This window comes from Sphingopyxis sp. PAMC25046, from assembly GCF_004795895.1.
GTDB lineage: Bacteria > Pseudomonadota > Alphaproteobacteria > Sphingomonadales > Sphingomonadaceae > Sphingopyxis.
This window is the reverse complement of sequence record NZ_CP039250.1, coordinates 515796-570422: the sequence shown is the minus strand read 5'-3', so window position 1 is coordinate 570422 and position 54627 is coordinate 515796. Positions and strand designations below refer to the sequence as shown.

Here is a 54627-nt window from a genome sequence, read left to right as displayed (position 1 = left end):
CGATGCGCAGCCCGCCTTTATTGGCGAGCTTCAACCCGACCTCGACCGATTCGAGCGGCCAGTCCTTGCGGTCGGCATACATGCGCAGCGTGATCGCGGTGCAGGCGCCGAGCCCGGCAAGCAGGAAATCATAGGGCGCGGGTCCCAGGTTCTTCCCGCCAAGTCCCGGCCCCTCGTCGCCGACCAGCGCGTGGCCGCCGACCTCGATCTCGGTGCGATAATGATCCTTGCCGATGCGAGCGATTCCATGGGCCATCAGATTGTCCTTCCGTCTAGTTCCGGAAGCTATTTTCCCGCTGCAAGGGACAGACGGCAAGGGTCGGCTTTCGCCGTCTCTTGAATCGATCACGGAAAGCCCTAGATCGAGGCCATCGTCAACAAGCGAAAGGAGGTGGTCGAATGTCTCATTGTCACACGCCGCATGCGGCAGATTTGAGCATGACCGTCCTCGCGGGGGTCAAGCTCGGCTAAGCTGTCCGCGACAGGCACGACAATGGAAGGGCCGTCCCGAAAGGGGCGGCCCTTTGTCGTTGCGGCGCCCTCTCAAATTGCGATGAATGCCGCCTCCTGTCAGCTTGCCGTCAGGAAAGACCGCTATCCCCTTCGCGGGGGGATGCGATGGTATATTGGGGAAATTTTGGAGGCCCGAGCCGGAATCGAACCGGCGTATACGGATTTGCAGTCCGCTGCGTCACCACTCCGCCATCGGGCCTCGATCCGAAATGCCGCATCGCCAAGGGATGGGCCGGGGGTTGGACGGCGCCGCTAGTGAGGACCTTTCGCCGGCTTGTCAAGGATTCGCCGGAAGCGCCGCGACGGGCGGGCGATGCGGGGTTGGCGCCACCCGCGTTGCCAGCTATGCGCGGCAGCATGCGGTGGCATGGCTGTATTACCATTGCAATACAGCACGGCTTCGGCTAAAGCGGCCCCGCACAGGCTCAAATTCCAGGGAATCGGAAAAGACTGATGGCGACGAAGTTTAGCGAAATCACGGCGGCGGAGATGCGCTCCGCCATGATCGACAGCCAGCTCAGGACGAACGATGTCATCGATCCCGCGGTGATCGGCGCGATGGCCGTCGTGCCGCGCGAGGCGCATGTGCCCGCCGCGCTCGCCGGCGTGGCCTATATGGACCGCGCGATCGGGCTCGCGAACGGCCGCGCGCTGAACGCACCGCTCGTCGCTGGCCGTATGCTCGTCGCCGCGGCGGTGCGCCCGGGCATGCGCGTCCTGCTCGTCGGCAGCGCGACCGGCTACACCGCCGCGCTGCTCGCGCGGCTGGGTGCCGAGGTTCATGCGGTCGAGGAAGATGCGGAGTTGATGGCGACCGCACAGGCAGCGACCGCCGACGCCAATATCCATTGGATCCAGGGCCCGCTCGCTGCCGGCGCGCCCGATGCCGCCCCGTTCGACCGCATCATCGTCGAAGGCGCGATCGAAACGATGCCCGCCGCGCTCGTCGCGCAGCTCGCCGAAGGCGGCCGGCTCGTCGCTGCGCGCCGCGAAGGCGCGGTCACGCGGCTGGTCGAGGGCGTCAAGGTCGGCGACGCTGTCGCGCTGCGCAGCTTCGCCGACATGGATGTCGCGTCCTTGCCCGGTTTTGCCTCACCCGCGGGCTTTCAATTCTGACGATCGGGTCCACCCTTCCTTGTTTCAGGCTGACACCACGATGACCGATACCGATAAGAAACCATCCCTTCGTCGTGCCCACTGGCTTGCCGGCCTTGCCGCGGGCGCTTTGCTGCTGCCTGTGGGTGCGCATGCGGAAACATTGCAGGGGGCGCTCGCCAAGGCCTATGAAAACAACCCGACCTTGACCGCGGCGCGCGCCGGCCAGCGCGCGAACGACGAAAATGTCCCGATCGAAAAGAGCTACGGCCTTCCCGACATCGGCACGCAGGCGAGCTACGACGAAAACCTCATCGTTCCCGGCAACAGCTTCAACGCGCCCGCGCGGTCGCTGTCCGCGGGGGCGCAGCTGACGGTTCCACTCTATCAGGGCGGCGCAGTGCGCAACGCGGTGCGCGCCGCGAAATATCGCGTCGAGGCGGGGCAGGCCGACCTGCGCGCGACCGAGGCGAGCGTCTTCTCGCAAGTTGTCGGCGCCTATATGGATGTCATCCGCGATCAGGCGATCGTCCAGCTGAACCAGAAGAATGTCTCGGTGCTGCGCACCAATTTGCAGGCGACGAGCGACCGGTTCGAGATCGGCGACCTGACGCGCACCGATGTCGCCCAGTCCGAAGCGCGGCTCGCGCTGGCGGAAGGCGACCTGCGCACCTCCGAAGCCAATCTGATCGCCAGTCGCGAGGGCTATATCCGCCTCGTCGGCGAGGCGCCGGCCGACCTGCAGGCGCCGCCGCAGCTCCCGAATCTGCCCGGCACCGCCGAGGAGGCGGTCGCGATCGCGCTGAACAGCAACCCCGACATCGAATCGGCGAACGAACGGGTCAACGCGTCGAAAGCCGACATCGGCACCGCCAAGTCGAGCCGTGCGCCCAAGGTCTCGGCGATCCTCAACGGCGGCTACAATAATTACCTCGGATCGTTGAACAGCGGTGTTCCCGGGGTCAGCGTTACGCAGGAAACGTCAAGCGCCGCGGCCGGGGTGCAAGTCACGCTGCCGATCTTCACTGGCGGCCGCCGTTCGGCGCAGGTGCGCCAGGCGCAATCGCGCAGCAGCCAGGCGATCGAGCAATATATCGAGGTCGAACGCGGCGTGATCGCGCAGACGCGCGGCGCCTATGCCGCGTGGCAGGCGAACGAGCGCATCATCGCCGCGACGCAGCAGGCGGTCGGCGCGAACGCGCTCTCGCTCGAGGGCGTGCGCGCCGAAAACAGCGTCGGCACGCGGTCGATCCTCGACATATTGAACGCCGAACAGGAATATCTGAACACCCAGGTCCAGCTCGTCTCGGCGCAGCGCAACTCCTATGTCGCCGCTTTCTCGGTGCTCGCGGCGATGGGCAAGGCCGAGGCGCGCGACCTGGGGCTCGAGGGCGGCGCGCTCTATGATCCCGAGGTCAACTACAAGCGCGTGAAGGGCGAGCTATGGGACTGGGCCGACGACCCGGCGCCGCAACAGGTCGCGAACGACACGCGCGCGGTTCCGGCCGCCAATGCCGGCGTTCCCGAAGGCCCGCCGTCGCTCTCGCCACAATAAGTCTTGGCAAAATGCGCCCTGGACCGGTAAGAGAAGCGTTAACCATCCGGTAATCGCGATGGTTTAGGGGGCTGGTTATGGGCGATATGTCGCGGGAACCGTCGATGGAAGATATCTTGTCGTCGATTCGGCGCGTGATCGCTCGCGACGAAACGCCGGGTACTGTGCGCGAGGCGCGTGTCCCCGAAGCCGATGATATTCTCGACCTTCAGGAGCAGGAAGATCGCGCCGCCGAGGAAGCATCCGAGGCCGAGGAGCTGGTCTCCGAAGCGAGCGCCGATGCCGCGCGCCAGTCGCTCGAAGCTTTGACCGCCGCGGTCGCGCCGGCCGCTGCTGCCGCACCCGTCGCCGCGCCGCCCGCAGCCGCCGGCCGCACGATGGAAGACGTCGTCCTCGACGCGCTGCGCCCGATGCTCAAGGACTGGCTCGACGCCAACCTGCCCCCGCTCGTCGAAGCGATGGTCGCTAAGGAAATCAGCCGGATTACCGGCCGCAAATTCTAGAAGTCCAATTCCAGACGCTTGCAGTTTTCGGACGCGATGCCGGATTGACGGTCTTCGGCGCGTTGCTGCTCCCTTCCCGACATGGCGCCCCGTATCGCGCCGCGTAAACGCAAGGCTTTGCCTTGGCGCGCCAGCCTTGCTATCGGCGGTGGATAATGGCCAGCACGACAGACGACCTCCCCCCTTCAGAGCCCGGTGACAGCATTGATACCCCGTTCGACAGCGCGCTGTCCGAACGCTATCTTGTCTATGCACTTTCGACGATCACCGCGCGTTCGCTTCCGGATTTGCGCGACGGGCTGAAGCCCGTCCACCGCCGCCTGCTCTGGGCGATGCGCGCGATGCGGCTCGATCCGTCGCAGGGTTACAAGAAGTCGGCGCGCGTGGTCGGCGACGTCATCGGTAAATTCCACCCGCACGGCGATACGGCGGTTTACGACGCGATGGTCCGTCTCGCGCAGGATTTCTCGCTTCGCTATCCGCTCGTCGATGGTCAGGGCAATTTCGGAAATATCGATGGCGATAACGCCGCGGCATACCGCTATACCGAGGCACGGCTGACGCGCGTCGCGATCGACCTGATGCAAGGGCTCGACGAAGGCACGGTCGATTTCCGTCCGACCTATAATGGCGAGGACGAAGAACCCGAAATCATGCCGGGCCTCTTCCCGAACCTTCTCGCCAATGGCGCGAGCGGGATCGCGGTCGGTATGGCGACGAACATTCCGCCGCACAATGCCGCCGAGGTGATCGGCGCCGCGCTGTTGCTGATCGAGAATCAGAATGCCGAGCTTTCCGAGCTGCTCGAACATGTGAGAGGCCCCGACTTCCCGACCGGCGGCATCGTCGTCGACAGCGCCGAGACGATCGCCCACGCCTATGAAACCGGACGCGGCGGCTTTCGCGTCCGGGCGCGTTTCTCGATCGGCAAGACTGCCGGCGGCGACTGGGAAGAGAGCGGCATCGAGAAATTGTCGGGCGGCACCTGGCAGCTCGTCATCAGCGAAATCCCCTATGGCGTCGCCAAGGGCAAGCTGATCGAGCAGATCGCGCAGCTGATCGCCGACAAGAAGCTCCCTATCCTCGAGGATGTTCGCGACGAAAGCGCCGAGGATCTGCGCATCGTCCTCGAACCCAAGAGCCGCAACGTCGACCCCGAGGTGCTGAAGGAGAGCCTGTTCCGGCTGACCGACCTCGAAAGCCGTTTCGCGCTCAATCTGAATGTCCTCGACGCGACGCGCACGCCCAAGGTTATGGGGCTGAAACAGCTGCTCACCGAATGGCTGCAGCATCAGATCATCGTCCTCGTCCGCCGTGCGCAGCACCGGATCGCCAAGATCGACGACCGCCTCGAGCTCGTCGCGGGTTACATCATTGCCTTCCTCAACCTCGACCGGATCATCGAGATCATCCGCACCGAGGATGAGCCCAAGCCGGTGATGATCGAAGAGTTCATTCTCACCGACCGGCAGGCCGAAGCGATCCTTAACATGCGTCTGCGCAGCTTGCGCAAGCTCGAGGAAATGGAGCTGAAGCGCGAGCAGGCCGACCTGACCGCCGAACGCGAGGAACTCGCGAAGCTGGTCGAGAGCCCGGCGCGGCAGAAGACGCGGCTGCGCAAGGACCTCGAAAAGCTGCGCGACGTCTATGGGCTCGAGACCCTGCTCGGCGCGCGGCGCACGACGATCGCCGAAGCCGCGCCAACGCGCGAAATCCCGCTCGACGCGATGATCGAGAAGGAACCGGTGACGGTCATCCTGTCGAAACGCGGCTGGATTCGCGCCCAGCGCGGTCATGTCGCGCTCGACCAGTGGAGCGAGTTCAAGTTCAAGGAAGGCGACGAGCTGCTCTTCGCCGCGCACGCGCAGACCACCGACAAGCTGCTGATCGCCGCGAGCGACGGGCGTTTCTTCACCGTCGGCGCTGACAAATTGCCCGGCGGTCGAGGTTTCGGCGAGCCGCTGCGCCTGATGGTCGACATCGATCCCGAGGCGCGAATCGTCGCGCTTATCCCGGCGAGCGCCGACGGGCGCTTGCTGCTCGCCTCGACGAGCGGCCACGGTTTCGTCGCGCAGATGAGCGAAGTGGTCGCCGAGACGCGCAAGGGACGCAACGTCGTCAATCTGAAGCCCAATGCGTCACTCGCCGTCGTCCGCTCGATCGGCACGCAGGACGACAGTGTCGCGGCGGTCGGCGAGAACCGCAAGCTCGTCGTCTTTCCGCTTGCCGAGGTGCCGGTAATGGCGCGCGGCCAGGGCGTGATGCTGCAGCGCTATCGCGACGGCGGCCTCTCCGACGTGGTCAGCTTCGCCTTTGCCGAGGGTTTGAGCTGGGCGATGGGCGGCGACACCGGCCGGACGCGGACCGAAACCGACCTCGCGCCCTGGCGCGTCGCGCGCGGCGCGGCGGGCCGGATGCCGCCGACCGGTTTCCCGCGGAACAATCGCTTCGGCTGACCGTATTTACAGGTAGCCGTAAATCCCTTCTTTACTTCCCGTGACCTAGGCACTGGGCAATGGGGAAAGGTCGCACAAAACCCTCTGTTATGCCTATTGATCGAACCGGCGAAGACCGGCCCTTGTTGTTCGTCGGCTGGATCGACGCTCTTCCGGTACCGGCCGCGCTGATCCGGCCGATGGCGCGCGGCAATTTCCGGCTTCATGCGAGCAACGCCGCCTTTGACAGGCTCAGCCTGTCACCCGTGGGCGTCGATGCGCCGATCGAACTGCTCCGCGCGATCGAGCGGGCGTCGCAATATCCCGAGGAATCGCAGGAATTCTCGTGCCAGCTGGGTGAAGGACCGGCGGCGCGCGACCTGCGCGGATCGATCGGCCCGCTGCCCACCGAATCGGGCGACGACGGGCTGTTCCTGCTGACGCTGATCGACCGGACGCAGGAGATGATGACCGAGCGCAACCTGCGCCGCGAGCTCGTCTCCGACAGCCTGACCGGGCTGCCCAACCGCGCCGGCTTCGAGGAACTGGTCGAACAGCGCGCACGCACCGAGGGACCGGGCGGCGACCATGCGATCCTGCTGCTCGACCTCGCGCGCTTTTCGCGCATCAACGAACATATCGGCCCGATGGCGGGCGACGAGCTGATCATCACCGTGGCGCGGCGCTTGAAGTCGAGCCTGCGCAGCGGCGACATGCTGGCGCGCACCGGCGGCGACGAGTTCGCCATCTCGTCGCGCATCGCGGGCGGCCGCGCCGATGTGCGCGAAATGGCACGGCGTATCCGCGGCTGCTTCGATCATCCGTTCCGCATCGGCGAACTCAAGGTCAGCGTCGACTGCGCGCTCGGCTGCGCGATCCAGCCCGCGATTGACACCGATATCGCCGACCAGATCCGTCACGCGCAAATCGCGCTCAAGCGCGCGAAGCAGACCGACCGCATCGAAATCTACGAACCCGAAGCCGCGATGCTGTCGGACAATCGCTTCGGGCTCGAGACCGAGCTGCGCAACGCGATCGAGGAAGACCGGCTCCACCTCGCCTTTCAGCCGCTGATCGAACTGTCGAGCGGCCGCGTCGCCGGATTCGAGGCGCTCGCGCGCTGGGACAATAGCAGCGGGCATGCGGTCTCGCCGACCGAATTCATCCCGATCGCCGAGGATTCGGGGCTGATCGTCCCGCTGGGCCAATGGGCGATCGGCAAGGCGGCGGCGGTGCTCGCCGAATGGGACCGGCAGAATGGCGGCGCGGTCGTCGACGCCTATTTCTCGGTCAACGTCTCGGCGATCCAGCTGGTCCGCGACGATGTCGCCGGTGTCGTCCGCCAAGCGCTCGAAAAACACAAGATCGGCGGCGAACGGCTGATGATCGAACTGACCGAAAGCGCTATCATCGGCGACCCCGACCTCGCGCTGTCGGTGCTGAGCGAACTGAAGGCGCTCGACGCGCGCGTCGCGATGGACGATTTCGGCACCGGCTATTCGAACCTCGCCTATCTCCAGCGCCTGCCGATCGACGTGCTCAAGATCGACCGCAGCTTCGTCGAGCATATGGTCGACGACCGCGACAAGGTCGCAATCGTCCGCACAATCCAGAGCCTCGCCGAAGTGCTGGGAATGAAGACCACCGCCGAGGGGGTCGAGACGACCGACCAGGCGCGGCTCTTGTCGGCGCTCGGCTGCGATTTCGGGCAGGGGTTCCTGTTCGCGCGGCCGATGGATGGCAAGGCGGCGCTCGATTATTGGCGTCAGTCGCTGGCGCGGCCGATCTTCTGATCGACGAGTTCGGCGACGCGCGACGCGCCGGGGAAATCCTCCGCCACCCATTCGGTCTCGACCGCTTTCAGGATGCGCGCGACCTCGGGGCCCGCCGCAATTCCGCGCGCGACGATGTCGCCCCCCTTCAGCGGCAGCGCGGGAACCGTCCAGCCTGACAAGGCCCCGATAGCCGCGGGGTCGCCGGCGAGAAGGTGGACGTCGCGCGCGGCGTCGACGCCTATTGCGTGCGCAAGCTGGCGGATCGGTCGCTCGACGTCGGCACGGTGTCGACCGAGCGCGGCGAGATGCTTGCGGTGCCGTGTCGAGAGACGGAGGCGGCTTGCGACCTGTTCGGCGACCTCAGCGTCGGCCGGTAGCAGCGCCGACAGGCGGCGGAGCGGCGCGATGGCTGCGGCAGCCGCACATTCATTGACCACGAGCCGATCGAAGGCGGCGGCAAAGCCCGCATCGAGTTCGGGGAGCAACACCTCGAAGATGCCGTCGGCCGCCATCTGCCCCACGATCGCGCGGGGATCGGGCAGCGCGAGGATCTTGAGCAGTTCGTCGGCGATCCGCTCGCGCGACAGGCTTTTGAGCGACTGGCGCGTGGTCACCACCGCGGCGTGGCTGGCGGGATCGAGGTCGCCGCGCCCGAAACGCGCCGCAAAGCGATAGAAGCGCAGGATGCGCAGATGATCCTCGGCGATGCGCGTCGCGGCGTCGCCGATAAAGGCGACCCGCCCCGCTTCGAGGTCGACCAAGCCGCCGAACCAGTCGTCGATCACGCCCGTGTCGGGATCGGCATAAAGCGCGTTGATCGTGAAGTCGCGGCGCGCAGCATCGTCGCGCCAGTTGTTGGCGAAGGCGACCGTGGCGCGGCGGCCGTCGGTTTCGACATCGCGGCGCAGCGTCGTAATCTCGTGATGGTCGCCGTTGGCGATCGCGGTGACGGTGCCGTGCGCGATCCCAGTCGGAATGACCTTGATATCGGCCGCCGCGAGTCGCCGCGTAACCTCTTCCGGCAGGAGCGGGGTCGCGAGATCGATGTCGGCGACAGGCAGGCCGAGCAACGTGTCGCGCACCGCGCCGCCGACAGCTTTGACGGCGCCGCTATCGGCGGTCAGCGCGGCGACGATCCGGCGCAGCCCCGGACGCTCGCGCCATTCGGCGGGCGGGAGCCGCATCACCGGTGCCATCCCGCCGGCAGGCGCCGCGCCAGATTGATGATGATTCCCGCCGTCACGCCCCAGATCCGCCGCCGCTGCCAGACCATGTCATAATAATGGCGGTCGTGCCCCTGAAAATTCGCATGTTGCCGCGCATAATTGTCGGGGTCGAAGAGGATGTCGAGCGGCACCTCGAACCAGTCCTCGACCTCGTCGGGATTGGGATCGAAGACGAGATCGGGCGGGATCACGCCGAGCACCGGCGTGATCCGGTAACCGCTACCCGAGTGATAGGGTTCGGTCGCGCCCGCGATCATCACGTCGCGGCGGTCGAGCCCGATCTCCTCTTCGGCTTCGCGCAGCGCCGCGTCGATCGCGTCGCGGTCGCCCGGATCGATCTTGCCGCCCGGGAAGGCGACCTGTCCCGCGTGGCTGCGCAGCCATTGCGGGCGTTGGGTCAGGATGACGCCGGGATCGGCCCGGTCGGTGAAGGCAATGAGCACCGCGGCGTCGCGCAGCGTCGGCGTTCCGAGATAGGCCTCGTCCTCGCCCGGATGGGGCAGCAGATTATCGAGCGCGTCGCGCAGCTTTTCGGAGAGCATCAGGCGTCCACCAGCGGGAAACGCGTGCCGTTCGACCAGATCGCGGGTGGTTCGGTTCCATCCGCCAGCGCCATGTCGACGATCTCATAATAGAGCGCACGGTCGATCCGGGCTTCGAGCCCGTTGCCGATCGTCCCGCGCACATGCAGGCGCGGATCGGGGTTGTCGGGATCGCTGCCGAAGCTCAAGGGATGATCGGCGCCCGCCATGACGAGGTCGTCGGTGTTGAGGCGGAAGATGAGCCTGCGCTGCGTGCCGTCGCCCTCGCTCTTCATTTCGACCGCGCGGAAGGCGGTGTCCTCAACCGCGATCGACAGCTTTTCGGCCGGGGTGACGAGGACATGGCCGCCGTCCGGTTCGCGGCGGAGGATCGTCGAGAACAGCTTGACCATCGCCGGCCGGTTGATGCGCCCTCCCTCGTGAAACCAGCTGCCGTCGGCGCGGATTTCCATCGCGCTGTCGCCGCTGCGTTCGGGGTGCCAGCTTTCGACCGGCGGCAGCTTGCGCGCCGCGAGCAGTTCGGCCGCTTCGGCGAGCGAGAGCTGCGAGAAATGCTCCGGAAGCGAGGGCGCGGGGGTGACCATCCATCCGACATAGGCGGACCGGCGGGCGGTGCAACCCCGGGCGGCTCAGCGCGGCCCGATCATCCCCGCACCCGTCGGCAGGCTGTGCCCGTTCACCGCCCGTGCGAGCAGGCGATGCTTCTCATATGGTCCGGGCAGATCCCATGCCGCCGTCGCGTCGGCGGTAAAGCCGAAGAAACGGCCATAATATTCGGGATCGCCGATCATCATCAGCGCGCCGTCGGCCCGCGTCTCGGCGGCCTCGAGCATATACGCCATCAACATACGGCCATGCCCGCCGCGCTGGGCGTCAGGGTGCACCGCCACCGGTCCGACCATCACGAGCGACGTCGCGGTTCCGTCGGCGCCGCGATGCGCGACCGGCCAGCACTGGATCGTACCGATCAGCGCGCCGTCCCCGACGAGCGCGAAGCTAAGCGCCGGCACCGCATCCACGCCTTCGCGGAGGCGGTAGGCGGTTCGTCCAAAGCGATCCGTTCCGAAAGCGGCGTCGAGGAGCGCCTCGACCGCCTGCGGCTCGATATCGGACAATGGAAGTAACTCGACCAACGCGTACCCTTTCGCTAATGCGGCGGCGCTTTAGGGTCCGACGCCGGTGATGGAAAGCCGAATGTCGCGCCCGTTCGACAGGATTTTCTTGTGACCGATATATTGTGGCTGGAAGTGACCGGGCTGACCGTCGACGTATTGACCGGCATTTATTCCGAAGAGACGCATTTGCCGCAGCCGCTGCGCATATCGGTGCGGGCGAAGCTGGCGATGGCCGATCATTATGAGCCGACCACCCCGCTCAGTCGCTCAAAAAACTATATGCACCTCAAATTCGCGGCGACCGAGGGCATTCCCAAGGACGTCCATTTCGTGCTGATCGAAAGCGTCGCCGACCATATCATCGACACGCTGTTCCTGCAGGACGACAAGGTCGAGGAGGTCGAGGTGAAGATCGTCAAGCTCGCGATCGCCGAGGAAGGCGAAGAGATTGGCATCACCATGCGGCGAGTGCGCAAGTGACGCAGAAGCTCGCTCTCGTTACGGGCGGGCTCCACCGCGTAGGCGCCGCGATTTCGGCGCGGCTGGCGCGCGAAGGCTATGCGCTGGCGATCCATAAACGCAGCCCGGGCGAGGCCGATCCGGTGCTTGCGGAGGCACTGGCCGAGACCGGCGCGATCAGCCACCGCTTTGCCGCGGACCTTGCCGACCCGGCGGCGGCCGATGCACTGATCCCCGCCGTCGCCGAAAAGTTCGGCCGCGCGCCCGATCTGCTCGTCAACAATGCCGCGCTGTTCGCCGAGGGCGAATGGGCCGACCTTTCGGCCGCCACAATAGCCGAAATGATGCAGATCAACCTGTCGGCGCCGGTGATGCTCGCCAAGGCGCTCGTCGCGGCGAGCGACGACCGGCGTCCCGCGATCGTCAATATCGTCGATCAGCGCGTCGTCCATCCGGTGCCCGACCAGATCGCGTACAGCCTGTCGAAATCGGCGCTGTGGCAGGCCACGGCGACGCTGGCGGTGGCCTTCGGGGGTCGCGCGCGGATCAATGCCGTCGCGCCGGGGCTGACGATGGCGACCGACGATTATTCGAGCGCGCAGGTCGAGCGGCTGGCGAAGCGCATGCCGCTGGGCGCGCTGCCGACGCCGGCACAGATCGCCGACGCTGTCGTCTATCTGGCACGCGCCGAAGCGGTGACGGGCCAGACGATCTTCGTCGACGGCGGCGCGCATCTGGCGCCGATGGGGCGCGATTTCGTTGCGCTGGAGCGGGATTAGACACACCCCAAACCGTTTGCCCTGAGCTTGTCGAGGGGCCGTTCTTTCTTTGCAGCGCCGTCGAAGAGAAGGACGGTGCTTCGACAAGCTCAGCACGAAACGGGGTTAGTTGGGCTTTAGTAAATATGCACCGCCTTGCTGACGAGATAGCCGTCGAGACCTTCGGGCCCGCTTTCGCTGCCGAAGCCCGATTCCTTGATCCCGCCGAATGGCGTGTCGAGCGCTGAAATCACGAAGCTGTTCACTCCGACCATGCCGCTTTCGATCGTATCGACGATGCGGTTGATGCGCCGGCCATTCTCGGTGAAAGCGAACGCCGCAAGGCCATAGGGCAGCCGGTTCGCCTGTTCGAGCGCCTCCTCCTCGGTGCCGAACGGACGGATCAGCGCCATCGGGCCAAAGGGTTCGTGGCTCATCGCATCGGCCTCGAGCGGCACGTCGGCGATCGCGGTCGGCTGGAAGAAATAGCCGTCGCCCGTCGCTTCGCCGCCCGCGATCACGCGCGCGCCCTTGGCCTTGGCGTCGGCAACCAGCGCTTCCAATGCGGGAATGCGGCGCGCATTGGCGAGTGGGCCCATCTGAGTTTCGGCGTCGAGGCCGCTGCCGATCTTCACCTTCGCCGTCCGCTCGGCGAAGCCCTTCACGAAAGCATCGTAGATGCCCTGCTGGACATAGAAGCGCGTCGGCGAGATGCAGACCTGCCCAGCGTTGCGGAACTTCTGCCACACCACCTTGTCGAGCGTGGTTTCGAGGTCGCAATCGTCGAAGATCAGCACCGGCGCATGGCCGCCGAGTTCCATTGTGATCCGCTGGACGCGGTCGGCGGCGAGCTTCATCAGATGCTTGCCGACCGCGGTCGAGCCGGTGAAGCTGACCTTGCGGATCACCGGGCTGGCGAGCAGGTGGCGGCTGATCATGTCGGGGTCGCCATAGACGAGCTGCACAACATCTCCCGCAATGCCGGCGTCGGCGATGCAGCGCATGATGGCGCTGGTGCAGCCCGGGGTTTCCTCGGGCGCTTTCGCGATCACGACGCAGCCCGCGGCGAGCGCGGGGGCGATCTTCTTGACCATCAGGTTGACGGGGAAGTTCCACGGGCTGAAGCCCGCGACGGGGCCGACCGGATGTTTGGTGACCATCGCGCGCTGGCCCAGCGGGCGCTGGAGCACGCGCCCCTCGATGCGTTTGCCCTGCTCGGCGAAATAGTCGAACAGGCCGGCCGCCGAGAGCACTTCACCGCGCGCCTCGCCGATCGGCTTGCCCTGTTCGAGCGTCATCAGCGTCGCGATATGCTCGACGCGTTCGCGGATCAGCCCGGCGGCCTTGTGCATCAGCGCGGCGCGCTCGTCGGGGGTCTTCGCGCGCCAGGCGGGCCAGCCGCGCTCGGCGGCGGCGAGCGCCTCGTCGAGGTCGGCGGCGGTCGCCACCGGCAGTTCGGCGATCGTGCCCGCGGTCGCCGGGTTGAACACCGGCCGCGCCTCGCGCCCCTCGCCGCTCCGCCAGGCACCGGCGATGAAAAGCTGGAGGTCGGCGTCGTAGGTCGCGGTGTCGGTCATGGGGGGCTTTCTAACTATTCCGTTCGCATCGAGCGAAGTCGAGATGCCTCTCGCGCTGCGCCGGCGTGTCTCGACTTCGCTCGACTCGAACGGGATGGGGGTTGGTCAGATGCGCCCCATATAGGCCGCCTCAGCGATAGTTAAAGCTGATGCTGATTCGCTCGCCCTTGGCAGCGTTGGGCATCACCTCGTGGCGCAACCAGCTTTCCCACAGGAAGACGCGCCCCGCCGCGGGTTCGGCATAGATGAAGGGATGGAGATGCTCGGGCGCGGCGTCGGTGCGCCCCGGCGCGGCCATCAACATCGCGAGGCGCGGATCCTCGAGCTTGAGCGCGCCCGATCCCGGCGGGACCGTGACGTAGAAGGTTCCCGAGACGATGCTGTGCGGGTGGATATGGCCGCTGTGGGTGCCGCCGGGTTTCAGGATATTGACCCACAGGCTGTCGAGCTTGAGCGGCTTGGCGAGGTCGAAGTGGCAGGCTTTGGCAAAAGCCTTGACCTGCTTGTCGAGCAGCTTCTTGAGGTCGTAAAAAGCCGGGTCGCGCTCGGGCAGGTCGCCGAGGCTCGCATAGCTCGTATAGCCCTTATAGCCATGCTCGCGGCTCCACGCCTTGCCCGCGCCATCCTCTTCGGCGAACAGGCGGCAGCTATCCTCCAGCTCTTCGAGCAGGTCGGGCGTGCCGATATCGGCCTCGTAGAAATTGGTGGCGAACAGCGTACGAACGGGCATGATGATCGCAAAGCACAGCGGATAGCGAAGGGCAAGGGAGATGGGGATGGCCGAGTTTGAACTGATCGCCGACGGATTGCGCTTCCCCGAGGCGCCGGTCGTGATGGACGACGGCAGCGTCATCGTCGTCGAGATCGAAGCAAAGCGAATCACTCGCTGCTGGCCCGGCGGGAAGAAGGAAGTGATCGCAACCCCCGGCGGCGGCCCCAACGGCCTTGCGATCGGCCCCGACGGCAAGCTTTATTGCTGCAACAACGGCGGGTTCAACTATGTCGAATCGAACGGCTATCTGGCGCCGCACGGGATCGCCGACGATTATTCGGGCGGGCGGATCGAGCGCATCGATATCGAAACGGGCGCGGTCGAAGTGCTGTACAAATCGGGCGATCATGGCGTCACGCTGCGCGGCCCGAACGATATCATGTTCGACGCCCACGGCGGTTTCTGGTTCACCGACCATGGCAAGGTCGATTATGCCGCGCGCTGCCACGACATCGTCGGCATCTTCTACGCCAAGGCCGACGGCAGCCTTATCGAGGAAGTGATCTTCCCGAGCTATAACCCCAACGGCATCGGCATTTCGCCCGACGGGACGAAGCTCTACATCGCCGAAACCTACACCTGCCGCCTGACGCAGTTCAACATCATCGCGCCGGGCGAGGTCGACGACGCCACGGGGCCCGGCGGCCCCGGCATCCCTCTCTACCGCCCCGCGGGCTATAAATTCTTCGACAGCCTCGCCATGGAGGCGAACGGCAATATCTGCGTCGCGACGATCGGCGAGTGCGGGATCAGCGTCGTGTCGCCGCAGGGCGAACTGGTCGAGTTCGTCGTGACCGACGATATCTTCACAACCAACATAGCATTTGGCGGGCCCGACCGGCAGGACGCTTATATCACCCTGTCGGGCACCGGGCGGCTGGTAAGGACGCGCTGGGCGCGGCCCGGACTGCAACTGCAATATTGAGGTAGCGATGCACGAGGAAACCCATGCCGTCACGCGCGTCGGCTGGCTGCGCGCCGCGATCCTGGGCGCCAACGACGGGATCGTGTCGACCGCGAGCCTGATCGCCGGGGTCGCCGCGGCGGGCGCGTCGCAATCGTCGATCCTGGTCACAGGCACAGCAGGGCTCGTCGCGGGCGCGATGTCGATGGCGGCGGGCGAATATGTCTCGGTCAGTTCGCAGGGCGATGCCGAAAAAGCCGACGACGAGCTGGAGAAACGCCACCTCGCCGCCGATCCCGAGTTTGAGCTCGAGGAGCTGACGCAAATCTATCAGGAGCGCGGGCTGACCCGCGCGCTCGCCGAAGAGGTCGCGGAACAGCTCACCGCGCATAATGCGCTCGACACACATTTGCGTGACGAACTGGGCATGACCGATGTGATGGCGGCGCGGCCGGTGCAGGCGGCGGCGGCTTCGGCGGCGAGCTTCGCAACCGGCGCGGCGCTGCCGCTTGCGACGGTGCTGGTCGACCAGGGCGACACGCTGCCTTTCACGGTGTCGGGCGCGTCGCTTATATTCCTCGCGATCCTCGGCGCGCTCGGCGCTAGGGCAGGCAAGGCACCGATGCTGCGTCCCATCGTGCGCGTCACCTTCTGGGGCGCCTTTGCCATGGCCGCGACGATCGCGATCGGCTCGCTGCTCGGAACGACGGTGGGTTAGCGCCGCTCCAGCCATTCGCGGAGCGCGGCGGCATTGTTGCGCACCTCGTTTTTAGCGGCATAGAGCAACGTCACGGGGCCCGCCCGCGCCGCCGCGTCGAGCGTGAAGAGCGCCGCCTTGACCGCATCGCCGCCCGCATCGAGTTCGGCGAAATAATCGGAGCGGAACGCGTCCCACGCCTCGTCCGAAGCCGCGGTCTCGCCATGGAAGCGCTTGCGCAAGGTATCGCTCGGCGACAGTGGCTTGAGCCAGGCCGCGATCGCAGCTTTTTCCTTCGACACGCCGCGCGGCCACAGCCGGTCGACAAGGAAGCGCGTGCCGTCCCCGGGACCAGCCGGTTCGTGGATGCGTTTGACCGCGATTGTCAGGGGCAGCGCCATCTGTATGACTATCGGCCATCCCGCATTCGCGGGCAAGCCAATCGGAGGGGTCCGGACAATGAGCGCACCACGCTGGGCGATCGACATCGATCGCGACGATATCACGCAAGCCGAATTGGTGGTCGACACCGATACGCCACTCGCGCCAGGACAGGTCCGCGTTCATCTCGACAGCTATGCGATGACCGCGAACAACATCACTTACGCGGTGTTCGGCAAGCCCGCGGGGCTGTTCGGCCCAGACAAAGATGGGGGGGACCAGGGCTATTGGGATTTCTTCGCCGAACGGAACGAACCCGGCCGGCTCCCGGTCTGGGGCTTCGCGACGGTGACCGAAAGCAATGCCGAGGGCGTCGCGGTCGGCGATCGATATTATGGCTACTATCCCATGGCCGAAGACGCGGTGCTGACCGTCGGCAAGGCCGGGCCAAGCGGCTTCACCGACGTCACCCCGCGCCGCACCACCCTGCCCCCCATCTACAACAATTATCAGCGGGTCGAGGCGCTCCCCGACTATCGCGCCGCCGACCATGATTATTGGCCCGTCTTCCGCCCGCTGTTCCTGACGGGCTGGCTGATCGCCGACCAGTTCGAGGATGAGGGCGATTATGGTGCGGGCCAAATCCTGATCGCGAGCGCGTCGAGCAAGACCGCGATCGGGCTCGGCTTCTCGCTCGCGCGGCGCGGCGGCCACCGCCCCGAAACGATCGGGCTCACCAGCAAGGCGAATGTCGCAGATCTCGGCGCGCAGCACATCTACGATCGCGTCATGGCCTATGATGACATATTGACGCTCAATCCCGGCGCCCCCTCGGCGCTTGTCGACATGGCGGGCAACGGCGCAGTAACGCGCGCGGTGCACAGCCATTTCGGCAACAACCTCAAGGCCTCGATCATCGTCGGCAAATCGCATTGGGATGCCGATGGCGGACAGGCGGCGCTACCCGGCCCCGAGCGGCAGGGCTTCTTTGCGCCCGGCCGCAGCCAGAAACGCATCGCCGACTGGGGCGGCGCGGCGTTCGGACAGAAGGTCGCCGAAGCCTGGCTCGCCTTCATGGACGTTGCGCCGCGCCTGACTTCGGTCGATAAGCGCAGCGGCGGCGACGCGGCGCTTGCCGCCTATCGGGAGATGCTCTCGGGACAGGCCGACCCCAGAAAGGGGATCGTCGTCGTCCCATGAGGGTCGCGTGGGAGCAGTTCCTTTCCTAGCCGCCGGAAGGGTAAGCCATGCGTCCTATCTTTGCCTTCGCCGCCTCGCTCGCGCTGCTCCTGCCAGCGGGCGCGGCGCTCGCGGAAACACCCAAGGCCGCGCCCACGCGCAAGGCCGACCTCGCCGACCGCGTCGCGGGCACCTACAAGGGTGATGTGATCTCCGACGCGCGCGGATCGTCGCGCGGCGATGTCACGATCACGGTCACGCGCACCGGTCCGAACAAGGTCGAGATCAGGTCGGACTATGCACGCATCCCGACCGTTACCATCCCGCTCGAAAAGGCGATGGACACGATCCTTGCAGCGAGCGGGCCGTCGGTGTTCCTGCTCGACACGGTGCGCTCGCCCGACCGGCTCGACCTGACGATCGACGATGCGAGCTGGTCGGGCGCGCGCGTGCAATAGAGCGAGCGAGCGGGCCGGTTGACGTTAACGTCAATCTGCGCTCTAGCCGCGCCATGTCCAAATATACGCATGTCATCTTCGACTTCGGCGGCGTCATCACCGCCTCGCCCTTCGAAGCCTTCAACCGGCTCGAGGAAGAGCGCGGGCTGCCGCGCGACTTCGTGCGCCGTGTCAACGCCGCCGATCCCGACACCAACGCCTGGGCACGGTTCGAACGTGCCGAAATCGACGCCGCAGCGTTCGACGCGCTGTTCGCGTCCGAGGCGAAAGCGCTCGGGCACGAGCTCGAGGGCGATGCGGTGCTCGCCGTTCTCGCGGGGGCGGTGCGCCCCGCGATGGTCGCGGCGCTCGATACGCTCAAGGCTGGCGGCTTCGGGATCGCGTGCATCACCAACAACGTCCCCAGCGGCAAAGGCGCGGGGATGGCGCGGAGCGAGGCGCTGGCCGCCGAGGTCGCGGCGATCATGGCGCGCTTCGACCATGTGATCGAATCGAGCAAGGTCGGCGTACGCAAGCCCGACCCGCGGATTTACGAAATGATGTGCGAAAAGCTCGGCGTCCGGCCCGAAAACTGCATCTATCTCGACGACCTCGGTATCAACTGCAAACCCGCGAGCCAGCTCGGCATGCACGCGATCAAGGTGACGAGCGGCGAACAGGCGCTCGCCGACCTGTCGGCGGCGCTGGAGATGGATTTACCCTAATCCGTCGGCGAGGTTGAGTCTTGCCGCGCGCGCGAAGATTTGCGTCAGCACCGGCTCGGTGTCGGCGACGCGCATCGCGACGTGGAACTCGACCGGGGCCAGCGCGGGCATGGCCTCGATCGGCACAAGCGCGCCGCTTGCCACCTCGCCGCACACCATCGGCTGCGGAAAGATGCCGATACCCCCGCCCGCCTTCGCGATGTCGATCATCGTGCGCGCATTGTTGCAGAGGTTGAGCGATTTCTGTGCGATGCGCGACGCGGCGATCGCCTCGCGCATCCGGCCGTGGATCGGCGAATGACTGGCGAGCGACCAGACGGGAAGCGTGGCTTCGCCGCCGGCAAAGGCCGAAGCGACCGCGGGGCTCGCGAGCCACACCAGCTCGACCTCGCCGATCGGGCTGGTCTTGAGCGCGGGGTGCGCGATCGGTCCCGCGGCAAAGGCCATGTCGGTGCGCCCGGTGAGCAGCTGCTGGATCAGGTTCGCGGTGAGATCTATTTCGATCTCGAGCCCGACGTGGGGCATATCGGCCTTCAATCCCGCGACAAAGGCGGGAAGACAGCTCGCCGCCGCGATCTCGCCTGCGCCGATGCGCACGACGCCGCTCGCCTCGCCGTAGCCGCCGCTGCCGAGCAGCGCATATTGCATGTCGCGGAGAAGCGGGTCGCAGTCGCGCACCAGCTTGCGCCCCGCCGCGGTCAGCGTCATCGCGCGGCCTTCGCGGCGGAACAGCGCGGTCCCCAATCGCTGTTCGAGTTCGCGCATCCGCGCCGACACCGTCGGCTGCGTCGTGTTGAGCCGCTCGGCCGCGGCGGAAAAGGTGCCGAGCCGGTCGATCCAGAGCAGGGTCTCGAGATGATAGAGCGACACGCGATTAATAGACATCGTCTATGTATAATCCAAAAATCGAACAATTAGAATTGATGGATCAAATGCGCCAAGGTCGCGCCCGACATCCCGGCAAGGAGGCCCCCTCATGGCGAACAAGCAATATCCCGACGCAGCAGCCGCGCTCGACGGCCTCCTCTTCGACGGCATGCAGATTTGCGCGGGCGGTTTCGGCCTGTGCGGCATTCCCGAGCGGCTGATCGACGCGATCCGCGACGCGGGCACGAAGGATCTCACCATCGCCAGCAACAACGCGGGGATCGACGGCGAAGGACTCGGCAAGCTGCTCCGCACCAAGCAGGTCAAAAAGATGATCTCGTCTTACGTCGGCGAGAACAAGGAGTTCGAGCGGCAATATCTGGCGGGCGAGCTCGAGGTCGAATTCTGCCCGCAGGGGACGCTCGCCGAACGCTGCCGCGCCGGCGGCGCGGGCATCCCCGGCTTCTATACCAAGACCGGCGTCGGCACGCTCGTCGCCGAGGGCAAGGAAGTGAAGAATTTCGACGGGCAGGATTATATCCTCGAACGCGGCATCTTCGCCGATCTGGCGATCATCAAGGGGTGGAAGGCCGACGAAAGCGGCAACCTCATCTTCCGCAAGACCGCGCGCAACTTCAACCAGCCGATGGCGACCGCCGCGAAGATCTGCGTCGCCGAGGTCGAGGAAATTGTCCCCGTCGGCAGCCTCGATCCCGACGCGATTCATTTGCCCGGCATCTATGTGAAGCGCCTCGTCCTCGGGGCGCCTTACGACAAGAAGATCGAATTCCGCACGACGCGCCCGCGCGAGACGGCGTGATGCGCGGGCTCGCCCTTGGCGCCACACTGCTCCTTGCCGGGTGCGCGAGCGTGCCGGCAGAATTAGCCCCTGCCCCTGTCCCGCCTGCTGCTCCCTCCGAGGCTGCCAAGCCGGCAGCCCAGCTGCAATATCTCTATGGCTCGCCCGAGGCCGCCGTTGCGGTGCGCGCGACCAATGCGCGGATCGCCGACTATGGCGTGTGGCGGATCAAGGAGCGGCCGAAGGACAGCGTTGTGCTGGCGCCGGGCGCCACGATGGACGCGCCGGCGTTCGAGCCGTGCGGCGACAAGCCTTTCGCCGCAGTGTTCGACGCCGACGAGACGTTGATCTGGAACCTTGGCCCGATGCGCTGGTTCGCCGAGAAGGGTACGGCGTTCGACCCCAAAATCTGGGACCAGTGGGAAAAGGCCGGCGCGGGCAAGGCTGTCGCGATGCCGGGCAGCGTCGAAATGGTGAACAGGCTGCGCGCCGCGGGAATCACCGTCATCGCCAACACCAACCGCAGCGCCGCCAACGCCAAGGGCAGCGAGGACACGCTGCGCGCCGCGGGGCTCGGCGAGTTCAAGCATGGCGAGACCCTGTTCCTGATGGGCGACGACGCCGGCGGATCGAGCAAGGACGGGCGCCGCGCCGCGATCGCGTCGAAATATTGCGTGATCATCCTCGGCGGGGACCAGCTCGGCGATTTCAGCCAGCAGTTCAACGCCAAGGACCTGCCCGCCGCGCAGCGCATGACGCTCGCCACGAGCGCTGCTGCCGAAAATCTATGGGACAGGGGCTGGTTCCTTTTTCCCAACCCCGTCTACGGCCCCTGGGAAAAGCTGGGCTGGGACGATGCCTTCCCCTCCGACAAGCAATGGGAGCCCGAGTAATGGCCTGGACGCGAGACGACATGGCGGCGCGCGCCGCAAAGGAACTGCAGGATGGCTATTACGTCAACCTCGGCATCGGCATCCCGACCTTGGTCGCGAACCATATCCCCGCCGGGATGACGGTCACGCTGCAGTCGGAAAACGGCATGCTCGGCATCGGGCCCTTTCCCTATGAGGGCGAAGAGGATCCCGACCTGATCAACGCGGGCAAGCAGACGATCAGCGAACTGCCGCAATCGGCCTATTTCAGCTCCGCCGACAGCTTCGCGATGATCCGCGGCGGGCATATCGACCTCACCGTCCTCGGCGCGATGGAGATCGCCGAGAATGGCGACATCGCGAACTGGATGATCCCGGGCAAGATGATCAAGGGCATGGGCGGCGCGATGGATCTCGTCGCCGGGGTCAAGAAGATCATCGTCGTGATGGAACACAACGCAAAGGACGGAAGCCCCAAATTCATCCCCGCATGCACGCTGCCGCTGACCGGCAAGAATGTCGTCGACATGATCATCACCGACCTCGCGGTATTCAAGCGCGACGATCATGACAGCCCGTTCCGGCTGATCGAGCTCGCTCCCGGGATTACGGCCGAAGAAGTCGCCGAAAAGACGACGGCACATTACCTTGCCTGACGTCGCGGCCAATCCCGGCTCCATCTGGCTGATCGTCGGCGGATGGCTGTCGGTTCTGGCCGCGCTGCTCCATATCGCCTGCATCTTTGGCGGGCCCGACTGGTATCGATTCTTCGGGGCGGGCGAAGGCATGGCGCGTGCGGCGGCGCGGGGTGAACTGCGGCCTACGCTTATCACGCTGGCGATTGCGACGGTCCTGCTGGTCTGGGCGGCCTATGCCTTTTCGGGGGCCGGTTCGCTTCCGCGCCTGCCGTTGCTGCGGACAGGACTGATCGTCATCACGGCGGTCTATCTGCTGCGTGCGCTCCTGTTCTTGCCGCTTCATTTCTGGCGGCCGCAGCATAGCGACAGTTTCGCGATCTGGTCATCGCTGATCGTCCTCGCCTATGGCGCGGTTTATGCGGCGGGAACACTCAAGGCCTGGCGCCATCTGGCGCCCTGAACCGCGCCGGGGGTGACGGCGGCGCAAGTCGGGGCTATGACAGCGGCCTGATAAAGGTCGCAATCCAGTCTCGAGTCCATGAAGCGCGTTGTAACTATTTTAATCGCTGTCGCCGCGCTGGGATCGGCCGGCTGGTTCGGTATCCATGCCCTCGGCGGCGGCAAACCCCTTGCCAGCGTCCCGATCCCGATCAAGGCCGCCGAAAATCTGCCCGACACGCCCGCCGAATGGCGCGGCCGGATCGACTATCCCGCGCTCGACCGGCAACTCGCCGACCTGGCGCAGCGGCCCGAAATGGCGGGGCTGGCGGTGGCGGTGGTCGAAGACGGCAAACTCAGCTTCGTGCGCAGCTATGGCGTCGCCGACGCTGCAACCGGCGCGCCTGTGACGCCGCATACTTTGTTCCGCTGGGCCTCAGTTTCCAAAACCGCAGCAGGCGCGCTGGCGGGCGCGCTCGCCGCCGACGGCACCGTCGACCTGGACCGTCCGATCGCCGCTTGGCGCACGTCGCTGCGCTTGCCCGGGGGCGCTGAAGCGCGCCTCACGCTCGACGACCTGCTGGCGCAGCGCACCGGCCTGACCCGGCATGCCTATGACGAAAAGCTGGAGGAAGGGCGCGATCCCGCCCTGCTGCGCGCGAGCCTTGGCGCCGCGCCGCTGCAATGCGACCCCGGCACTTGCTATACCTATCAGAATGTCGCCTTCGACGCGGCGAGCGAGATATTGGGCGAGGCCGCGAACGAGATTTTCGCCGATGTGGTCGAGAACCGGTTTTTCCGCCCGCTCGGCATGATCAGCGCGGGTTACGGAATGGCGCGGCTGACGGGCGCCAAGGATTGGGCGAAGCCGCACCGCGGCGCGCATGTCCGGCCGCTCAAGGAAGCTTATTGGCGCGTTCCCGCCGCCGCGGGCGTCGAAAGCGATATCGTCGATTTCGCGACATGGATGCAGGCAATGATGGGCAGCCGCCCGGATGTCCTGCCCGCGCCCGCGTTGCAGCTTGCCCATCGCCCCCGCGTCGACACGGGGCGGCTCTATGGCGGACCGTTGCGTCAGGCCACCAGTGACGCATCCTATGGTCTCGGCTGGCGAAGCTTCACTTATGCCGGGCGCCGGCTCGAAGGTCATTCGGGGGCGGTCGAGGGCTATCGCGCGACGATGATTTTCGAACCGGCGACGCGCACCGGCGTCGTCGCGATGTGGAACAGCGACTGGGGATTTCCCTTCCGCATCCCCTTCGCCGCGATCGACAGCTATCATCAGCGCGACGACGCGGGCTGGCTCGACCTTGGCGAACTGCCTCCGGTGACGAGCGCCCGCACCGCCGCCAAAGCGATCGTCGAACCCCCGAAGGGATAAGGCTCCTTGCTCCGGCGTCCATCGCCTGTGTATCAGGCGCGCGACCACGACCGGGAGGAGAATCATCGATGCGCGTGCTGCTGACCGGATCGTCGGGCTGGCTCGGGCGCTATCTGGCTCCTTTGCTCGCTGAAAACGGTCATAAGGTCGTCGGGTTCGATATTGTCCCCGGCACGTATACCGAGGTGATCGGCACCGTCGCCGACCGCGCGCTCATCGAGCGCACGATGGGTGAGCATGGGATCGAGGCCATCATTCATGGCGGCGCGCTGCACAAGCCCGACATCGTCCGCTATCCACGGCAGGCGTTCGTCGACGTCAATGTTACCGGCACGCTGAACCTGATCGAGGCCGCCGTCGCGGCGGGCAACGACCGCTTCCTCTTCACGTCGACTACCTCGCTGATGGTGCGCGCCGACGTCCGCGCGGGCGCGGGCCAAGCGGGCGCGTGGTGGATGGATGAGGATTTCGGTCCGATCGAACCGCGCAACATCTATGGCATCACCAAGCTCGCGGCGGAGCAGGCCTGCAAACTCGTTCACCGCGAGCAAGGGATCAACGTCGCGATATTGCGCACCGGGCGTTTCTTCCCCGAAGATGACGATACGCATGCGGTACCGAGCGGCCCGAACCTCAAGGCCAACGAGCTGCTTCATCGCCGCCTGACGGTCGAGGATGCCGCCGCCGCGCATCTCGCCGCGCTCGAGGCCGCACCGGCGATCGGCTGCGACACCTTCATCCTCTCCGCCCCGCCCCCCTTCGCGCGCGAGGAGGCTGAGGAACTTGCCCGCGACGCGCGTGCGGTGATCGCGCGCCATCATCCCGACGCCGCCGAACTCTACGCCGCCGAAGGCTGGATGCTCCCCGAGAGCATCGACCGCGTCTATGACCCGTCGGGCGCCGAACGCCGCTTCGGCTGGCGCGCGCGGACCGACTTCGGCAGCGTGCTCGCGGCGCTTCGCAACCGGACGCCGCTGCCCTTCGCACACGACCCCGATTACACCTCTCCCATCATCGCACAGGAGCGCGACGCATGTATGTGCTGATCACCGCCAACCGCAATTATTCGAGCTGGTCGCTCCGCCCGTGGATGCTGATGAAGGGCCTTTCCATCCCCTTCGAGGACCAGATCGAACCCTTCACCAATCCGGTCAACTATGACGAATTCCGAAGCTTTTCGCCGACCGGGCAGGTGCCCGCGCTGCTCGACGAAGGCCGCACGGTGTACGATTCGCTGGGGATCGCACTCTATCTCGCCGACCGTCACGACGGCGTATGGCCGGCCGATCCCGACGCGCGGGCCTGGGCGCAGTGCGCCGTCGCCGAAATGCACAGCGGTTTTTCGGCGCTGCGGAACGATTGCACGATGAATGTCGGGGTGCGGGTGACCCCGAAGCCGCCGTCGGGCGCGCTCCGGCTCGACATCGCGCGTATCCGCGAGCTGTTCGCCGAAGGGCTATCACGGTTCGGCGGGCCGTATCTCGCGGGCGATCGCTTCACCGCTGCCGATGCCTTCTTTGCGCCTGTCGCCTTCCGCATCCGCACCTATGGCCTCGACGTCGGCGCCGGGCAGGCGTGGGTCGCCCATATGCTAGCGCACCCGGCGATGCAGGACTGGGAACGGCAGGCGCTGGCCGAAAGCTGGCGTGAGGAAAGCCACGAAGCGGAGTTGATGGCGGCCGGCGCGATCACCGCCGACTATCGCACCGCTTAATCGGCGAGCGCCTCGCGCACCACGGCAATCCCCGCTTCACGCTGGGCCTTGAGTTCGGCCTTGAGCTTCGCCGGATCGCGCGCGAAGACGAAGCCGAAACTCACCCCCCCTTCCTTGCCGAGCGTCGCATGGTGGAGCTTGTGCGCCTGCACGAGCCGCTTCGCATAGCCGCGGCGCGGCACCCAGCGGAAATAGCGCTGGTGGACGAGTCCGTCGTGCACGAGCGTATAGATGATGCCGTAGAGGAGGATGCCGAGCCCGATCCACGTTCCCGGTTCCCACGCCGACGCCCCGAGGATCATCGGACTGCCGAGCGCAAACATCGAGATGCTCATCGCGGCGCCGAACACAGCAAATAGATCGTTCTTTTCGAGCATATGCCCGTGCGGTTCGTGGTGATCGCGGTGCCACGCCCAGCCGAAGCCGTGCATGATATATTTGTGGCTCGCCCAGGCGACGAATTCCATCGCCACGACGGTGGCAAGGATGAGCGCGAGGATAGCGGGCGTCGACATGCGGGGGATTATAGACCAACTCGTCGCCCCTGCGAAGGCAGGGGCCGCTGTCGTTCTAAACCGCTGCAGCCAATTGCCGACAGCGGCCCCCGCCTTCGCGGGGGCGACGTCTTTTCGACGACCGAAAATTGCGTTTTCGATCGCCACTCGCTTGCATTGTTATGCGACTGGCGTAAGTGGACCGCATGACTCGGCCCCGCACCCTTTATGAGAAAATCTGGGACGCGCATGTCGTTGAACAGCGCCCCGACGGTACCTGTCTGATCTTCATCGACCGCCACCTCGTCCATGAAGTCACCAGCCCTCAGGCGTTCGCCGGGCTTCGCGCGAACGGCCGCACGGTGCGCCGCCCCGACCTGACGCTCGCGGTGCCCGATCATAACGTGCCGACGACGCCGCGACTCGACGCGGCGGGCAACAAGCTGCCGATCGCCGACCCCGAAAGCGCCGCACAATTGGCGGCGCTGGAAAAGAACGCCCCAGAATTCGGCATCCGCTATATCGACGCGGTCGCGCCCGAGCAGGGCATCGTCCATGTCGTCGGACCCGAGCAGGGATTCTCGCTGCCTGGCACGACGATCGTCTGCGGCGACAGTCACACGGCGTGCCACGGTGGTATCGGCGCACTCGCCTTCGGCATCGGGACGAGCGAGGTCGAACATGTGCTGGCGACGCAGACGCTGTTGCTGCAGCCCGCCAAAACGATGGAAATACGTGTCGAGGGCGAGGTCGGCCCCGGCGTGTCGGCAAAGGACATCATCCTCCACATCACCGGCGTCATCGGCGCGGCGGGAGGCACCGGCCATGTCATCGAATATACCGGCAGCGCGATCCGCGCGCTCAGCATCGAGGGTCGCCTGACCGTCAGCAACATGGCGATCGAGGGCGGCGCGCGCGCCGGGCTGATCGCGCCCGACGAGACGACGTTCGCGTACCTCAAGGGCCGCCCCTATGCGCCGAAGGGTGCCGACTGGGAGGCGGCAGTCGCATATTGGAAGAGCCTCGCGACCGATCCGGGGGCGACCTATGCCAAGAGTGTCGTCATCGACGCCGCCGACATCGCGCCGAGCGTGACCTGGGGCACCAGCCCCGAGGATGTCGTGCCAATCACCGGCGTGGTTCCCGCGCCCGAAAGCTTCGCCGACCCGTCGAAGCAGACCGCGGCCGCCAAGAGCCTTGCCTATATGGGGTTGGAGCCCGGCACTCCGATGCAGGACGTCGCGATCGAGAATATCTTCATCGGCAGTTGTACCAACAGCCGTATCGAGGATTTGCGCGCCGCCGCGGCGGTGATCAAGGGCCGCCACAAGGCCGGCAATGTCAAATGGGCGATCGTCGTTCCGGGGTCGGGCCTCGTGAAGGCACAGGCCGAGGCCGAGGGACTCGACCGCATCTTCACCGACGCGGGGCTCGAATGGCGCGAGCCGGGCTGTTCGGCGTGCCTTGCGATGAACCCCGACAAGGTGCCCGCGGGCGAACGCTGCGCCTCGACGAGCAACCGCAATTTCGTTGGCCGCCAGGGTCCGGGAGCGCGCACCCACCTCGTCAGTCCCGCGATGGCGGCAGCGGCGGCGGTGACGGGCAAGCTCACCGACGTCAGGGAGCTGATGGCATGACACCGCTCGACAAGGTGGAAGGCCGCGCGATCCCGTTCGGGCTCAAGAATGTCGACACCGACGTGATCATCCCGGCGCATTGGCTCAAGACCACGACGCGCGAGGGGATGGGACGCGGCGCGTTCGAGGCGATCCGCAAGGACCCGGACAATCTGTTCGATAGTGCAGAGTATAAGGGCGCGCCGATCCTGATCGCGGGTGACAATTTCGGCTGCGGGTCGAGCCGCGAACATGCCGCGTGGGCGCTCGGCGACCTTGGCATTCGCGTCGTCATCGCGCCCTCCTATTCGGACATCTTCTCGGGCAATGCGGTCAAGAACGGCATTTTGCCGGTCGTGCTGCCGCAGGCCGCGATCGACCGGCTGATGGAGGTCGCGATAACCGATCCGGTGTTCGTCGACCTCGAGCATCAGACCGTGACGACGCAGTATCAGGACCGCTTCAATTTCGAGATCGACCCGTTCCGCAAGATGTGCCTGCTCGAAGGGCTCGACGAGATTTCGCTCACTGAGAAAAGCGACGCCGCGATCGGGGCCTACGAGGCCAAACTCGACGCCGACCGGCCGTGGATGCGGCCCGTAACATAAGGCTCAACAAACACCATAAGAGGAGAAGATGATGAAGGCTCTCTTGTCGACCGCAACCGGCGGCCCCGAAACGCTCCAGCTGGGCGAGCTGCCGCGCCCGACCGCGGGCAAGGGCCAGATCGTGATCGACGTGAAGGCTTGCGCGGTCAACTTCCCCGACGTGCTCATCATCGAGGATAAATATCAGTTCCGACCCGAACGTCCCTTCGCGCCCGGCGGCGAGGTCGCGGGGCTCGTCGCCGAAGTCGGCGAGGGTGTGACCGAATTCAAGGTCGGCGACCGCGTGATCGCGGGCTGCGGCAACGGCGGCATGTCCGAAGCGGTCGCGGTCGGCGTCCACAATGTCTATCACCTTCCCGAAAGTCACGACTTCGCCGAGGGTGCGTCGCTGCTGATGACCTATGGCACCAGCATTCACGCGCTTGTCGATCGCGGCCATATCAAGGAAGGCGATACCCTGCTCGTGCTCGGCGCATCGGGCGGGGTCGGAATCGCCGCGGTCGAGCTGGGCAAGGCGTTCGGCGCGCGCGTCGTCGCAGGTGTGTCGAGCGAAGAAAAGGCCGGGATTGCTCGGGCTGCCGGCGCCGACGAGGTGGTCGTCTACGGCCGCCAGCCGTTCGACAAGGACCAGTCGAAGGAACTCGCGAACAAGTTCAAGGAAGCCGTCGGTCCGAACGGAGCGAACCTCGTTTATGACGCGGTCGGCGGTGATTATGCCGAGCCCGCGCTGCGCTCGATCGCGTGGGAGGGCCGCTATCTCGTCGTCGGCTTCCCCGCCGGCATTCCGCGCCTGCCGCTCAACCTGACCCTGCTCAAGAGCTGCGACGTCGCGGGTGTCTTCTGGGGCGCGTTTGTGGCGCGTGAGCCCGCGCGTAACCGCGCCAATATCGCACGGCTGTTCCAGCTGTGGGAGCAGGGCAAGATCAGCCCGCGCGTCACCGAAAGCTTCCGTCTCGAAGACGGCGGCAAGGCGATCGCCAAGCTTGGCGACCGCACCGCGGTCGGCAAGCTGGTCGTCACCGTTTGAAATACCGGCCCGACCCGGCGCTGACCGAGGCGCTTCGCGCGCTCGCCGCGCCGGGGCGGATCGAGGTGCGGGTAACGCCCGGCGCGCGGCGTGACGAGATCCGGATTGAGAGCGACGCCGTGCAGATCCGCGTCACATCCCCACCCGCTGACGGCGCCGCGAACGGAGCGGTTCTGCGCATTCTCGCCGCCGCGCTCGGCTGCCCTCGGCGCGATTTGACGCTGCTTCGCGGCGAAACCGCGCGCATCAAGCTGATCGCAATTGCGACGAGCCGATAGCGCCGGGTTAACCAATTGGCAGGGGCTGGGCGTTATGGTCGGACCCAGGACTAGCTGGGCCAAGGTGGATCATGGCAAAACGCCGATCGGCACGCGAAGAGGGTGACGCGAGTATCGCGAATATTTCGCGTACCCGCCGTGCACAGCTCGTCGCCGAATTCGAAGGCGAGCTTGGCGTCGATTACAAGGCCCGCGCCGCCGCCGAAGAGGCCGAACGCCGCTGGATCGCGCGCAAGACCTTCATCGTCTGGACGATCGCGCTGATGTTCTTCGCCATCGCATGCCAGAAACTGTGGATCATGGGTCAGGACGTCGACGTGCCCTTTTCGGACATCAACCCGGTGCGCAGCCTGTTCGGGGATTAACCCGGGCGGACGCGCCGGCGCGGATCAATAGACCCGCGCCTTCGGCTTGATATAGTCGACGTCGTCCGACAGCGTATATTCGTGGACCGGACGGTAGTCGAGACGGACGCCGCCGCCCTTGCCGCCCCAGCCGTCGAACCACGCGACGGTGTGCTTCATCCAGGTCGCATCGTCGCGGTTCGGGAAATCCTCATGCGCGTGGGCGCCGCGGCTTTCCTTGCGATTGAACGCCGAGTGCATCGTCACCGTCGCTTGGGCAATCAGATTGTCGAGCTCGAGCGTTTCGACGAGATCGGTGTTCCAGATGAGGCTGCGGTCGGTGACATGCACGTCGTTCATCCGATTATAGGTCTGCGTGAGCTTTTCCTTGCCCTCGGCCATCAGCTCGTCGGTGCGGAACACCGCGGCGTGCTGCGACATCGCGCGCTGCATTTCGGTGCGAATCTCGGCGGTCGGCGAACCCCCGTTAGCGTTGCGAAAATGGTCGAGGCGCGCGAGCGCGAGGTCGGCGCTGTCCTTGGGCAGTGGCTGCTGCGCGGCACCGGGCTTCAGAATTTCCTTGAGGCGATGGCCCGTCGCGCGGCCGAAGACGACGAGGTCGATGAGGCTGTTCGAGCCCAGACGGTTCGCCCCATGGACCGAAACGCACGCCGCTTCGCCGACCGCGAACAGGCCGGGGACGACGGTGTCGGGGCCATCCTTGCCGAGCGTGACGACTTCGCCATGATAGTTACACGGGATACCGCCCATATTGTAATGGACCGTCGGCACGACGGGGAGCGGCTGGCGCGTGAGATCCACGCCCGCGAAAATCTTTCCGCTCTCGGTGATCCCCGGCAGGCGCTCGGCGAGCACCGCAGGATCGATATGGTCGAGGTGCAGATAGATATGGTCGTTGTGCGGGCCGACGCCGCGGCCTTCGCGGATTTCGAGCGCCATCGAGCGCGAAACGACGTCGCGCGACGCCAGATCCTTTGCCGACGGGGCGTACCGCTCCATGAAGCGTTCGCCTTCCGAGTTGGTGAGGTAGCCGCCCTCGCCGCGCGCACCCTCGGTGATCAGCACGCCCGCGCCATAGATGCCGGTCGGGTGGAACTGGACGAATTCCATGTCCTGCAGCGGCAGGCCGGCGCGCAGCACCATGCCGCCGCCGTCGCCGGTGCAGGTATGCGCCGAGGTTGCGGTGAAATAGCAGCGGCCATAGCCGCCCGTCGCGAGCACGACCGCCTGCGAGCGGAAACGGTGGATGCTGCCATCCTCCATGCACAGCGCGATCACGCCGCGGCACTCACCATTTTCCATGATCAAATCGAGCGCGAAATATTCGATGAAGAAGTCCGCGTCATATTTCAGCGACTGCTGATAGAGCGCGTGGAGCATCGCGTGGCCGGTGCGGTCGGCCGCGGCGCAGGTGCGCTGAACCGGCGGACCCTCGCCCATATTCTGCATATGGCCGCCGAACGGGCGCTGGTAGATGGTGCCGTCGGCGTTGCGGCTGAACGGTACGCCCGCGTGCTCGAGTTCGTAGACCGCGTTCGGCGCCTCGCGCACCATATATTCGATCGCGTCCTGGTCGCCGAGCCAGTCGGAACCCTTGACGGTATCGTACATGTGCCATTGCCAGTGGTCGGGCGAATTGTTGCCGAGCGACGCGGCGATGCCGCCCTGCGCCGCGACGGTGTGGCTGCGCGTCGGGAACACCTTGGTGATGCAGGCGGTCTTGAGACCGGCCTCAGCGCTTCCCATCGTCGCGCGCAGGCCCGATCCGCCGGCACCGACGACGACGGTGTCGTAGACATGGTCGATGATCTTGTAGGCGTCGGTCATCTTACATACCCCCCGGAGCAAGCCCGGCGGCGGGCGCAAGCGCGATGCGGACGATGGCGAAAATGCCGTAAGCGGCGCCACCGATCGCGTAGAAATTGAGCAGGACGAGCGACAGCAGGCGCGTCGCTTCGCCATGGACATAGTCCTCGATCATCACCTGAAGCCCCAGCCTGAGGTGCCAGAAGACGCTGACCGTCATCAGGATCAGCGCCAGCGCGACCGTCGGGTTCGACGCCCAGCGCGACACCGCTGCATGATCGGTCATCGGCAGGCGCAGGAAGGACACGAAGAGGAAGCCGACGAGCAGCAAATTGCCGAGCGCGGTCAGGCGCTGTTGCAGCCAGTGGGCCGAACCATGATGCGACGAGCCGAGCCCGCGCACGCGGCCAAGACGCGTTCCGTTACCCATTGAGCGTCTCCGCAAAGATATAGAGCCAGGTCGCGGCGGTGGCCGTGAGTGCGCCGACGAAAACGAGGATCGACCAGAGCTTGTTGGTCTTGAGTTCATAGCCCGCGCCGGTGTCGAGCACGAAATGGCGCAACCCCGAGAAGAGATGCTGGAAGAAGGCCCAGGTCAGGCCGATCAGCACGACCTTGCCCAGGATGTTGGTTATCTGGTGAAAGGTGCCGACCTCAGGACTCGGGTCGTGCCACACACAGGCGACGAACGCCGCATAGGCATCGGGCCCCGCAGCGAGCGCGCCGAGCCACCAGAGGAACATCAGTCCGCCGACGATCGCGAGACCGTCGCCACTGACGCGGTGGAAGATGGAAACCGCCATCGCAGGGGTCCATTTATACACCTGTAGATGCGGGGAGCGCGGACGCGCGCTTGGTTCGTTGCCAGCCATATCAGCCCTGTCTTGACTCTAAACGGTCGATGCGCCGCCGGTTAAGCCTTCCCGCCGCGATATGCAATTGCTTAGGAGCATAGGGGAATAAAAGCTTGGGCCGGGGCGGTCACCTTCGATCGGTCACGGTATCCGCGACGTCGGGTAGGGCGTGCCGTCCTTGTGGAAATAGCCGTCGGGGGTGAAGAGCATGTCGATGTCCGAGTAGCCGCCGCCGGTGTCATGCGCCTTGCCGCCGCCAAACGCGACGAAGACGCAATCGGCGTCCGATTCGTTGATCAGGTGGTGGCCGTTGGTGCTGCCCTTCGGCCACACCGCGATATCGCCCGGCCGCATCGGCCAGCGGCCGTCATCCTCGACCAGCACAGCCTCGCCCGCGATCATCACGAGCATCTCGTCCTCGCCGTCGTGCCAGTGGCGCTGCGACGACCAGGCGCCGGGTTTGAGCACTACGTGACTGGCGGCGAAATCGCTGAGGCCGGTCGGCGGTGCGAGGCGGCGGTACCAGCGGCCTTGCACGGGCGCATCATAAGGCACGGGGTAGCCAGTGGTATTGGTTTGCGGAATGGTTTCGAGATCGAGCTTGGGCATGGCAGTCCTCGTGGATTTTATTCCTCCTTTGTTTCGCACAAAGTCGACGCGATGCAAAGCCTCGACTTCGCGCCGTGCGAAGGCGTAAAGGGCGGGCATGACCCATCATGTCGATCCCGTCGAACTCGCCAAAGCATTGATCGCCGCGCCGAGCATCACCCCCGCCATGGGCGCCGTGTTCGACATGCTCGAAGCGGCGCTGACGCCGCTTGGCTTCACCGTCGAGCGCTTCATCGACGGCATCGAGCCCGACGGGCCGGTCGAGAATCTGCTCGCGGTGCGGACAGGAAAAGGGCCCAAGCATTTCGGCTTTGCCGGGCATCTTGACGTCGTACCGCCCGGGGTCGGCTGGACCGGCGACGCCTTCGCGCCCGAGATCCGCGGCGATCTGCTCTATGGGCGCGGCGCGGTCGACATGAAGGGATCGATCGCGGCCTTCGTCGCGGCGGCGGCGGCGACCCCGGCCGAGGCCGGAACGATCAGCCTGATCATCACCGGCGACGAAGAAGGCCCCGCGATCTTCGGCACGCGCGCGTTGATGGAGCATATGGACGCCCGCGGGGTGAAGCCCGACATGATCGTCGTTGGCGAGCCGACCTCGGTGAACAAGCTCGGCGATATGGTGAAGATCGGGCGGCGGGGGTCGGTCAATATCTGGATCGACGTTCCGGGGACGCAGGGGCACGTCGCCTATCCGCACCTTGCCGACAATCCGATCCCCAAGCTGGTCAGGATATTGGCGGCGATCGATGCGGTGGCGCTCGACGAAGGCAATGACTGGTTCCAGCCGTCGAACATCGAATTCACCGACATCGAGGTCGGCAATGGCGCGACAAACGTCATTCCCGCGTCGGCGCGCGCGCGGCTGTCGATCCGCTTCAACGACGGGCACAAGGGCGCCGACCTCGTCGCGATGATCGAGCGCATCGCGCATGAAGTTGAACCGCAGGTCAAGATCTTGGGCAAGATTTCGGGCGAAGCCTTTCTGACCCCGCCGGGCGAATTGTCGGACCTGGTCGCCGAAGCGATCCATGCCGAGACCGACGTGATACCTGAAATGTCGACGACCGGAGGCACGTCGGACGCGCGCTTCCTGCATGCGCTGTGCCCGGTGGTCGAATTCGGGCTGACCAATGCGACGATGCACAAGCTCGACGAGGCAGTTGCAGTCGAGGATTTGCACAAGCTCACTGCCATCTATCGCGGCATTTTGATGCGCGTATTCCTCTAGTCGTCGCGGCCGCGCCGAAGGAACACATAGACCGCCCCTGCCCCGCCATGGCTGATATGCGCGGGGCGGAGCGCGACGATCTGGTCCGCATGGAGCGAGTAAGCAAGCCAGTCGGGAAGCGAGGCGCGGATCGCGCCGCGCGGGCGCGGGTCGCCGTGCATCATCGGCAGGCGGTCGGCACCCGGACGCAGCCGCCCCGCGACGACGAGCAGCACGCGCGCGCCGCGCAGCAGCGCGCGGCCGATCGCCTCGTCGAGCAGCGCCTGCGCCGAGGCGAGCGTATGGCCGTGAAGGTCGATGCTCATATCGGGGCGGACGAGACCCTTGCGCAAACGCCGGTCCCAATGGCCATCGAGCGTCGCGGCCTGGTGCGTGCGGCGCGGCGGCGGGAGTTTTGCCGGCGTAGGGCGCGGCGCGGCAGCGGGGACGGCGGTGCTGCGCGCGGTCGGCTTGGGTGGCTTGACGGTCGGCGGGGACGCAGGCGCGAGCGGCGCCTTGGTCTTGGCGAGCGGCTTCACCGTCGCTGTGACCTTCTTCCACAGCGCGCTTTCGTCGGGATCGAGGCGCCGTGGCATCGCCGTCTCACTGCGCCGGAAACGGGGGCGGGATCAGTCGCGCGACGCTCGCGCGCGGAAGCAGGAGCAGCGCCGAGCCGCGTGCCGACATGCCGCCGGCGATCGCGCGCGCCTCTTCGCCCGCGCCCCAGAAGCTGTCGAAGCGGTTGGCGCCCTTGATCGCGCCGCCGGTGTCCTGCGCGACCCAGAGGCCATTGGGTTCGGCTCGGTCAAGCGACAGGAATACGGGCGCGCCAAGCGGCACATATTTGGGATCGGCGGCGACGCTCGCACGGCCGGCTACCGGAACGCCCAAAGCGCCGAGCGGACCGGGGCCGGTGAGTTCGCGGAAGAAGACCCAGCTCGGATTCTCGTTCATCACCGCGGCGCCGCGCACCGGATCGGCGCGCAGATAATCGAGGATGCCCTGCATCGACGCCTGCCCCGGCTGGAGTTCTCCGCGATCGCGCAGCAACTTGCCGATGCCGACATAGCCGCGGCCGTTTTGCGTGTCATAGCCGATACGCATGATGCCGCCGTCGGGGAGGCGGAGGCGGCCCGAGCCCTGCACCTGCAGGAAGAAAAATTCGGCCGCGTCGGCGGCCCAGGCGATTTCGAGCCCGCGCCCTTCGAGCGCGCCGCTCTCAATCGCCGTGCGGTCGTAGTAGCGGACAAAATTGCCGTCCTCGACGCGCCCGCGGATCTTGCGGCCCTTCAAGTCGTCGGCGAACTGGCCGAGGTCGACTTCGACGAGGTCGGCTGGTCGGCGATAGATGGGAACGTCGTAACCCGGCCGCCCGTCACGCGAGGCAGCGATTTCAGGTTCGTAATAGCCGGTGACGAAGGCGGTGCCCGCCCCGATCTGTACCGTGCCGAAGTAGCGGGTGAAGAAGGCGAGCGCGTCCTTGTCCGCCCAGTTTTTCGCCGCGGTGCAGCTTTCGGTCCAGTCGGCGCTCAGCGTCAGCCCGCTCGTGTCGGTCCGCCGCAGTACCGATGGGCAGCTGATGCGAAAGGCGGCGAGCGCCGCGGCCGCCTGTTCGGCGCTCACGCCGAGCGTCGCGAAATCGGGGCCGACGATCACGCCGCTGGCAATGGCGGTCGTCGCCTCGGCCGGAGGAGCGGCGGCGGGAAGCGGTGCGCGCGGGGTGGCCGGGATCGGCTGTGCAGCGGCGCCGGGGCGCTCGGACGGGCGCGGCACATAGGGACGCGGGGAGCCCGCCGGGCGCGATGCGGTGGAGACGGCGGTCGCCGGGCGGCTGCCCTCGCCGGCGGGAATGGCCGATGCACAGCCCGACAGCAGCGGCAGCGCCGCCAGCAGGGCGAATCCGAAAGCCCGCACGCGCGGCGCGCCCGCCGTCAGGATCACGGAATCAGGCCGATTCGGCTTCGTCGAGCACCCAATTGGGGTCGTTGCTGCCGATCTGGCGGCGGAAGGTCCAGAGGTCATCGGCCTGCGCCGCGTCGCTCATCGACCCGGCGATCAGCTTGCCTTCGGCATCGCGCGTGACCGCGCTGATATCGGCATGATAGCGCACGGTGATGCGCGCTTCGCTGCGGCTCATCTCGACCGCGGTGATCTTGGCCGAATCGATGCCGATCAAGCGATTTTCCAGCGTTTCGCCGCGCGCTTCGCGCGCTTCGATCGCTTCGACGAAAGCGTCGTAGCTGTCATCGTCGCAGAGGTCGCGCAGCGTGTCGCGATCGCCCTTCCAATAGGCCTCAAGGATCATGCGATACGCCGCCTCGGCGCCTTCCATGAAGCGGCCGGCGTCGAAATTCCGGTCGGTCGCGAGCAACTGGCGCAGGCCGGCCTCGGCACCGGGCTCGTAGACCAGCCCCGACGTGTCAGCGGGCGCCGGCGCGGCAGCCGGCGCGCCGTCGCCATCGTCGAGGCGGACCGGCGAGGCGGTCGCGCGCTCGCGCGGCAGCACGGGCTCTTGCTCATGTCCCGTGCGCTTGCCGAGCACCGAATAGAGACGCATTCCGAGAAAGGCGGCGATCATGGCGAGCAGGACGATCGAAAAAGCGGTCACGGGCAAAAGTCCAATGCGGAGAACGGAGACATATCGGCTTATACATAGGCGATACGCCACCCGGTTTCAAATAGCCATGACCGCTCCGGCGCAGCAGGTCAACGATTCGCCCTTAACCATCGCCCGCACCGGGAGCCATTGTGCTGGCAGCCGGGCGCTGCTAAGCGCCGCGGCAACCGTCCGCCGCGGGTCCGATACGGATGTGCGGATGCGGATATTGTTTCCATCTTTTCAGCGAAAGTTCCTTTCATCATGGCCGACGAGACGAGCCCCGACCTCAACAATCCCGCGCTGCAGCCGAACGGCGAAGACACGAGCCCGGCGATCGGCTTGATCTCGCAATATGTGAAGGATCTCTCGTTCGAGAACCCGAACGCTCCCGCGGTCTATCAGTGGCAGGAAGCGCCGCAGGTCGACGTCCAGTTCAACATCGCCGCCGACAGCGTCGGCGACAATCTGTACGAAGTGACGCTCAAAATCGACGTAACGTCGAAGACCGAGCAGGGAACGAGCTTCGTGATCGACCTCAAATATGCCGGCCTGTTCGGCGTCCGCAACGTCCCCGACGACCAGCTTCAGCCCTTTTTCCTCGCCGAAGCGCCGCGCATCCTCTTCCCCTTCGCGCGCCGGGTCGTCGCCGATGCAGTGCAGGATGGCGGTTTTCCGCCGCTGCTGCTCGAACCGATCGATTTCCACGGCCTGTTCATGCAGCAGGTCCAGGCGACGCAGGCCGAGACGGCCGGCGAAGTCACGGTCGGCCAGGCATAAGCACCCGGGTGGGGGGCGGGCTGAAGGCTTGAGCAGCCTCATCAAAAGCGTGGGGACGATCGGCGGGCTGACGATGGTCAGCCGCATTTTCGGTTTCGCGCGCGACATGCTGCTCAGCCGCATTCTCGGCGCCGGCGGCGTCGCCGACGCCTGGCAACTCGCCTTCCAGCTGCCCAATATATTCCGCCGCCTGTTTGCCGAAGGCGCATTCGCCGCCGCCTTTATCCCGCTGTTCAACCAGCGGATGACCAAGGAGGGCGATCACAGCGAAGCGCGCGCCTTTGCCGACGCGGTGCTCGCGGTGCTGATCCCGACCCTGATCGTCTTTTCGGCGCTGCTGCTGATCGTGATGCCGTGGGTGATGGGGCTGTTCGCGAGCGGCGCGCTGCAGGCCGACGGCGAAACTTTCGACCTCGCCGTGCTGATGGCGCGCATCGCCTTTCCCTATCTCGCTTTCATGAGCGTCGCGACTTTGTTCGCGGCGATCCTCAACAGCCTGTCGCGCTTCGCCGCCGCCGCCGCCGCGCCGATCCTGCTCAACATCTGCCTGATCGGCGCGCTGCTGCTCGGCCTTTTTACCGGCGACAGCAGCGAAGCGTCCAAGGCCGCGACCGGGCTCTATCTGGCGATATCGGTCTCGCTTTCGGGCCTGTTTCAGCTCGGATGGCTCTATTACTGGGTTCGGCGGTCAGGGTTTCGCCCCGCGCTGCGCCGCCCGCGCCTGACTGCCGATGTGCGCGAGATGGGGGTGCTGATCCTGCCCGCGGTCTTCGGCGCCGGCGTCTATCAGATCAGCCGCTTCATCGACCTTTTCTTCATTGCGACGCTCCCCGACAAGAGCATCACCTATCTTGCGATGGCCGACCGGCTCAACCAGCTGCCGCTCGGGATTATCGGCATCGCGCTCGGCACCGCGATCCTGCCCGCGTTGTCGCGCTTCGTCGCGCAGGACGATCGCGACGGCGCCGCGCGCCTGCAGAGCAACGCGGTTGAACTCGCGATGCTGCTCACCCTCCCCGCCGCGGTCGCGCTGTTCGTCGCGGGGCCCGCGATCACCAGCGCCTTCTATGTCGGCGGACAATATAGCTTCGCCGACGGCCTTGCGACCGGGGCGGTCGTCGGCGGGCTCGTCGTCGGCCTGCCCGCCTATGTGCTGGTAAAGGTGCTCGTCCCCAATTTCTTCGCGCGCAAGGATACGCGCACGCCGGTGTGGACCGCCGCGGTTTCGCTGGCGATCAATATTGCGCTCAACCTGTTGCTGATCCCGCCGCTCGGCATCGTCGGGCTCGCGCTGGCAGGGTCGATCGCGGCCTGGTGCAACGTTGGGATGCTGTACACGATCCTGCATCGCAAGGGACTGTTCCGCCTCTCCGGCCGGGTAGCCGGGCGGATCGCCCGGATCGTCCTGGCCGCGGCGGCGATGGCGGCGGCGCTCTATTATGCGATTCCCTTGGCAGGCGACGCTTTCATCGGGGGGGTGTTCGAACGGGTCGTAGCGCTGGGCGCGCTGGTGGCGACGGGCGCGATCATATTCTTTGGTTGCGCCTTCCTGTTCGGCGTGGTCAATCGCGACACCGTCGGCCAGCTGCGCCGGCGCAAACTCTGAACTTCAGACGGGACGATCGACATGCGGACGCTTTCGGGCATTCAGCCCACCGGAAATTTGCACCTCGGCAACTATCTGGGCGCGATCCGCAACTGGGTGCGCATGCAGGACGAGATGGAGGGCGACAAGCTCTATTTCCTCGCCGATCTGCACGCGATTTCGATGCCGCACGTCCCGGCGGAGCTGACCGCGAACACGCGCGCGATGACCGCCGCGCTCGTCGCCTGCGGGATCGACACCGACCGCTCGATCCTGTTCAATCAAGCGCGCGTCCCCGCGCACGCCGAGCTGCAATGGCTCCTCAACGGCACCGCGCGGCTCGGCTGGCTCAACCGCATGACGCAGTTCAAGGACAAGTCGGGCAAAAACCGCGAAAGCGCGTCGGCGGCGCTTTATACCTACCCGGTTCTGCAGGCCGCCGACGTGCTGCTCTATCAGACGACGCACGTGCCGGTCGGCGAGGATCAGAAGCAGCATCTCGAACTCGCGCGCGACGTCGCGCAGAAGTTCAACAACGATTATGCCAGCGACGACGCACCGGTGTTCACGCTGCCCGAACCAATCATCCCGGCGGGTCTCGCGCGCATCATGAGCCTGCGCGACGGCGCCGCGAAGATGTCGAAGTCCGACCCGTCGGACATGAGCCGCATCAACCTGACCGACGACGCCGACACGATGATGCAGAAGGTCCGCAAGGCGAAGACCGATCCCGAGGTACTACCGTCCGAAGCGGCGGGGCTCGAAGGACGTCCCGAGGCGCGCAACCTCGTCGGCATCTATGCCGCGCTCGCCGATACGAGCGTCGACGCGGTGCTGCGCGACCATGCGGGGCAAGGGTTCGGGGCGTTCAAGCCCGCGCTCGGCGAATTGCTGATCGAAAAGCTCGCGCCGATCAACGCGCGCTTCGTCGCGCTGAAGGACGATGCCGCGGCGCTCGACGCGATCCTTGACAAGGGCGCCGTGAAGGCGCGCGCGCTAGCGAAGCCGACCCTCGACGCGGCCTATGCCGCGCTGGGGCTCTGCCGCTGACGCCGGATCGCTTGGACGCTGTTCCGCAAGCGGAATTTCTTGTTTTTGCGTTTCCGTTCCCCATATCCTGGGAGTAGAACGTCCATGCGACGAAACGGGTTCAACCAAGGTTAAGTCGCGTTGGCATAGTCTATGGTATGAGAGCGCGGCATGAACGCGCACCCGAATCACGGAGCCAAGACGATGAGCAAGATCAATTTCCGGCGACTGGGCCTTGCCGCCATGACGGGTGCCGCGCTCGCTTTGACCGGCTGTGCGACGCCGTTCAAGGCCGATGTCGCGCGCTTCCAGTCGCAGCTTCCTGCGCCGCAGGGTCAGAGCTTTGTCGTCGAGGCCAGCAACCCGGCGCTGCAGGGCGGCATCGAGTTCGGCCAATATGCCAATATCGTGGCGGGCGAACTGACGCGCTACGGCTATCGCCCCGCCGCGAACGGCGAACGCGCCGACCTGGTCGTCCGCATGGACTATGGGGTCGACAAGGGCCGCGAACGCGTCGTGTCGAGCCCGGGCTTCGGTGATCCCTGGTACGGCGGCGGCTGGTACGGCCGTGGCTTCTATCGTCCGGTGATCGTCACCGGCCGCGGCGGGCGCCGTTATGTCTATGGCTATCGCGACCCCTTCCTGTGGGGCGGCTTCGGGCCCGGCTGGGGCTATAATGATGTGTCGAGCTACACCGTCTATACCAGCGGCCTGAACCTTCAGATCGACCGCGCCGCCGACGGCTCGCGCCTGTTCGAGGGCCATGCCGAGGCGCAGTCGCGCGACAACAACCTCCAGACGATCGTCCCGAACCTCGTCGAAGCGATGTTTACCGGCTTCCCGGGCAACTCGGGCGAACGCGTACGGATCACGGTCGCGCCGCCCGAAAGGGGCTGAACGACTTTAAGGCCAAACAAAAGGCTCGCCCTCCAGACGGAAGGCGGGCCTTTTTATGGTAATGAGAATGGCTGTTTTCGGGCGGTTTGCTTCCGTCTCTTTATTCGTCACCCCGGACTTGATCCGGGGTCCCGCTTGATGCCGAAGACCAGTCGACGCCCCAAAAAGCGGGATCCCGGGTCAAGCCCGGGATGACGGAAGTGGAGGAGAGCAACGACAGCTCTCCACCCCAATGCAGCCGTTCGAGCGGCGCGTGCGTTGTGGGCAAAGCCGGGATAACCCCGGCATAGCCCTGTGGATCAGCTGTTGAGAGTGCGGCGGATCGCGGCGATCTCGGCGTCGAGCTCGCTGTCGGCGACGCGCAGCGCCTCGACCGTGCGCACCGCGTGGATCACCGTCGAATGGTCGCGCCCGCCGAAACGGCGCCCGATTTCGGGATAGGAGCGCGGCGTGAGTTCCTTTGCGAGGTACATCGCGACCTGGCGCGGGCGCGCGACCGCGCGGACGCGGCGCTTCGACGCCATTTCAGACTTGTCGAGCCGGTAGTGCGCGCAGACCGCGCGCTGGATCTCGTCGATCGTGATGCGCGGGCGCGCGCTGCGGACATTTTCGGCGAGCCGGTCTTCGGCAAGCGCGAGGTCGACCGTTGTGCCGGTCAGCGCGGCATAGGCGAGCAGCTTGTTGAGCGCGCCCTCAAGCTCGCGAATGTTGCGCGTGAAATGCTTGACCAGATAGGCGACGACCGCATCGGGAACCTCGACCATCGGCATCGCGGCGAGCCGCTGGCGGATGATGCGTTCGCGAAGATCGTCCTCGGGCGCTTCGATATCGGCGACGAGCCCGCCCGACAGGCGCGACAGCAGCCGCGCCTCGACCCCGTCGAGCATCGCGGGCGGGCGGTCGGCCGTAACGACGAGGCGCTTGCCGGCGGTCATCAGATCGTCGATCGTGTGGAGCAGTTCCTCCTGTGTCGAATTCTTGCCGATCACGAACTGGAGGTCATCGAGCAGCAGCAGGTCGGCGGCGCGCAGCCGCGCCTTGAACGCCATCATGTCGCCGCCGCGCATTGCGCCGACGAACTCGAGCATGAACTTCTCCGCCGACATCAGGATGATGTTCGCGGTCGGGTGCGCCGCGGCATAATCCTGGGCGATCGCCTGGAGGAGGTGCGTCTTGCCCTGCCCGGTGCCTGAGCAGAGGTAGAGCGGGTTGAACTGCGGCGCTTCGACCATCGCCATGCGGCGCGCGGCGTTGGCAGCGAGGATGTTGCTGCGCGCAACGACGAAGCGGTCGAACGACAGGCGCGGGTCGAAACCGAGGAGCGCGGGGTTGGCGGCGGGCGCAGGCGGCGCGTCGAAACTCGGCAGCGGCGCGGCGGCAAGATTCGCCGCGCGGTCGTCCGCCGCGGCGCCGCCGCGCACCATGACGCTGCGCACCGCGGGCAATTGCTGCCGCCACGCGAGTTCGAGCCGGTCGCCGAAGCGTTCGTTGATCCAGTTGGCCGAAAAGCGGCTGACGGTCTCGAGCGTCACGACGCCCGACAGCGCGCAATAATCGGCAAAGCGTACGGGTTTCAGCCAATGGTCGAAGGTGCGCACGCCGAGGTCGCGGCGCAGCCCTTCGGCGACGCGCGGCCAGAGCGTGGCGGCGTCGCCGTTCATCGCTCTGTCTTTTGCTTCATGCCCATGCCGATTGCCGCTCTCTGTCACGCCGTGCCGCCCCCTCAGGTCCCCTTTGCGCCGGAGTTTCGGGCGGCCGGCCACATGCCGATTCGTCGCCTGCGCCGGGCACAGGTTCTCATCCGGGCAAGGAGCCCGAAAGGATGCGAATCATGTCGATGTAGCGGCCGCCGGCGAAGGCCGACGACGCACCTGTCTAGTCAGGGCGCGGCGAGTCTATCAAGGGCTCGCCGTGTAAAAATACTGAAATAAAAATCTTGACTCGCCGGGGCCGCCGGAATCGCGTCAAAACTCCATTTTATCTTTTATTATCAAGTTCTTATTTGTTACATTCTGGCGGCCAAACAACGAATCGCGGCAATTCCGTCACTTACCGCGCTGCAACACTATTGCCACCGGGCTGTCACAATATCGGGCGCAAAAAAAGACCCGCGGGCAAGATGCCAGCGGGTCCTTTTTGTTCCCTTTCGGGACGTCGGCGATCAGGCGATCGCGTTCACGCTCTTCGTCAGGCGCGAATATTTGCGCGCGACGGTGTTCTTGTGGAGCACGCCCTTGGCGACGCCGCGCGCCATTTCGGGCTGCGCAGCCTTCAGCGCGGCAGCAGCGGCGTCCTTGTCACCGGCGGCGACGGCCGTTTCGACCTTCTTCACCAGCGTGCGAATGCGCGAAACGCGATTCTTGTTCACGACGGTGCGCGCGGTGTTGCGGCGGATGCGCTTCTTTGCCTGCGGCGTATTGGCCATAAATTCCTCTAGTCTTTCAAACGGTCTACATGGTCGGAGCACAGCCTAAACGGAGCAGCCGAATCGCGCGAGATGCAGCGAATCAATGTCCGGATGCGGCCGGTTCCGGACGACCGGACCCTGCTCGAAGGGTGCGCGCATAGCGATGAAGGGCGATTTGGTCAATGGCTTTGCGGGCAATATCCCGCATTATCGTTGGCATTTGGGGCAAAAGAAGGTCGAACGGCCGCTCTGCACGATCCGCGCGATCGTCCCGCCGCATTCGCAGGCCTCTTTCTCGCGGCCATAGACGCGCCAGTCCTTGGCGAAATAGCCGAGTTCGCCCTCGGGGCCGAGGAAGTCGCGCAAAGTCGAGCCCCCCGCCGCGATCGCCGCGATCAGCACCTCTTTGATCGCGGGAACGAGCGCCGCGAGTTTCGCCCTCGGCAAGTCGGCGGCGGGCTTCGTCGGCGCTATTTTCGCCATGTTGAGTGCCTCGCAGACATAGATATTGCCCAGCCCCGCAACGATCGTTTGATCGAGCAGCATCGCCTTGACCGGCGCGCGGCGTCCGGCGAGCGCCTTTGCCAGATAGGCCGCGTCGAATTCGTCCGAGAGCGGCTCGGGGCCCAGCGTCACAAAGGATGCAAAGCGCGTGAGCGGATCGCCGCTCACCAGATCGACCGAGCCGAATCGGCGCGGGTCGTGGAGGAAGAGCCGGTGCCCCACCCCGGTTTCGAGCAGCAGATGGTCGTGTTTGCCGGCCTTGCCGCCTTCGGTGCGCCAGCGCCCGGACATGCCGAGGTGGAAGATCATATGATCGTCGCGGTCGGTCGAGATAACGCCATATTTGGCGCGACGCGTCAGGGTAGTGACCGTCGCGCCGGTCAGGCGCTGTGCAAGATCGGCAGGAAAAGGCCGGCGCAGGTCGGGGCGAAAGGTGATGACCGAGGTCAACCGCTGGCCCTCGAGGAAGGGCGCGAGCCCGCGGACGGTGGTTTCGACTTCGGGTAGCTCGGGCATATCGCGCATCGGGCTACGCGCCATTTGCGCGGGCGGCAAGGCCCGGCTAAAGGCCGTTCGACTTTACCCCTCCCCCGCAAAGGCGCGCGCATCATGGCCACTCCCGACACCGTCAGCTTCGGCTATGAACAGGTCCCCGCGGGCGCGAAGACCGCGATGGTCGGCGAAGTGTTCAGCCGCGTCGCGCGCAAATATGACATCATGAACGACGCGATGTCGGGGGGGATGCACCGCCTGTGGAAGGACCGCTTCGTACGCCGCGTGAAGCCGCGCGAAGGCGAGACGATCCTCGACATGGCGGGCGGCACCGGCGACATCGCCTTTCGTATGGAGCGCTTCGGCGCGAGCATCACGGTCGCCGACATCAACCCCGACATGCTCGGCGTCGGCATGAAGCGCGCGGCAGAGCGCGGGATCGACAGCCTCGTGTGGTCCGAGCAGAACGCCGAAAAGCTGAGCTTTCCGGACCAATTCTTCGACGCTTATACGATCGCCTTCGGCATCCGCAACGTCACCGACATTCCCGCGGCACTGAAGGAAGCGCACCGTGTGCTGCGCTATGGCGGGCGTTTCTTCTGCCTCGAATTTTCGACCAACGAATGGCCGGGTTTCGCGCAGGCCTATGACGCTTATTCGCATCACCTCGTCCCCAAGCTCGGCAAGCTGATTGCCGACGACGAGGACAGCTATCGCTATCTGATCGAATCGATCCGCCGTTTCCCGCCGATGCCGCAGTTCGCGAAGATGATCCGCGAAGCCGGCTTCACCGCGGTCAAGGTCGAGCCGATCCTCGGCGGTCTCGTCGCGATCCACAGCGGGTGGAAGGCTTGACCCGACCCGTCACCCATATCGTCCGCCTGCTGAAGTGGGGACGCATTCTCGCACGCCACGGCGCGCTGCGCGGGATCGAAACCGCGCCGCAGACGCCGCCGGGGGTCAAGCGGTTGTGCCGCCTTGCGCGGCTCGGCACGATCCAGCCGAAGCTACCCGACTATGCCGCCGCCTTTCAGGCGATCGGCCCCGCGGCGGTCAAGCTGGGACAGACGCTCGCGACGCGCCCCGACCTCGTCGGCGAAGAGGCGGCGCGCAACCTGCTGACGCTGCAGGACGCGCTCGCGCCCGTCGCGTTCGACCGCATCCGGCAGGAAATCGAGGCGACCTTCGAAGCGCCGCTCGAAAGCCTTTACCGCGAGTTCGACCCCGAGCCCGTCGGTTCGGCGTCGATCGCGCAGGTCCACCGCGCGGTGACGACCGACGGGCGGCAGGTCGCGGTCAAGGTGCGCCGCCCGGGCATCGACAAGCAATTCGCGCGCGACATCGAAACCTATGAATGGGCGGCCGCGCATCTCGAAGCCTTTGGCGGTGAAGCCGCGCGCCTGCGCCCGCGGCAGGTGATCGCCAATTTCCGCCGCTGGACCTTGCGCGAACTCGACCTGCGCCGCGAAGCGGCCTCGGCATCCGAACTCGCCGACGCGATGACCGCGGTGCCCGAATATGAGGTGCCGGCGATCGACTGGGATCGCACCGCGAGCCGCGTGATGACGATGAGCTGGATCGACGGCGTCAAAATCTCGCACCGCGACCGGCTCGTCGCAGCGGGGCACGACATGGAGGCGCTGGCGTCGAACCTCGTCCACGCCTTTCTGCGGCAGGCGATCGCCGAGGGATTTTTCCACGCCGACATGCACCAGGGCAATTTGTTCGTGAAGGCCGATGGCACGATCGCCGCGGTCGATTTCGGCATCATGGGGCGGATCAACCGGCAGGCGCGCTACTGGCTCGCCGAGATCCTCTATGGGCTGACCACGGGCAATTACCGCCGCGTCGCCGAAATCCATTTCGAGGCGCAATATGTGCCCGATTATCACAGCGTCGAGGAATTCGCGACGGCGTTGCGCGCGGTCGGCGAGCCGATGCGCGGCAAGCCGGTGAGCGAGCTTTCGGTCGGGCAGATGCTCGACGGGCTGTTCGCGATCACGCGCGATTTCGACATGCAGACGCAGCCGCACCTGCTGCTGCTCCAGAAGACGATGGTGATGGTCGAGGGCGTCGCGACGATGCTCAATCCCAAGATCAATATGTGGGATGTCTCGGGGCCCTTCGTCAGCGCGTGGATTCGCGACGAACTCGGCCCCGAAGCCGCACTCGCCGACGGGATTCGCGAACAGGGCAAGACGCTCGCGCTGATCCCCGACATCATTCGCCGCCTCGACGCGCAATTGCCGAAGAAGGGCGCCGCCCCGCCCGCCCCGCCGCTGCCCGACATCGCGCTGATGTGGGACAAGGGCGAACGGCGACGCTGGTGGCGCTATGCGCTGACCGCGCTTGCGGGTGCCGCGGCGGGGGCCGGCCTCCTGACCTGGCTCGGCTGAGCCGACGCACGCGCAGCCTTGGTTACCGGACATTTACCCTAAATCATTAGGACCTGACCTCGACCAACCCCGGACGCGAAATCCGGACAAAACCGAGGTTTCATGCGCCACGACATCCTGATTGCCGATTCGCCGCTAACAATCGACGCGCTGCCGCTCGAGGTCGCGGTCGTCGTGCCGACGCGCAACGAAGCCGCCAATGTCGAAAAACTGATCGCAAAACTTTCGGTCGTGCTCGCGGGGCGCGGCTGGGAAGTCCTGTTCGTCGACGATGATTCGCCCGACGGGACGAGCGAACTCGTCCGCCGCATCGCCCGCACATCGCGGCATATACGGATCGTCCAGCGCGTCGGCCGGCGGGGGCTGTCGTCGGCAGTGGTCGAGGGCATTTTGGCGACCGCGGCGCCGATTATCGCGGTGATGGACGGCGACCTTCAGCATAGCGAGGAGGCGCTACCGCGGCTGATCGACGCGGTCACAAACGGCGGCGCCGATATCGCCGTCGGCACCCGCTATGTCGCGGGCGGCGGAATAGGCGATTGGGACAAGGACCGCGCGCGGATGAGCCGGCTCGCGACGCGCGCCGGCCAGATCGCACTCGGCACCGACGTGAGCGACCCGATGAGCGGCTTTTTTGCGGTTCGCCGTGAGGCGTTCGAGCGCGCATTGCCCCGGCTCTCAGCGGTCGGCTTCAAGATATTGATCGACATATTGGCGTCGAGCCCAGCGCCGCTGAAGGTCGCCGAAATTCCCTATCAGTTCCGCACGCGCGAGGCGGGCGAGAGCAAGTTGGGGGTGCGCGTGATCGCTGAATATGCCGAACTGATCGCCGACAAGACTATCGGCCGCTTCATGCCCGTGCGCTTGCTCAAATTCCTGATGGTCGGCGGGCTCGGCGTGTTCGTTCATCTCGCGGTCCTGCGCACGATCCTCGGCACCGGCAGCGCGTTCGTCACCGCGCAGACCGCGGCGGTGATGACAGCGATCGCCTTCAACTTCTTCCTCAACAACAGCTTCACCTATGCCGACCGCAAGCTGAAGGGCTGGCGCCTGATCGGCGGTCTTGCGAGCTTCTATGCGATTTCGGCGCTGGGCGCGGTGGCCAATATCGGCATCGGCACCTGGATGGCGGGGCATGACGAGCGCTGGTGGGTCGCCGGGGTCGCGGGCGTCGTCGTCGGCGCGATCTGGAACTTCGCCATGTCGTCGGCACTGACCTGGCGCAAATGAACGAGGTCGCGCCCGGCTGGAACCGCTTCGCGGGGATTTCGCGCCCGGTCGCGGCTGCCGTGCTGGCGCTGCTGGCGCTTCTGATGGCGTGGGGCGCGGCGGGCGGCGTCGGCGGCAATCATGTCGCGGTCGCCAAGCCGGCATCGGTCCATTTCGACGGCTTGGTCGGCGATCATGCGCTTTACGCGCGCATCGCGCAGCGCGTTGCGGGAGGCGAATCCTATTATCCGGCGGCGGCGGCCGAACATCGGAGCGGCCATTATCCGCTGCGCCCCTTTGTGACCGTCCGCCTGCCGACGCTCGCCCATATTGTCGCCGCGCTGGGCGAGCGGAAGGCCATGCTCATCTTCGTGCTGATCGGCGGCGCGGCGATCCTTGCCTGGTATCGGCGATTACGGACCGAACCCGAGGCCCCGCGCTACGCCGCGATCGGCGCGCTGTTCGTCGCGGTCAATCTGACACAGCTCGCCGCGCGCGAGTGGCTCTATATTCACGAGGTCGCGGCGGGGGTCCTTCTCGCGCTTGCCCTCGCGCTCTATCGCCCTGCGCGCCCATGGGCGACGATGCTCCTCGTCGCCGCCGCGCTGGCGATCCGCGAGACGGTTTTGCCCGTCGCGATGCTGTTCGGGCTGTTCGCGCTCATCGATCGCGACTGGCGCGCGGTGGCGGGCTGGCTGGTGCTTGGCCTGTGTTTCGCCGGGGGGGTTGCTGCGCATGTCGCGGCGCTCGCCGCGGTCACCACCCCCGCCGACCCTGCAAGCCAGGGCTGGCACGGACAGGGCGGCTGGATCGCCTATCTGTCCTTCGTTCAGGCCTCCTCGATCCTGCGTTTCTTCGAAGGCTGGGCGGCCGCCCTGCTCGTGCCGCTCGCGCTGCTCGGCTGGGCGGCGTGGCGTTCGCGGCTGGGGCTCGCGATGTTGCTGATCCAGCTCTTCTATGCCGCCCTGCTGATGCTCTTCGCGCGCCCGGCCAATTTCTATTGGGCGATGCTCATCGCCCCGACGCTGTTCGTCGGCCTCGCCTTCGCTCCCGCCGCGCTCGCCGCCCTGGCGCGTTCGCTGTTGCGCCCGGCGCGCGCCGGTCCCGCTGCGGCTTAGGCGTCCTTGAACTGGGGCGAGGAAGCGCATAACTGGATGGCGAAGGAGACGGCGATGAATCAACCCCTGTCGATCGCCGCCCGCACCGGGCTGGCCCGCCACCGCTGATGGCCGCACCGCGCATCCTGCTCATCATCGGCGGCGGTATCGCCGCGTATAAGAGCATCGAGCTTGTCCGCCTGCTCCGCAAGGCCGGCATGACCGTACGCTGCGTGCTCACGCGCGCGGGCGAGCAGTTCGTCACGCCGCTGACATTGGCCGCGCTCAGCGAAAACAAGGTTTATACCAACCTCTTCGACCTCAAGGACGAAGTCGAGATGGGGCATATCCAATTGAGCCGCGAAGCCGATCTGGTCGTCGTCGCGCCCGCGACCGCCGACCTGCTCGCGAAGATGGCGGGGGGAATCGCCGACGACTTGGCGACCACCCTGTTGCTCGCGACCGACAAGCCTGTGCTCGCGGTACCCGCGATGAATGTGCGCATGTGGCTGCACGCCGCGACCCGGCGCAATGTCGCGACGCTGCGCGGCGACGGGGTGACGGTGATGGAGCCCGACGAGGGCGAGATGGCGTGCGGCGAATATGGCCCCGGCCGCTTGCCCGATCCGCAGGCGATCAAGGATGCGATCGACGCCGCGCTAGCCAACGCGCCCGCCCTCGTGCCGCTCACCGGCCAGCCCGATTTTGCGCCTGCCAACCACCGCCCGCTGTTCGGGCGGCGCATCCTGATCACCGCGGGGCCGACGCACGAACCGATCGACCCGGTGCGCTACATCGCCAACCGGTCGAGCGGAAAGCAGGGTTTCGCAATCGCCGCCGCCGCCGCCGAGGCCGGCGCCGAGGTGCTGCTGATAGCAGGCCCCGTCGCGCTCCCGACCCCGCCCGGCGTGATCCGCGTCGATGTCGAAACTGCGGTCGAGATGGCCGCCGAGGTCGCCGAAGGCCTGCCCGTCGATGCCGCGATCATGGTCGCCGCAGTCGCCGACTGGCGCGCGGCCGACACGCAGGCGCAAAAGATCAAGAAGGATGGCAGCGGGCGGGTCCCGCCGCTCGCGCTCGCCGAGAATCCCGACATCCTCGCCAGCGTCGCGAAAAGCGCCGCGCGCCCGCCCCTCCTGATCGGTTTCGCCGCCGAGACCAACGATGTGATCGCGCACGCCGAAGCGAAGCTCGCGCGCAAGGGATGCGACTGGATCGTCGCCAATGACGTCTCCGCCGACCCGATGGGCGGCGAAAGCAACCGCGTGCATATCGTTAGCCAAGACGGCGTAGACAGTTGGGACCGGCTGCCCAAACAGGCCGTCGCCCGCAAATTGATGGAAAAGATCGCCGATGAGCTCGAAAAACGTGTCCCACTTGAAAGAGATTGAAATCGCCATCCAGCGGCTGCCCAACGGCGGCGGCCTGCCCCTCCCCGCCTATGCGTCGGACGGTGCGGCCGGGATGGACGTTGTCGCGGCGGAAACGCTGACGCTCCGCCCCGGCACGCGCCACGCGGTCGCCACGGGCTTCGCAATGGCGATCCCCGCCGGTTACGAGGTGCAGGTGCGCCCGCGTTCGGGGCTCGCATTGAAGCATGGCGTCACCTGCCTCAACACGCCGGGGACGATCGACAGCGATTATCGCGGCGAAGTGAAGGTGATCCTCGCCAACCTCGGCGACGAGCCGTTCGACATCAAACGCGGCGACCGCATCGCCCAGCTCGTCCCCGCCCCGGTCCAGCGCGCCGCCTTCGCCGAAGTGACGACGCTCGACGAGACGGCGCGCGGCGCGGGCGGCTTCGGCTCGACCGGGGTCGAAAGCGACGCCATCGACGAGACCGCGGCCACCGCCGGCCTTGCCTCGCTTTCGGGCATCAAGCTGCGCTGACCGGCCGTGCTCAGCGATGCCGAACTTGATCGCTACGCGCGCCAGATCATCCTGCCGCAGTTCGGCGGCGCGGGGCAGGCGAAGCTGAAAGCGAGCCATGTCGCGGTGATCGGCGCGGGCGGGATCGGCTGTCCGGCGATCACCTATCTGGCGGCGGCCGGCGTGGGCAGGCTGACGATCATCGACCATGACCATGTCGAGCTGTCGAACCTGCAGCGCCAGCCTTTGTTCACCGACGCCGATATCGGCGCATCCAAGGCCGAGGTCGCGGCCGATGCGGCGCGGCGGATCAATCCGCATGTCGAGGCGGTCGCGGTCGTGGAGCGCCTCGTCGCCGCGAACGCGAAAGCGCTGCTGGCGGGCGCCAGCCTGATTCTCGACGGATGCGACAATTTCGACACGCGGCTTGCCGTCAACCGCGCCGCCTTGGCGCTCGAAAGCCCGCTACTCTCCGCTGCCATCGGCGCGTTCGAGGGGCAGGTCGCGCTCTACGAGGGATGGCGCGCCGGCGCGCCTTGCTATCAGTGCCTCGTCGGCGCCGATCCCGACCGGGAGGGGATCAATTGTGCCGAGACCGGAGTGATGGGCGCGCTCGCGGGCATGGTCGGGACGATGGCGGCGCTCGAGGCGGTGCGCGCGCTGAGCGGCTGGGGATCGCCGCTTGCGGGGCGGCTCGCCATCGTCGACATGCTCGAGCGGCGCTGGCGCGAGGTCGGCGTCGCCAAGGATCCGGGGTGCCCGGCATGTCGCAGCTGAACATCATCGTCGCGGTCGCCGAGGGGCGGCGGCTCTATGCGGCGCTCGAAGCCGCAATGGCATCGGCAGCGCTGGGGCGCCCGGCGCGCGTCTTCCTGCAAGGCGAGGCCGCGGCGTTGCTGCGCGCCCCGGTGTTGTTCGGCGGCGACGAGGCACGCCGCGCAGCGGGCCAGCCCGATCTCGCCTGGTTAATCGAGGAAGCGGCCGCGATGGATGTTGCGCTGTTCGTCTGCCAGTCGGGCATGGCGCTCGTCGGGTCGACGGCGACCGAGCTGGTCCCGCACGTCCGCACCGCGGGGCTGGTCAGCTTCCTCGCCGACGTTGGCGCCGAGGACCGGCTGATCGTCTATTAAGGCCCAAAAGCCCCCTAGGGATTGTCGCAGACCTTGATCGCCTCGGGCCCCGGGCGTTTGCCCTTGGGCACGAAACGCGCGAGATAGCCGCCAGCATGCTGCTTGTCGTCGTAAGAGACGAGCTTGTAGCCGACCGCCTGAAATTCGCAGACGAGCAGGCGGAAGGGCGTGCCATGCTGCGCGATCGGACGGTCGCCGTCGACCACGATCACCTGCCCGCCTTGGCGCAACGCCGGGCGCAGGCGCCACAGGAAGGCGTAGGGTTCGCCGATCTCGTGATACATATGGACCATGAAGACGCGGTCGAAGCTCGCCGCGGGCAGGCGCGGATCGTCGACCGCGCCGAGCTTCAGCGAGACATTGTCGAGCCGCTCGCGCGCGACTCGGTCGGCGAGCCGTTCGATCACCTCGGGCATGATGTCCTGCGCGAGCACACGGCCGTTGGCGCCGACGCGCTGCGCGAGGCGCACGGTATAATAGCCGTCGCCGGCACCGATGTCGGCGACGGTCATGCCGGGACGGACATCGGCCGAATCCATGACATCCTCGGCCTCGTTGACGCGGTCGCGCGCTTCCTCGGTCGACCATTTGGTCGAAACGGTGGAGGCGACCGGGCGATCGGCGGGCGGAAAGTCGCGCGCGCTCGTGGCGCGGTCGCCGTCGTCGCCCCATGGCGCTTCGCAGCCGCTAAGCAGCGGCAGGAGCGCGAGGGCGAAGGCAGCGCGCTTCATCAATCGATGTCCTCCACCTCGACCTTCTCGCCCGTCACCTTCTGCGAAAGGGCGGCCGCCATGAAGGGATCGAGCGCGCCGTCGAGCACGTCGCCGGGGGCGGTCGAGGTCACACCGGTGCGCAGGTCCTTCACCAGCTGATAGGGCTGGAGGACATAGGAACGGATCTGGTGGCCCCAGCCGATTTCGGTTTTCGCCTGATATTCGCCCGACGCCGCGGCCTCGCGCTTCTGGAGCTCGGCCTCATACATGCGCGCCTTCAGCATCCCCATCGCGGTCGCGCGGTTCTTGTGCTGCGACCGGTCGTTCTGGCTCGCGACGACGATCCCGGTCGGGATGTGCGTGATGCGCACCGCCGAATCGGTCGTGTTGACATGCTGCCCGCCCGCGCCCGAGGCGCGATAGGTATCGATCTTGAGGTCGCCCTCGTTGATCTCGATCTCGATATTGTCGTCGATCACCGGATAGACCCAGACGCTCGAAAAGCTCGTGTGGCGCCGCGCCGAACTGTCATAGGGCGAAATGCGGACGAGGCGGTGGACGCCGCTTTCGGTCTTGGCATAACCATAGGCATTCTCGCCCTTGACCAGCATCGTCGCCGACTTGATGCCCGCCTGTTCGCCGGCCTGATATTCGACAAGTTCGACCTTCATTCCGCGCTTTTCAGCCCAGCGCATATACATGCGCTGGAGCATCTCGGCCCAGTCCTGGCTTTCGGTACCGCCGGCGCCGGCATGGACTTCGATATAGCAGTCGTTGCCGTCGGCCTCGCCCGCGAGCAGCGCCTTGATCTTGTCTTCCTCGGCACGCGCGGCGAGCGTCGCCAAGGAGGCCACGGCCTCGTCGACCATCGCCTCGTCGCCTTCCATCTCGGCGAGCTCGATCAGTTCGGCGGTGTCGGCGCATTCGGTCTCGATCGCACGCGTCGCGGTGATCGCCTCGTCGAGCCGGCGGCGTTCGCGCATCACTTCTTGCGCCGCCTTGGCGTCGTTCCACAGCGTCGGGTCTTCGACCTTCGCATTGAGTTCGTCGAGCCGCCGCACCGCGCGGTCCCAGTCGAGAAAGCGGCGCAGCAGCGCCAGCGCGGCGCCAATCTTGTCGATATGATCCTGCGCTTCGGCGCGCATGTCCTTGCTCCTGAATTATTTGGTTTGCCCTTACGACCTGGAAGGCCGCAGGGGAAGGAGGTGCGCGGCCGTCAGATGATGCCGCCGCGATCCTCCAGGAATTCGCTGTCGCTGCGCCGACCCGGGCTTTGCTGGACGGGCACATCCTGCCGCCGCGGCGCCTTGATCGGCTTGATCTCTTCCTCGCGGATCGTCCGCCGCGGCTCGCTTTCGGGCTTGAAGGCTTCCCAGATGATCGATGCCTTGGGATCGGTGACCGGCCAGGCGCCATAGACGCGGCGTCCCGACTGGCGATCGATCCGCACCATCCGCACGCCCTTCGGCGCCGAAAAGGGAATCGGCTGGCGGTCGGCGAGCGCGGCGAGCGCGAAATCCTTGAAGATCGGCGCGGCATAGCTGCCGCCCTGGGCATAGCCGCCCATGCTGCGCGGCTGGTCGAAACCGATATACATGCCCGCGACGACATCGGGCGTGCCGCCGACGAACCAGACATCGTTCGGCCCCGAGGTCGTCCCGGTCTTGCCGAACAGCGGGACGTCCAGATCGCGCAGCCG

60 protein-coding genes and 1 tRNA gene (2 of these 61 running past the window's edge) are annotated in these 54627 nt (G+C 66.2%); 37 read left to right on the top strand and 24 right to left on the bottom strand.

The window, feature by feature from the left end; all coding sequences use genetic code 11:
* Together E5675_RS02635 and E5675_RS02630 are read right to left on the bottom strand one after the other, a co-directional pair.
* On the bottom strand, positions 1-256 hold the 5' portion of the coding sequence (locus tag E5675_RS02635; RefSeq protein ID WP_136173218.1) for an OsmC family protein. The gene continues 125 nt to the left of window position 1, outside the view; the window shows 256 of its 381 coding nt (coding positions 1-256); it begins with the start codon at positions 254-256; the stop codon falls past the left edge of the window.
* A gap of 382 nt (positions 257-638) precedes the next feature.
* Positions 639-712 (bottom strand) — tRNA-Cys (locus tag E5675_RS02630).
* A gap of 254 nt (positions 713-966) precedes the next feature.
* On the opposite strand from E5675_RS02630, the gene E5675_RS02625 reads away from it, so the two are divergent.
* The 5 genes from E5675_RS02625 (at position 967) to E5675_RS02605 (ending at position 7894) form a co-directional block, all read left to right on the top strand.
* Complete coding sequence (locus E5675_RS02625; RefSeq protein ID WP_136173217.1) at positions 967-1629, top strand: protein-L-isoaspartate O-methyltransferase; 663 nt, start codon at positions 967-969, stop codon at positions 1627-1629.
* A 40-nt stretch (positions 1630-1669) separates the two neighbouring features.
* Complete coding sequence (locus E5675_RS02620; protein WP_136173216.1) at positions 1670-3163, top strand: TolC family outer membrane protein; 1494 nt, start codon at positions 1670-1672, stop codon at positions 3161-3163.
* 104 nt (positions 3164-3267) lie between these two features.
* Positions 3268-3666, top strand: a complete 399-nt coding sequence (locus E5675_RS02615) for a DUF2497 domain-containing protein (RefSeq protein WP_247594754.1) — start codon at positions 3268-3270, stop codon at positions 3664-3666.
* A gap of 155 nt (positions 3667-3821) precedes the next feature.
* On the top strand, positions 3822-6122 hold the full coding sequence (gene parC / locus E5675_RS02610) for a DNA topoisomerase IV subunit A (RefSeq protein ID WP_136173214.1): 2301 nt from the start codon (positions 3822-3824) through the stop codon (positions 6120-6122).
* An 89-nt stretch (positions 6123-6211) separates the two neighbouring features.
* The gene (locus E5675_RS02605; RefSeq protein WP_247594753.1) at positions 6212-7894 is read left to right on the top strand and encodes an EAL domain-containing protein; all 1683 of its coding nucleotides are present in this window, start codon (positions 6212-6214) and stop codon (positions 7892-7894) included.
* Here E5675_RS02605 and E5675_RS02600 read toward each other — a convergent pair.
* Genes E5675_RS02600 through E5675_RS02585 form a run of 4 tightly spaced genes read right to left on the bottom strand, consistent with a single transcriptional unit; the run spans position 7867 to position 10777 of the window.
* Positions 7867-9060, bottom strand: a complete 1194-nt coding sequence (locus tag E5675_RS02600) for a CCA tRNA nucleotidyltransferase (RefSeq protein ID WP_210727650.1) — start codon at positions 9058-9060, stop codon at positions 7867-7869. The two genes, E5675_RS02605 and E5675_RS02600, sit on opposite strands and share 28 nt — an antisense overlap.
* Positions 9060-9644, bottom strand: coding sequence for a CoA pyrophosphatase (locus E5675_RS02595; RefSeq protein WP_136173211.1), 585 nt, complete (start codon positions 9642-9644; stop codon positions 9060-9062). The genes E5675_RS02600 and E5675_RS02595 overlap by 1 nt, the downstream gene beginning before the upstream one ends.
* Positions 9644-10228: a DUF1285 domain-containing protein gene (locus E5675_RS02590; protein ID WP_136173210.1), complete on the bottom strand. Its 585-nt coding sequence runs from the start codon at positions 10226-10228 to the stop codon at positions 9644-9646. Before E5675_RS02590 ends, E5675_RS02595 begins: the two co-directional genes overlap by 1 nt.
* A 45-nt stretch (positions 10229-10273) precedes the next feature.
* Positions 10274-10777, bottom strand: coding sequence for an N-acetyltransferase (locus E5675_RS02585; RefSeq protein ID WP_136173209.1), 504 nt, complete (start codon positions 10775-10777; stop codon positions 10274-10276).
* Between the two features lie 90 nt (positions 10778-10867).
* On the opposite strand from E5675_RS02585, the gene E5675_RS02580 reads away from it, so the two are divergent.
* Both E5675_RS02580 and E5675_RS02575 read left to right on the top strand, forming a co-directional pair.
* The gene (locus E5675_RS02580; RefSeq protein ID WP_136173208.1) at positions 10868-11239 is read left to right on the top strand and encodes a dihydroneopterin aldolase; all 372 of its coding nucleotides are present in this window, start codon (positions 10868-10870) and stop codon (positions 11237-11239) included.
* A complete protein-coding gene (locus E5675_RS02575; protein WP_136173207.1) occupies positions 11236-11997 on the top strand; it encodes an SDR family oxidoreductase in 762 nt (253 codons plus the stop codon). The genes E5675_RS02580 and E5675_RS02575 overlap by 4 nt, the downstream gene beginning before the upstream one ends.
* 116 nt (positions 11998-12113) lie before the next feature.
* On the opposite strand, the gene E5675_RS02570 is transcribed toward E5675_RS02575, so the two are convergent.
* Together E5675_RS02570 and E5675_RS02565 are read right to left on the bottom strand one after the other, a co-directional pair.
* Positions 12114-13553 (bottom strand): NAD-dependent succinate-semialdehyde dehydrogenase, encoded by a 1440-nt coding sequence (locus tag E5675_RS02570; protein WP_136173206.1) that lies wholly within the window; start codon positions 13551-13553, stop codon positions 12114-12116.
* A gap of 130 nt (positions 13554-13683) precedes the next feature.
* Positions 13684-14283: a TIGR02466 family protein gene (locus E5675_RS02565; protein WP_136173205.1), complete on the bottom strand. Its 600-nt coding sequence runs from the start codon at positions 14281-14283 to the stop codon at positions 13684-13686.
* Positions 14284-14329: 46 nt separating this feature from the next.
* On the opposite strand from E5675_RS02565, the gene E5675_RS02560 reads away from it, so the two are divergent.
* Together E5675_RS02560 and E5675_RS02555 are read left to right on the top strand one after the other, a co-directional pair.
* Positions 14330-15250 (top strand): SMP-30/gluconolactonase/LRE family protein, encoded by a 921-nt coding sequence (locus tag E5675_RS02560; protein ID WP_136173204.1) that lies wholly within the window; start codon positions 14330-14332, stop codon positions 15248-15250.
* A gap of 7 nt (positions 15251-15257) precedes the next feature.
* Positions 15258-15947 carry a VIT family protein gene (locus tag E5675_RS02555; RefSeq protein ID WP_136173203.1) on the top strand — a complete coding sequence of 230 codons (690 nt, stop codon included), beginning with the start codon at positions 15258-15260 and terminating at the stop codon, positions 15945-15947.
* On the opposite strand, the gene E5675_RS02550 is transcribed toward E5675_RS02555, so the two are convergent.
* The gene (locus E5675_RS02550; RefSeq protein ID WP_136173202.1) at positions 15944-16327 is read right to left on the bottom strand and encodes a DUF488 family protein; all 384 of its coding nucleotides are present in this window, start codon (positions 16325-16327) and stop codon (positions 15944-15946) included. The two genes, E5675_RS02555 and E5675_RS02550, sit on opposite strands and share 4 nt — an antisense overlap.
* Before the next feature lie 58 nt (positions 16328-16385).
* Between E5675_RS02550 and E5675_RS02545 the strand changes: the two genes are divergently transcribed.
* From E5675_RS02545 to E5675_RS02535, 3 genes are read left to right on the top strand one after another with little or no spacing between them, the layout of a single operon-like run.
* Positions 16386-17507, top strand: a complete 1122-nt coding sequence (locus E5675_RS02545; protein ID WP_136173201.1) for a DUF2855 family protein — start codon at positions 16386-16388, stop codon at positions 17505-17507.
* Between the two features lie 47 nt (positions 17508-17554).
* A complete protein-coding gene (locus tag E5675_RS02540; RefSeq protein WP_136173200.1) occupies positions 17555-17944 on the top strand; it encodes a hypothetical protein in 390 nt (129 codons plus the stop codon).
* 53 nt (positions 17945-17997) lie between these two features.
* On the top strand, positions 17998-18648 hold the full coding sequence (locus E5675_RS02535; protein WP_136173199.1) for an HAD-IA family hydrolase: 651 nt from the start codon (positions 17998-18000) through the stop codon (positions 18646-18648).
* Here E5675_RS02535 and E5675_RS02530 read toward each other — a convergent pair.
* Entirely contained in the window at positions 18640-19533 is an 894-nt protein-coding gene (locus tag E5675_RS02530) for a LysR family transcriptional regulator (RefSeq protein WP_136173198.1), read from the bottom strand. The genes E5675_RS02535 and E5675_RS02530 overlap by 9 nt on opposite strands.
* Before the next feature lie 91 nt (positions 19534-19624).
* Here E5675_RS02530 and E5675_RS02525 point away from each other — a divergent pair, with 91 nt between their 5' ends.
* The 7 genes from E5675_RS02525 to E5675_RS02495 all read left to right on the top strand — a co-directional run bounded on the left by E5675_RS02525 (position 19625) and on the right by E5675_RS02495 (position 25357).
* A complete protein-coding gene (locus tag E5675_RS02525) occupies positions 19625-20335 on the top strand; it encodes a CoA transferase subunit A (RefSeq protein WP_136173197.1) in 711 nt (236 codons plus the stop codon).
* Positions 20335-21207, top strand: a complete 873-nt coding sequence (locus tag E5675_RS02520; RefSeq protein WP_210727596.1) for an HAD family acid phosphatase — start codon at positions 20335-20337, stop codon at positions 21205-21207. The genes E5675_RS02525 and E5675_RS02520 overlap by 1 nt, the downstream gene beginning before the upstream one ends.
* The gene (locus E5675_RS02515; RefSeq protein ID WP_136173195.1) at positions 21207-21842 is read left to right on the top strand and encodes a CoA transferase subunit B; all 636 of its coding nucleotides are present in this window, start codon (positions 21207-21209) and stop codon (positions 21840-21842) included. Before E5675_RS02520 ends, E5675_RS02515 begins: the two co-directional genes overlap by 1 nt.
* Positions 21835-22284 carry a hypothetical protein gene (locus E5675_RS02510; protein WP_136173194.1) on the top strand — a complete coding sequence of 150 codons (450 nt, stop codon included), beginning with the start codon at positions 21835-21837 and terminating at the stop codon, positions 22282-22284. The genes E5675_RS02515 and E5675_RS02510 overlap by 8 nt, the downstream gene beginning before the upstream one ends.
* Before the next feature lie 78 nt (positions 22285-22362).
* Positions 22363-23643 (top strand): serine hydrolase domain-containing protein, encoded by a 1281-nt coding sequence (locus E5675_RS02505; protein ID WP_136173193.1) that lies wholly within the window; start codon positions 22363-22365, stop codon positions 23641-23643.
* 68 nt (positions 23644-23711) lie between these two features.
* Entirely contained in the window at positions 23712-24689 is a 978-nt protein-coding gene (locus tag E5675_RS02500; protein WP_136173192.1) for an NAD(P)-dependent oxidoreductase, read from the top strand.
* Complete coding sequence (locus E5675_RS02495; RefSeq protein WP_136173191.1) at positions 24677-25357, top strand: glutathione S-transferase family protein; 681 nt, start codon at positions 24677-24679, stop codon at positions 25355-25357. Before E5675_RS02500 ends, E5675_RS02495 begins: the two co-directional genes overlap by 13 nt.
* On the opposite strand, the gene E5675_RS02490 is transcribed toward E5675_RS02495, so the two are convergent.
* On the bottom strand, positions 25354-25872 hold the full coding sequence (locus E5675_RS02490; protein WP_136173190.1) for a sterol desaturase family protein: 519 nt from the start codon (positions 25870-25872) through the stop codon (positions 25354-25356). The genes E5675_RS02495 and E5675_RS02490 overlap by 4 nt on opposite strands.
* A gap of 185 nt (positions 25873-26057) precedes the next feature.
* Between E5675_RS02490 and leuC the strand changes: the two genes are divergently transcribed.
* The 5 genes from leuC (at position 26058) to E5675_RS02465 (ending at position 29745) form a co-directional block, all read left to right on the top strand.
* Entirely contained in the window at positions 26058-27488 is a 1431-nt protein-coding gene (gene leuC, locus E5675_RS02485) for a 3-isopropylmalate dehydratase large subunit (protein WP_136173189.1), read from the top strand.
* The gene (gene leuD / locus E5675_RS02480) at positions 27485-28075 is read left to right on the top strand and encodes a 3-isopropylmalate dehydratase small subunit (RefSeq protein ID WP_136173188.1); all 591 of its coding nucleotides are present in this window, start codon (positions 27485-27487) and stop codon (positions 28073-28075) included. The genes leuC and leuD overlap by 4 nt, the downstream gene beginning before the upstream one ends.
* Positions 28076-28106: 31 nt before the next feature.
* The gene (locus E5675_RS02475) at positions 28107-29102 is read left to right on the top strand and encodes an NADPH:quinone oxidoreductase family protein (protein ID WP_136176295.1); all 996 of its coding nucleotides are present in this window, start codon (positions 28107-28109) and stop codon (positions 29100-29102) included.
* A complete protein-coding gene (locus tag E5675_RS02470) occupies positions 29099-29380 on the top strand; it encodes a DUF167 domain-containing protein (protein ID WP_247594752.1) in 282 nt (93 codons plus the stop codon). Before E5675_RS02475 ends, E5675_RS02470 begins: the two co-directional genes overlap by 4 nt.
* Positions 29381-29451: 71 nt before the next feature.
* Positions 29452-29745, top strand: a complete 294-nt coding sequence (locus tag E5675_RS02465; RefSeq protein WP_037553783.1) for a hypothetical protein — start codon at positions 29452-29454, stop codon at positions 29743-29745.
* A gap of 24 nt (positions 29746-29769) precedes the next feature.
* Here E5675_RS02465 and sdhA read toward each other — a convergent pair whose 3' ends face one another.
* The 4 genes from sdhA to E5675_RS02445 form a co-directional block, all read right to left on the bottom strand.
* Positions 29770-31572, bottom strand: coding sequence for a succinate dehydrogenase flavoprotein subunit (gene sdhA, locus E5675_RS02460; RefSeq protein ID WP_136173187.1), 1803 nt, complete (start codon positions 31570-31572; stop codon positions 29770-29772).
* A 1-nt stretch (position 31573) separates the two neighbouring features.
* Entirely contained in the window at positions 31574-31981 is a 408-nt protein-coding gene (gene sdhD / locus E5675_RS02455; protein ID WP_136173186.1) for a succinate dehydrogenase, hydrophobic membrane anchor protein, read from the bottom strand.
* Positions 31974-32423, bottom strand: coding sequence for a succinate dehydrogenase, cytochrome b556 subunit (sdhC, locus tag E5675_RS02450; protein ID WP_136173185.1), 450 nt, complete (start codon positions 32421-32423; stop codon positions 31974-31976). The genes sdhD and sdhC overlap by 8 nt, the downstream gene beginning before the upstream one ends.
* A 123-nt stretch (positions 32424-32546) precedes the next feature.
* A complete protein-coding gene (locus E5675_RS02445) occupies positions 32547-33014 on the bottom strand; it encodes a cupin domain-containing protein (protein WP_136173184.1) in 468 nt (155 codons plus the stop codon).
* A 97-nt stretch (positions 33015-33111) separates the two neighbouring features.
* Between E5675_RS02445 and dapE the strand changes: the two genes are divergently transcribed.
* Positions 33112-34245, top strand: a complete 1134-nt coding sequence (gene dapE, locus E5675_RS02440) for a succinyl-diaminopimelate desuccinylase (RefSeq protein WP_136173183.1) — start codon at positions 33112-33114, stop codon at positions 34243-34245.
* On the opposite strand, the gene E5675_RS02435 is transcribed toward dapE, so the two are convergent.
* From E5675_RS02435 to E5675_RS02425, 3 genes are read right to left on the bottom strand one after another with little or no spacing between them, the layout of a single operon-like run.
* Positions 34242-34820: a Smr/MutS family protein gene (locus tag E5675_RS02435; protein WP_136173182.1), complete on the bottom strand. Its 579-nt coding sequence runs from the start codon at positions 34818-34820 to the stop codon at positions 34242-34244. The two genes, dapE and E5675_RS02435, sit on opposite strands and share 4 nt — an antisense overlap.
* Positions 34821-34827: 7 nt before the next feature.
* Entirely contained in the window at positions 34828-36165 is a 1338-nt protein-coding gene (locus E5675_RS02430; protein ID WP_247594751.1) for a murein transglycosylase A, read from the bottom strand.
* 4 nt (positions 36166-36169) lie between these two features.
* On the bottom strand, positions 36170-36832 hold the full coding sequence (locus E5675_RS02425) for a Tim44/TimA family putative adaptor protein (RefSeq protein WP_136173180.1): 663 nt from the start codon (positions 36830-36832) through the stop codon (positions 36170-36172).
* Between the two features lie 252 nt (positions 36833-37084).
* On the opposite strand from E5675_RS02425, the gene secB reads away from it, so the two are divergent.
* The 4 genes from secB to E5675_RS02405 all read left to right on the top strand — a co-directional run bounded on the left by secB (position 37085) and on the right by E5675_RS02405 (position 41111).
* Entirely contained in the window at positions 37085-37600 is a 516-nt protein-coding gene (gene secB / locus E5675_RS02420; RefSeq protein WP_136173179.1) for a protein-export chaperone SecB, read from the top strand.
* Between the two features lie 28 nt (positions 37601-37628).
* Positions 37629-39206 (top strand): murein biosynthesis integral membrane protein MurJ, encoded by a 1578-nt coding sequence (murJ, locus tag E5675_RS02415; protein ID WP_210727595.1) that lies wholly within the window; start codon positions 37629-37631, stop codon positions 39204-39206.
* 21 nt (positions 39207-39227) lie between these two features.
* A complete protein-coding gene (trpS, locus tag E5675_RS02410; protein WP_136173177.1) occupies positions 39228-40235 on the top strand; it encodes a tryptophan--tRNA ligase in 1008 nt (335 codons plus the stop codon).
* A 183-nt stretch (positions 40236-40418) separates the two neighbouring features.
* On the top strand, positions 40419-41111 hold the full coding sequence (locus tag E5675_RS02405; RefSeq protein ID WP_136173176.1) for a DUF4136 domain-containing protein: 693 nt from the start codon (positions 40419-40421) through the stop codon (positions 41109-41111).
* 299 nt (positions 41112-41410) lie between these two features.
* Here E5675_RS02405 and dnaA read toward each other — a convergent pair whose 3' ends face one another.
* From dnaA to mutM, 3 genes are all read right to left on the bottom strand, one after another.
* A complete protein-coding gene (gene dnaA / locus E5675_RS02400) occupies positions 41411-42772 on the bottom strand; it encodes a chromosomal replication initiator protein DnaA (RefSeq protein WP_136173175.1) in 1362 nt (453 codons plus the stop codon).
* Between the two features lie 500 nt (positions 42773-43272).
* The gene (rpsT, locus tag E5675_RS02395; RefSeq protein ID WP_136173174.1) at positions 43273-43536 is read right to left on the bottom strand and encodes a 30S ribosomal protein S20; all 264 of its coding nucleotides are present in this window, start codon (positions 43534-43536) and stop codon (positions 43273-43275) included.
* Positions 43537-43725: 189 nt separating this feature from the next.
* Positions 43726-44538 carry a bifunctional DNA-formamidopyrimidine glycosylase/DNA-(apurinic or apyrimidinic site) lyase gene (gene mutM, locus E5675_RS02390; RefSeq protein ID WP_136176293.1) on the bottom strand — a complete coding sequence of 271 codons (813 nt, stop codon included), beginning with the start codon at positions 44536-44538 and terminating at the stop codon, positions 43726-43728.
* Positions 44539-44631: 93 nt separating this feature from the next.
* Here mutM and E5675_RS02385 point away from each other — a divergent pair, with 93 nt between their 5' ends.
* The 8 genes from E5675_RS02385 to E5675_RS02350 all read left to right on the top strand — a co-directional run bounded on the left by E5675_RS02385 (position 44632) and on the right by E5675_RS02350 (position 52215).
* Positions 44632-45369: a class I SAM-dependent methyltransferase gene (locus E5675_RS02385; RefSeq protein WP_136173173.1), complete on the top strand. Its 738-nt coding sequence runs from the start codon at positions 44632-44634 to the stop codon at positions 45367-45369.
* The gene (ubiB, locus tag E5675_RS02380; RefSeq protein ID WP_136173172.1) at positions 45366-46910 is read left to right on the top strand and encodes a 2-polyprenylphenol 6-hydroxylase; all 1545 of its coding nucleotides are present in this window, start codon (positions 45366-45368) and stop codon (positions 46908-46910) included. Before E5675_RS02385 ends, ubiB begins: the two co-directional genes overlap by 4 nt.
* 102 nt (positions 46911-47012) lie before the next feature.
* A complete protein-coding gene (locus E5675_RS02375; RefSeq protein ID WP_136173171.1) occupies positions 47013-48140 on the top strand; it encodes a glycosyltransferase family 2 protein in 1128 nt (375 codons plus the stop codon).
* Positions 48137-49237, top strand: coding sequence for a hypothetical protein (locus E5675_RS02370; protein ID WP_136173170.1), 1101 nt, complete (start codon positions 48137-48139; stop codon positions 49235-49237). The genes E5675_RS02375 and E5675_RS02370 overlap by 4 nt, the downstream gene beginning before the upstream one ends.
* Positions 49238-49344: 107 nt before the next feature.
* Entirely contained in the window at positions 49345-50607 is a 1263-nt protein-coding gene (gene coaBC / locus E5675_RS02365) for a bifunctional phosphopantothenoylcysteine decarboxylase/phosphopantothenate--cysteine ligase CoaBC (RefSeq protein WP_136173169.1), read from the top strand.
* Positions 50570-51106, top strand: a complete 537-nt coding sequence (dut, locus tag E5675_RS02360; protein WP_136173168.1) for a dUTP diphosphatase — start codon at positions 50570-50572, stop codon at positions 51104-51106. Before coaBC ends, dut begins: the two co-directional genes overlap by 38 nt.
* 6 nt (positions 51107-51112) lie before the next feature.
* Positions 51113-51862 carry a HesA/MoeB/ThiF family protein gene (locus E5675_RS02355; protein WP_136173167.1) on the top strand — a complete coding sequence of 250 codons (750 nt, stop codon included), beginning with the start codon at positions 51113-51115 and terminating at the stop codon, positions 51860-51862.
* Positions 51850-52215, top strand: coding sequence for a DsrE family protein (locus E5675_RS02350; RefSeq protein ID WP_136173166.1), 366 nt, complete (start codon positions 51850-51852; stop codon positions 52213-52215). The genes E5675_RS02355 and E5675_RS02350 overlap by 13 nt, the downstream gene beginning before the upstream one ends.
* 14 nt (positions 52216-52229) lie before the next feature.
* Here E5675_RS02350 and E5675_RS02345 read toward each other — a convergent pair whose 3' ends face one another.
* From E5675_RS02345 to E5675_RS02335, 3 genes are all read right to left on the bottom strand, one after another.
* Positions 52230-52946 (bottom strand): class I SAM-dependent methyltransferase, encoded by a 717-nt coding sequence (locus E5675_RS02345; RefSeq protein WP_136173165.1) that lies wholly within the window; start codon positions 52944-52946, stop codon positions 52230-52232.
* Complete coding sequence (gene prfB, locus E5675_RS02340; protein WP_136173164.1) at positions 52946-54073, bottom strand: peptide chain release factor 2; 1128 nt, start codon at positions 54071-54073, stop codon at positions 52946-52948. The genes E5675_RS02345 and prfB overlap by 1 nt, the downstream gene beginning before the upstream one ends.
* A gap of 71 nt (positions 54074-54144) precedes the next feature.
* Positions 54145-54627, bottom strand: partial view of a transglycosylase domain-containing protein gene (locus tag E5675_RS02335; RefSeq protein ID WP_136173163.1) — the 3' portion only. Its footprint extends 2034 nt past the window's final position; 483 of the gene's 2517 nt are visible here — the last part of the coding sequence; its start codon lies off the right edge, out of view — the gene reads right to left on this strand; the stop codon is at positions 54145-54147.

Excerpts from the sequence above, each read along its gene's own strand:
- E5675_RS02625 (WP_136173217.1), top strand. The coding sequence starts at position 967 with ATGGCGACGAAGTTTAGCGAAATCACGGCGGCGGAGATGCGCTCCGCC.
- E5675_RS02620 (WP_136173216.1), top strand. The coding sequence starts at position 1,670 with ATGACCGATACCGATAAGAAACCATCCCTTCGTCGTGCCCACTGGCTT.
- E5675_RS02615 (WP_247594754.1), top strand. The coding sequence starts at position 3,268 with ATGGAAGATATCTTGTCGTCGATTCGGCGCGTGATCGCTCGCGACGAA.
- parC (WP_136173214.1), top strand. The coding sequence starts at position 3,822 with ATGGCCAGCACGACAGACGACCTCCCCCCTTCAGAGCCCGGTGACAGC.
- E5675_RS02605 (WP_247594753.1), top strand. The coding sequence starts at position 6,212 with ATGCCTATTGATCGAACCGGCGAAGACCGGCCCTTGTTGTTCGTCGGC.
- E5675_RS02600 (WP_210727650.1), bottom strand. The coding sequence starts at position 9,060 with ATGCGGCTCCCGCCCGCCGAATGGCGCGAGCGTCCGGGGCTGCGCCGG.
- E5675_RS02595 (WP_136173211.1), bottom strand. The coding sequence starts at position 9,644 with ATGCTCTCCGAAAAGCTGCGCGACGCGCTCGATAATCTGCTGCCCCAT.
- E5675_RS02590 (WP_136173210.1), bottom strand. The coding sequence starts at position 10,228 with ATGGTCACCCCCGCGCCCTCGCTTCCGGAGCATTTCTCGCAGCTCTCG.
- E5675_RS02570 (WP_136173206.1), bottom strand. The coding sequence starts at position 13,553 with ATGACCGACACCGCGACCTACGACGCCGACCTCCAGCTTTTCATCGCC.
- E5675_RS02565 (WP_136173205.1), bottom strand. The coding sequence starts at position 14,283 with ATGCCCGTTCGTACGCTGTTCGCCACCAATTTCTACGAGGCCGATATC.
- E5675_RS02560 (WP_136173204.1), top strand. The coding sequence starts at position 14,330 with ATGGCCGAGTTTGAACTGATCGCCGACGGATTGCGCTTCCCCGAGGCG.
- E5675_RS02555 (WP_136173203.1), top strand. The coding sequence starts at position 15,258 with ATGCACGAGGAAACCCATGCCGTCACGCGCGTCGGCTGGCTGCGCGCC.
- E5675_RS02550 (WP_136173202.1), bottom strand. The coding sequence starts at position 16,327 with ATGGCGCTGCCCCTGACAATCGCGGTCAAACGCATCCACGAACCGGCT.
- E5675_RS02545 (WP_136173201.1), top strand. The coding sequence starts at position 16,386 with ATGAGCGCACCACGCTGGGCGATCGACATCGATCGCGACGATATCACG.
- E5675_RS02540 (WP_136173200.1), top strand. The coding sequence starts at position 17,555 with ATGCGTCCTATCTTTGCCTTCGCCGCCTCGCTCGCGCTGCTCCTGCCA.
- E5675_RS02535 (WP_136173199.1), top strand. The coding sequence starts at position 17,998 with ATGTCCAAATATACGCATGTCATCTTCGACTTCGGCGGCGTCATCACC.
- E5675_RS02530 (WP_136173198.1), bottom strand. The coding sequence starts at position 19,533 with ATGTCTATTAATCGCGTGTCGCTCTATCATCTCGAGACCCTGCTCTGG.
- E5675_RS02525 (WP_136173197.1), top strand. The coding sequence starts at position 19,625 with ATGGCGAACAAGCAATATCCCGACGCAGCAGCCGCGCTCGACGGCCTC.
- E5675_RS02520 (WP_210727596.1), top strand. The coding sequence starts at position 20,335 with ATGCGCGGGCTCGCCCTTGGCGCCACACTGCTCCTTGCCGGGTGCGCG.
- E5675_RS02515 (WP_136173195.1), top strand. The coding sequence starts at position 21,207 with ATGGCCTGGACGCGAGACGACATGGCGGCGCGCGCCGCAAAGGAACTG.
- E5675_RS02505 (WP_136173193.1), top strand. The coding sequence starts at position 22,363 with ATGAAGCGCGTTGTAACTATTTTAATCGCTGTCGCCGCGCTGGGATCG.
- E5675_RS02500 (WP_136173192.1), top strand. The coding sequence starts at position 23,712 with ATGCGCGTGCTGCTGACCGGATCGTCGGGCTGGCTCGGGCGCTATCTG.
- E5675_RS02495 (WP_136173191.1), top strand. The coding sequence starts at position 24,677 with ATGTATGTGCTGATCACCGCCAACCGCAATTATTCGAGCTGGTCGCTC.
- E5675_RS02490 (WP_136173190.1), bottom strand. The coding sequence starts at position 25,872 with ATGTCGACGCCCGCTATCCTCGCGCTCATCCTTGCCACCGTCGTGGCG.
- leuC (WP_136173189.1), top strand. The coding sequence starts at position 26,058 with ATGACTCGGCCCCGCACCCTTTATGAGAAAATCTGGGACGCGCATGTC.
- leuD (WP_136173188.1), top strand. The coding sequence starts at position 27,485 with ATGACACCGCTCGACAAGGTGGAAGGCCGCGCGATCCCGTTCGGGCTC.
- E5675_RS02475 (WP_136176295.1), top strand. The coding sequence starts at position 28,107 with ATGAAGGCTCTCTTGTCGACCGCAACCGGCGGCCCCGAAACGCTCCAG.
- E5675_RS02465 (WP_037553783.1), top strand. The coding sequence starts at position 29,452 with ATGGCAAAACGCCGATCGGCACGCGAAGAGGGTGACGCGAGTATCGCG.
- sdhA (WP_136173187.1), bottom strand. The coding sequence starts at position 31,572 with ATGACCGACGCCTACAAGATCATCGACCATGTCTACGACACCGTCGTC.
- sdhD (WP_136173186.1), bottom strand. The coding sequence starts at position 31,981 with ATGGGTAACGGAACGCGTCTTGGCCGCGTGCGCGGGCTCGGCTCGTCG.
- sdhC (WP_136173185.1), bottom strand. The coding sequence starts at position 32,423 with ATGGCTGGCAACGAACCAAGCGCGCGTCCGCGCTCCCCGCATCTACAG.
- E5675_RS02445 (WP_136173184.1), bottom strand. The coding sequence starts at position 33,014 with ATGCCCAAGCTCGATCTCGAAACCATTCCGCAAACCAATACCACTGGC.
- dapE (WP_136173183.1), top strand. The coding sequence starts at position 33,112 with ATGACCCATCATGTCGATCCCGTCGAACTCGCCAAAGCATTGATCGCC.
- E5675_RS02435 (WP_136173182.1), bottom strand. The coding sequence starts at position 34,820 with ATGCCACGGCGCCTCGATCCCGACGAAAGCGCGCTGTGGAAGAAGGTC.
- secB (WP_136173179.1), top strand. The coding sequence starts at position 37,085 with ATGGCCGACGAGACGAGCCCCGACCTCAACAATCCCGCGCTGCAGCCG.
- trpS (WP_136173177.1), top strand. The coding sequence starts at position 39,228 with ATGCGGACGCTTTCGGGCATTCAGCCCACCGGAAATTTGCACCTCGGC.
- E5675_RS02405 (WP_136173176.1), top strand. The coding sequence starts at position 40,419 with ATGAGCAAGATCAATTTCCGGCGACTGGGCCTTGCCGCCATGACGGGT.
- dnaA (WP_136173175.1), bottom strand. The coding sequence starts at position 42,772 with ATGAACGGCGACGCCGCCACGCTCTGGCCGCGCGTCGCCGAAGGGCTG.
- rpsT (WP_136173174.1), bottom strand. The coding sequence starts at position 43,536 with ATGGCCAATACGCCGCAGGCAAAGAAGCGCATCCGCCGCAACACCGCG.
- mutM (WP_136176293.1), bottom strand. The coding sequence starts at position 44,538 with ATGCCCGAGCTACCCGAAGTCGAAACCACCGTCCGCGGGCTCGCGCCC.
- E5675_RS02385 (WP_136173173.1), top strand. The coding sequence starts at position 44,632 with ATGGCCACTCCCGACACCGTCAGCTTCGGCTATGAACAGGTCCCCGCG.
- E5675_RS02375 (WP_136173171.1), top strand. The coding sequence starts at position 47,013 with ATGCGCCACGACATCCTGATTGCCGATTCGCCGCTAACAATCGACGCG.
- E5675_RS02370 (WP_136173170.1), top strand. The coding sequence starts at position 48,137 with ATGAACGAGGTCGCGCCCGGCTGGAACCGCTTCGCGGGGATTTCGCGC.
- coaBC (WP_136173169.1), top strand. The coding sequence starts at position 49,345 with ATGGCCGCACCGCGCATCCTGCTCATCATCGGCGGCGGTATCGCCGCG.
- dut (WP_136173168.1), top strand. The coding sequence starts at position 50,570 with ATGAGCTCGAAAAACGTGTCCCACTTGAAAGAGATTGAAATCGCCATC.
- E5675_RS02350 (WP_136173166.1), top strand. The coding sequence starts at position 51,850 with ATGTCGCAGCTGAACATCATCGTCGCGGTCGCCGAGGGGCGGCGGCTC.
- E5675_RS02345 (WP_136173165.1), bottom strand. The coding sequence starts at position 52,946 with ATGAAGCGCGCTGCCTTCGCCCTCGCGCTCCTGCCGCTGCTTAGCGGC.
- prfB (WP_136173164.1), bottom strand. The coding sequence starts at position 54,073 with ATGCGCGCCGAAGCGCAGGATCATATCGACAAGATTGGCGCCGCGCTG.